At 54.0% G+C, this 57671-nt stretch carries 44 protein-coding genes (1 of these 44 running past the window's edge); 33 read left to right on the top strand and 11 right to left on the bottom strand.

The genetic code is table 11. From position 1 onward, the window contains the following. The 8 genes from yegQ to JTA15_RS10160 all read right to left on the bottom strand — a co-directional run. A protein-coding gene (gene yegQ / locus JTA15_RS10195) for a tRNA 5-hydroxyuridine modification protein YegQ (RefSeq protein ID WP_014170855.1) crosses the window boundary here: on the bottom strand, positions 1–1022 show its 5' portion. Its footprint begins 340 nt before the window's first position; 1022 of the gene's 1362 nt are visible here — the first part of the coding sequence; the start codon lies at positions 1020–1022; the stop codon falls past the left edge of the window. A gap of 154 nt (positions 1023–1176) precedes the next feature. Then, entirely contained in the window at positions 1177–1509 is a 333-nt protein-coding gene (locus JTA15_RS10190; protein WP_014170853.1) for a YegP family protein, read from the bottom strand. A gap of 135 nt (positions 1510–1644) precedes the next feature. After that, a complete protein-coding gene (gene baeR, locus JTA15_RS10185; protein ID WP_014170852.1) occupies positions 1645–2367 on the bottom strand; it encodes a two-component system response regulator BaeR in 723 nt (240 codons plus the stop codon). Then, positions 2364–3767, bottom strand: coding sequence for a two-component system sensor histidine kinase BaeS (gene baeS / locus JTA15_RS10180; protein WP_020883244.1), 1404 nt, complete (start codon positions 3765–3767; stop codon positions 2364–2366). Before baeS ends, baeR begins: the two co-directional genes overlap by 4 nt. Beyond that, positions 3764–5179 carry an MFS transporter gene (locus JTA15_RS10175; RefSeq protein ID WP_113656059.1) on the bottom strand — a complete coding sequence of 472 codons (1416 nt, stop codon included), beginning with the start codon at positions 5177–5179 and terminating at the stop codon, positions 3764–3766. Before JTA15_RS10175 ends, baeS begins: the two co-directional genes overlap by 4 nt. After that, on the bottom strand, positions 5180–8257 hold the full coding sequence (gene mdtC / locus JTA15_RS10170; RefSeq protein ID WP_126547633.1) for a multidrug efflux RND transporter permease subunit MdtC: 3078 nt from the start codon (positions 8255–8257) through the stop codon (positions 5180–5182). After that, complete coding sequence (locus JTA15_RS10165) at positions 8258–11380, bottom strand: MdtB/MuxB family multidrug efflux RND transporter permease subunit (protein WP_219373191.1); 3123 nt, start codon at positions 11378–11380, stop codon at positions 8258–8260. Then, positions 11380–12588: an MdtA/MuxA family multidrug efflux RND transporter periplasmic adaptor subunit gene (locus JTA15_RS10160; protein ID WP_020883246.1), complete on the bottom strand. Its 1209-nt coding sequence runs from the start codon at positions 12586–12588 to the stop codon at positions 11380–11382. Before JTA15_RS10160 ends, JTA15_RS10165 begins: the two co-directional genes overlap by 1 nt. Before the next feature lie 729 nt (positions 12589–13317). Here JTA15_RS10160 and JTA15_RS10155 point away from each other — a divergent pair. The 8 genes from JTA15_RS10155 (at position 13318) to JTA15_RS10120 (ending at position 22611) form a co-directional block, all read left to right on the top strand. Then, a complete protein-coding gene (locus tag JTA15_RS10155) occupies positions 13318–13902 on the top strand; it encodes a common pilus major fimbrillin subunit EcpA (RefSeq protein ID WP_020883247.1) in 585 nt (194 codons plus the stop codon). Between the two features lie 51 nt (positions 13903–13953). Further along, positions 13954–14631: a hypothetical protein gene (locus JTA15_RS10150; protein WP_032680622.1), complete on the top strand. Its 678-nt coding sequence runs from the start codon at positions 13954–13956 to the stop codon at positions 14629–14631. A gap of 55 nt (positions 14632–14686) precedes the next feature. After that, positions 14687–17179, top strand: coding sequence for a CS1-pili formation C-terminal domain-containing protein (locus tag JTA15_RS10145; protein WP_219373190.1), 2493 nt, complete (start codon positions 14687–14689; stop codon positions 17177–17179). Between the two features lie 4 nt (positions 17180–17183). Then, complete coding sequence (locus tag JTA15_RS10140; RefSeq protein ID WP_074176865.1) at positions 17184–18800, top strand: fimbrial protein; 1617 nt, start codon at positions 17184–17186, stop codon at positions 18798–18800. After that, positions 18797–19492, top strand: a complete 696-nt coding sequence (locus JTA15_RS10135) for a hypothetical protein (protein WP_014170841.1) — start codon at positions 18797–18799, stop codon at positions 19490–19492. The genes JTA15_RS10140 and JTA15_RS10135 overlap by 4 nt, the downstream gene beginning before the upstream one ends. A gap of 96 nt (positions 19493–19588) precedes the next feature. Beyond that, positions 19589–20317, top strand: a complete 729-nt coding sequence (locus tag JTA15_RS10130) for a winged helix-turn-helix domain-containing protein (RefSeq protein ID WP_014170839.1) — start codon at positions 19589–19591, stop codon at positions 20315–20317. Further along, on the top strand, positions 20292–20765 hold the full coding sequence (locus JTA15_RS10125; protein WP_032678539.1) for a hypothetical protein: 474 nt from the start codon (positions 20292–20294) through the stop codon (positions 20763–20765). Before JTA15_RS10130 ends, JTA15_RS10125 begins: the two co-directional genes overlap by 26 nt. Before the next feature lie 358 nt (positions 20766–21123). Beyond that, entirely contained in the window at positions 21124–22611 is a 1488-nt protein-coding gene (locus JTA15_RS10120; protein ID WP_223398945.1) for an EAL domain-containing protein, read from the top strand. A 41-nt stretch (positions 22612–22652) separates the two neighbouring features. Here the strand turns inward: JTA15_RS10120 and yegD are convergent, their stop codons facing one another. Next, positions 22653–24005: a molecular chaperone gene (gene yegD / locus JTA15_RS10115; RefSeq protein WP_150343225.1), complete on the bottom strand. Its 1353-nt coding sequence runs from the start codon at positions 24003–24005 to the stop codon at positions 22653–22655. Between the two features lie 130 nt (positions 24006–24135). Here yegD and alkA point away from each other — a divergent pair, with 130 nt between their 5' ends. Further along, positions 24136–25008 carry a DNA-3-methyladenine glycosylase 2 gene (gene alkA, locus JTA15_RS10110; RefSeq protein ID WP_032679714.1) on the top strand — a complete coding sequence of 291 codons (873 nt, stop codon included), beginning with the start codon at positions 24136–24138 and terminating at the stop codon, positions 25006–25008. Here alkA and JTA15_RS10105 read toward each other — a convergent pair. Next, positions 24973–28302 (bottom strand): diguanylate cyclase, encoded by a 3330-nt coding sequence (locus JTA15_RS10105; RefSeq protein WP_032679713.1) that lies wholly within the window; start codon positions 28300–28302, stop codon positions 24973–24975. The genes alkA and JTA15_RS10105 overlap by 36 nt on opposite strands. A gap of 343 nt (positions 28303–28645) precedes the next feature. Between JTA15_RS10105 and udk the strand changes: the two genes are divergently transcribed. The 3 genes from udk to asmA all read left to right on the top strand — a co-directional run bounded on the left by udk (position 28646) and on the right by asmA (position 31833). After that, positions 28646–29287: a uridine kinase gene (gene udk / locus JTA15_RS10100; RefSeq protein WP_020883256.1), complete on the top strand. Its 642-nt coding sequence runs from the start codon at positions 28646–28648 to the stop codon at positions 29285–29287. Positions 29288–29378: 91 nt separating this feature from the next. Then, the gene (gene dcd, locus JTA15_RS10095; protein ID WP_020883257.1) at positions 29379–29960 is read left to right on the top strand and encodes a dCTP deaminase; all 582 of its coding nucleotides are present in this window, start codon (positions 29379–29381) and stop codon (positions 29958–29960) included. 22 nt (positions 29961–29982) lie between these two features. Beyond that, positions 29983–31833: an outer membrane assembly protein AsmA gene (asmA, locus tag JTA15_RS10090; RefSeq protein WP_032678537.1), complete on the top strand. Its 1851-nt coding sequence runs from the start codon at positions 29983–29985 to the stop codon at positions 31831–31833. 46 nt (positions 31834–31879) lie between these two features. Here the strand turns inward: asmA and JTA15_RS10085 are convergent, their stop codons facing one another. After that, positions 31880–33463, bottom strand: coding sequence for a TerC family protein (locus tag JTA15_RS10085; RefSeq protein ID WP_219373189.1), 1584 nt, complete (start codon positions 33461–33463; stop codon positions 31880–31882). A 692-nt stretch (positions 33464–34155) separates the two neighbouring features. Between JTA15_RS10085 and JTA15_RS10080 the strand changes: the two genes are divergently transcribed. The 21 genes from JTA15_RS10080 to galF all read left to right on the top strand — a co-directional run bounded on the left by JTA15_RS10080 (position 34156) and on the right by galF (position 57668). After that, entirely contained in the window at positions 34156–35295 is a 1140-nt protein-coding gene (locus JTA15_RS10080) for a polysaccharide export protein (RefSeq protein WP_014170829.1), read from the top strand. Between the two features lie 6 nt (positions 35296–35301). Beyond that, positions 35302–35745: a low molecular weight protein-tyrosine-phosphatase Wzb gene (gene wzb, locus JTA15_RS10075; protein ID WP_032678535.1), complete on the top strand. Its 444-nt coding sequence runs from the start codon at positions 35302–35304 to the stop codon at positions 35743–35745. Positions 35746–35747: 2 nt separating this feature from the next. Then, entirely contained in the window at positions 35748–37910 is a 2163-nt protein-coding gene (gene wzc, locus JTA15_RS10070) for a tyrosine-protein kinase Wzc (RefSeq protein WP_219373188.1), read from the top strand. Between the two features lie 22 nt (positions 37911–37932). Further along, positions 37933–38775, top strand: a complete 843-nt coding sequence (gene wcaA, locus JTA15_RS10065; RefSeq protein WP_014170826.1) for a colanic acid biosynthesis glycosyltransferase WcaA — start codon at positions 37933–37935, stop codon at positions 38773–38775. Next, positions 38775–39266: a colanic acid biosynthesis acetyltransferase WcaB gene (wcaB, locus tag JTA15_RS10060; RefSeq protein ID WP_014170825.1), complete on the top strand. Its 492-nt coding sequence runs from the start codon at positions 38775–38777 to the stop codon at positions 39264–39266. The genes wcaA and wcaB overlap by 1 nt, the downstream gene beginning before the upstream one ends. After that, positions 39263–40480 carry a colanic acid biosynthesis glycosyltransferase WcaC gene (wcaC, locus tag JTA15_RS10055; RefSeq protein WP_014170823.1) on the top strand — a complete coding sequence of 406 codons (1218 nt, stop codon included), beginning with the start codon at positions 39263–39265 and terminating at the stop codon, positions 40478–40480. The genes wcaB and wcaC overlap by 4 nt, the downstream gene beginning before the upstream one ends. Beyond that, positions 40455–41675, top strand: a complete 1221-nt coding sequence (gene wcaD / locus JTA15_RS10050) for a colanic acid polymerase WcaD (RefSeq protein WP_020883262.1) — start codon at positions 40455–40457, stop codon at positions 41673–41675. The genes wcaC and wcaD overlap by 26 nt, the downstream gene beginning before the upstream one ends. 16 nt (positions 41676–41691) lie before the next feature. Continuing rightward, on the top strand, positions 41692–42438 hold the full coding sequence (gene wcaE, locus JTA15_RS10045; RefSeq protein ID WP_014170821.1) for a colanic acid biosynthesis glycosyltransferase WcaE: 747 nt from the start codon (positions 41692–41694) through the stop codon (positions 42436–42438). Between the two features lie 15 nt (positions 42439–42453). Next, entirely contained in the window at positions 42454–43002 is a 549-nt protein-coding gene (wcaF, locus tag JTA15_RS10040) for a colanic acid biosynthesis acetyltransferase WcaF (protein ID WP_047355746.1), read from the top strand. Positions 43003–43026: 24 nt separating this feature from the next. Further along, positions 43027–44148 carry a GDP-mannose 4,6-dehydratase gene (gene gmd / locus JTA15_RS10035; RefSeq protein WP_014170819.1) on the top strand — a complete coding sequence of 374 codons (1122 nt, stop codon included), beginning with the start codon at positions 43027–43029 and terminating at the stop codon, positions 44146–44148. 2 nt (positions 44149–44150) lie between these two features. Next, a complete protein-coding gene (locus tag JTA15_RS10030) occupies positions 44151–45116 on the top strand; it encodes a GDP-L-fucose synthase (protein WP_014170818.1) in 966 nt (321 codons plus the stop codon). A gap of 2 nt (positions 45117–45118) precedes the next feature. Next, positions 45119–45598: a GDP-mannose mannosyl hydrolase gene (locus JTA15_RS10025; RefSeq protein WP_072126435.1), complete on the top strand. Its 480-nt coding sequence runs from the start codon at positions 45119–45121 to the stop codon at positions 45596–45598. Next, the gene (gene wcaI, locus JTA15_RS10020) at positions 45595–46818 is read left to right on the top strand and encodes a colanic acid biosynthesis fucosyltransferase WcaI (RefSeq protein WP_014170816.1); all 1224 of its coding nucleotides are present in this window, start codon (positions 45595–45597) and stop codon (positions 46816–46818) included. The genes JTA15_RS10025 and wcaI overlap by 4 nt, the downstream gene beginning before the upstream one ends. Positions 46819–46821: 3 nt before the next feature. Then, entirely contained in the window at positions 46822–48258 is a 1437-nt protein-coding gene (gene cpsB, locus JTA15_RS10015) for a mannose-1-phosphate guanyltransferase (protein ID WP_014170815.1), read from the top strand. A 109-nt stretch (positions 48259–48367) separates the two neighbouring features. Continuing rightward, positions 48368–49738, top strand: a complete 1371-nt coding sequence (gene cpsG / locus JTA15_RS10010) for a colanic acid biosynthesis phosphomannomutase CpsG (RefSeq protein WP_032680630.1) — start codon at positions 48368–48370, stop codon at positions 49736–49738. A gap of 62 nt (positions 49739–49800) precedes the next feature. Then, positions 49801–51195: an undecaprenyl-phosphate glucose phosphotransferase gene (wcaJ, locus tag JTA15_RS10005; protein WP_219373187.1), complete on the top strand. Its 1395-nt coding sequence runs from the start codon at positions 49801–49803 to the stop codon at positions 51193–51195. A gap of 1 nt (position 51196) precedes the next feature. Next, positions 51197–52675, top strand: a complete 1479-nt coding sequence (wzxC, locus tag JTA15_RS10000; protein ID WP_219373186.1) for a colanic acid undecaprenyl disphosphate flippase WzxC — start codon at positions 51197–51199, stop codon at positions 52673–52675. A 17-nt stretch (positions 52676–52692) separates the two neighbouring features. Beyond that, entirely contained in the window at positions 52693–53973 is a 1281-nt protein-coding gene (gene wcaK, locus JTA15_RS09995; RefSeq protein WP_024908095.1) for a colanic acid biosynthesis pyruvyl transferase WcaK, read from the top strand. After that, complete coding sequence (wcaL, locus tag JTA15_RS09990) at positions 53970–55190, top strand: colanic acid biosynthesis glycosyltransferase WcaL (protein WP_219373185.1); 1221 nt, start codon at positions 53970–53972, stop codon at positions 55188–55190. The genes wcaK and wcaL overlap by 4 nt, the downstream gene beginning before the upstream one ends. A 12-nt stretch (positions 55191–55202) precedes the next feature. Then, positions 55203–56594, top strand: a complete 1392-nt coding sequence (wcaM, locus tag JTA15_RS09985) for a colanic acid biosynthesis protein WcaM (protein WP_025203690.1) — start codon at positions 55203–55205, stop codon at positions 56592–56594. A 177-nt stretch (positions 56595–56771) separates the two neighbouring features. Continuing rightward, positions 56772–57668 (top strand): GalU regulator GalF, encoded by an 897-nt coding sequence (galF, locus tag JTA15_RS09980; protein ID WP_020883269.1) that lies wholly within the window; start codon positions 56772–56774, stop codon positions 57666–57668. Positions 57669–57671 lie beyond the last annotated feature (3 nt).

The following is a 57671-nucleotide window of genomic DNA, read 5'->3' as shown; positions in this document are numbered from 1 at the left end:
CGACGCAGGAAGCCTTCGGTATAACCGCGATGCGCCAGGCCTTCCAGGGTTTCCAGCAGGCTGGTATCGAACGGTTTACCGGCGGCGGCATCGTCGATGGCTTTACGGTACACCTGAGCAGTACGCGCGCAGTAGTAGTAGGACTTGGTACGGCCTTCAATTTTCAGGGAATGCACGCCCATCTGCGTCAGACGCTCAACGTGCGCAATCGCACGCAGGTCTTTGGAGTTCATGATGTAAGTGCCATGCTCGTCTTCAAAGGCGGTCATGTACTCACCTGGACGTTTGGCTTCTTCAATCATGAACACGCTGTCAGTTGGCGCGCCGATGCCTAAGGTTGGCTCCACGTTGGTCACCGGGATCGGCTCATGTTTGTGGACGATATTGCCGATGTCGTCTTCTTTGCCTTCCTGAACGTTATATTCCCAGCGGCAGGCGTTGGTGCAGGTACCCTGGTTCGGGTCACGCTTGTTGATGTACCCCGAGAGCAGGCAGCGACCGGAGTAGGCCATGCACAGCGCGCCGTGAACGAAGATTTCGATTTCCATATCCGGCACCTGCGTGCGGATCTCTTCAATCTCTTCCAGCGAAAGTTCACGAGACAGAATGACGCGGGTCAGCCCCATCTGTTTCCAGAATTTCACCGTTGCCCAGTTAACGGCGTTGGCCTGAACGGAGAGGTGAATATCCATCTCCGGGAAGTTCTCCCGAACCAGCATGATTAAACCCGGGTCCGACATGATCAGCGCGTCCGGTCCCATATCAACCACCGGCTTCAGATCGCGGATGAACGTTTTCAGCTTGGCGTTATGCGGCGCAATGTTGACCACCACGTAGAATTTTTTGCCCAGGGCATGTGCTTCGTTAATGCCGAGCTGCAGGTTCTCGTGGTTGAATTCATTGTTACGCACGCGCAGCGAGTAGCGCGGCTGGCCAGCATAGACGGCGTCAGCGCCATAGGCGAAAGCGTAACGCATATTTTGCAGCGTTCCCGCCGGGGAAAGGAGTTCCGGTTTAAACATGTTTGTTCTCGTTCTGATGACAGGTCAGATCCGCATGCACCAGGTGCAGCGGTAAGGGGAGATCCCCCACTTTAAGGGCGGGCATTGTAGCGCTGAGGGACAGGGAGGTAAAGCGCCGGGTCGTACCATCGCTAACCCGGCCGGATGCGTGTCGTCAGGTATTGTCTTTTACCGTCTGGCTTGAACCGTTAGTTTTGACCGACGCGATGCCTTTATCTCGCGACTGTTCCGAGGCATACATCTGGCTGCTGCCAATAACCTGATGATTCCCGGCCTTCAGATTGAAGTGGAATTTACCGTTGGTGGCCACTTTCTTCTCATAACGTTCATCAGAAGGGCTATTGGTGCGAACGGAGGCGATACCGTTTTCGGCGGAATTTTTGGTGGTGTAAAGCTCACTGGTCAGGATCGTTTCTCCGTTTCCTGCTTTGAGAACAAACCTGAACTGCCCATCACTGCTTTTGTTTAACTCGAACCAACCAGACATAGGAACTCCTTGAACGAAGTGGAATTATCTGCACCAGTTATCAATAAGCGAACCGGTAATGTGAGTATGGTTGATTCTTCGTTGCTTTCCAGAAATGAAAAACCCGCCAGCAGGCGGGTTCGGTAAGCTAAATGCTCAGGCTATCCTGCAGGCATCGGCTTCCCATCGGTAGCCCACGCCATACACCGCGCGGATAAATGACTGCTCCGCGTCGAGGGCTTCCAGCTTGCGGCGCAGGTTTTTAATATGGCTGTCGATGGTACGGTCAGTCACGACGCGGTAATCATCATACAGACGGTTCAGCAGTTGCTCGCGGGAGAAGACCTTCCCCGGCTCGTGGGAGAGGGTTTTCAACAGGCGGAATTCGGCGGGGGTGAGATCCAGCAGCTTGCCGCGCCAGCTCGCCTGGAAGCGGCTTTCATCGACGATAAGTGGGCTTTCCGCATCCAGTACCTGCAGTTCACGATGCGGCTTACAGCGGCGCAGAATGGTTTTTACGCGCGCGACCACTTCACGCGGGCTGTATGGCTTGCAGATGTAATCATCCGCGCCAATTTCGAGGCCCAGCAGGCGGTCGATCTCTTCGATTTTCGCCGTCACCATTACCACCGGCACGTCCGAGAAGCGACGAATTTCCCGGCACAGGGTCAGGCCATCGGTTCCGGGGAGCATCAGATCCAGCAGGATCAGGTCAGGCGGCGTCTGGCGCACATAAGGCAGCACCTGATCGCCATGGCTGATAAGCGTGGGGGCATAGCTTGCCGCGCGTAAATAGTCGATCAGTAACTGCCCGAGCTTCGGCTCGTCTTCGACAATCAAAATGCGTGGCGTGTTTTCGTCAATCGGTAACTCGGTCATGCTTCTCTCGATAAATCCCGTTCCAGAGGTAACTCTACTGTAATGCTTACCCCGCCAAAAGGCGAATGGGCGGCGCGGATCGTGCCATTATGGGCCTCGACGATGTTTACGCAAATCGCCAGTCCCAGACCGGACCCGCCGCTGGCGCGATTGCGGGAGCCTTCGGTGCGATAAAATCGCTCAAACAGTTTTTCCAGCTGTGCATCCTGCACGCCGGGGGCGGAATCCGCAAAGGTCAGGGCAAAATGCCCGTTTTCTTGTTTGCCGGAAATATGCAGGCCACCGCCGCTGTCGGTGTAGCGCAGGCTATTTTCCAGCAGATTGTTGAACAGCTGCATCAGGCGGTCTTTGTCGCCAAACACCACGGCGCTGTCAGGCAGTGAGAGATCGATTTTCAGGTTGCGGCTGGCGAAACGTTCGCGGAAGGCACCGCTTACCACCTCCAGCACGTTTATCACATCGACGGGCGCTTTCTGGTAGGCCAGCGCGCCTTCGTCCGACATGGAGAGCTGGTGGAGGTCATCGACCAGTTTGGTCAGCGTGCCCACTTCCGCCTGCAGCGAGGCCACCGATTCGGGAGTGAACTGACGCACGCCGTCCTGAATAGCTTCCAGCTCGCCGCGCAGCACCGCCAGCGGCGTGCGGAGTTCATGGGAAATATCAGCCATAAAATCGCGTCGCATCTGCTGGTTTTTTTCCAGGGTGCTGGCGAGCTGGTTAAAGTCCTGCGCCAGCTTGCCGAGTTCGTCCTGGCTACGGGTATCGACGCGGGTGGAGAAATCCCCGGCGGCCAGCTTATGCGTCCCTTCCACCAGCCGTTTAACCGGCGCGAGCAGACCGCGGGCCAGCGGGAAGGTCGCGAGCGCGGCCAGCAGGGTGGAGAGCGCGACAATCAACCAGCTGGTGCGGCGCTGCTGGCGATCAAAGTTGATATCGGTGTTGCGCGTCAGGCGTTCAACCGGCGAGGCGATCACCCAGCCGACGGTGGCGTTATTCACTGTGATCGCCCGCTTTGTGCCATCTGGCGGAATGGGCGCGCGCGGGCCAACCAGTACGCGCATATCCTGGTCTATCACCCAGAACTGGGTGCGCCAGCCGTGCGGCGGCATCCCGGGCCCCGGGCGATCGTCACCGGTATCATGCTCAAGCGAGCGCAGGATCTGGAATACGAAGCGGTCGTTATTGCGCAGAAAACGCCAGTTACCGTGCAGGGCATACTGATCGCTCAGCGCATCGCTCAGCCCCTGTAAACGCTGTTCATTTCCATGCTTGATGTAATCAATAAAACCCCGTTCGAAACTGACCCGCACGGCCCAGTGCATGGTGACCAGCAGCACGATACAGGTGGCAAATATCGCCACAAAGAGTTTACCGGTAATGCCCGGACGCCAGAATTTCATGGTGCACTCCTTTTGCCGTGTCGGATAACGACGTTCTTACGGGTATCATCCGGCACTCTGGCGAAGATGAACGCGGGCAGGGCGATAATCACCGCCATGCTGAGATAGGTATACAAAAAGACCTGATGGGCGACCGGCGTGTCGACGCTGAGATGATGCTGTCCGTACATGCCGAGCAGTAAACCGGCAAGGGTCACCCCTACGCTCATGGAGAGCTGCATGATCATCGACAGCAGGCTGTTTCCACTGCTCGCCAGGTCATCCGGGAGTGCTTTTAACGTCAGGGTATTCATTGACGAAAAGCGCACAGAGTTAATGATGCCCTGACAGAACAGCACCAGCGGCAGCGCGTAGTACCAGCCCAGCAGCGCCACGGCCATAAACAGCAAGCTCACCAGGGCCAACCCAAGCGTCGCGGCAACCAGAACGTGGCGATAACCAAAACGGTTAACCACCTGCACCACGATACGTTTCATTCCCATGCTGCCAAGTACCATCGGGATCATCATCAACCCGGCGTGAAACGGTGAAAATCCCATTCCAATCTGCAGAAAGACCGGCGTCATAAAGGGCAACATGCCGCTGCCGACGCGCCCGGCAAAGCTCCCGAACAGGCCCAGACGATAGGTGGGGTTTTTAAACAGATCGAGCGTGAACAACGCGCTCTCGTTACCTCTGGCATGCCAGAGGTACCACAGGATAGCGGTAATGCCGAGCGCCACCAGAAGGCCAAGCGTCAGGGCGGAAATCCCGAGGCCTTTTTGGCCATCAAGCGCGAGGGTGAGCAGCGCCATCCCCGCCGCCAGCAGGATAAAACCCAGGAAATCAAAGCGCCGGGTCTGCATGGTGTAGTTAGGCATCAGCATCAGGGTGGCAATCGCGCCGATGATGCCCACCGGCAGGTTGATTAAGAAGATCCAGTGCCAGGAGGCATACTCCACCAGCACTCCGCCCAGCGCCGGGCCAAGCAGCGGGCCGACCTGGCCGGGCAGGGTGACGAAGGTCATTGCGGCCATGTACTGCTCGCGGGGCACAATCTTCATCACCGTCAGCCGCCCGACAGGCACCATCATCGCCCCGCCAATGCCCTGTAACGCGCGGGCCATCACCAGTTGATCCAGCGTATTCGCCTGGGCGCAAAACAGCGAGCCTGTGGTAAACAGCACGATGGCGGTGAAAAAGATATTCCGCACGCCCACTTTGTCCGCCAGCCAGCCGCTGGCCGGAAGCATAACGGCCACTGTTAATACATAGGAGACAATCACCATATGCATATGCAGCGGACTCTCCCCCAGGCTTTTTGCCATCGAGGGGAGGGCGGTATTGACGATGGTTGTATCCAGCGACTGCATAAAGAAGCCGAAGGCGACAATCCACAGCTGCCAGCGCACGTGACGTGGGAGGTCGGTCATTTATTCGGTTACCGTCGTTCTGTTTTTACGCGAAAAACGCACCCGCAGACGGTCAAAGAACAGATAGACCACCGGCGTGGTGTAGAGCGTCAGCAGCTGGCTCATCACCAGCCCCCCGACAATGGTGATCCCCAGCGGCTGGCGCAATTCTGAGCCGTCACCGCCGGAAATCACCAGCGGCAGCGCGCCAAACAGCGCCGCCAGCGTGGTCATCATGATCGGGCGAAAACGCAGCAGACAGGCCTGGAATATGGCCTCTTCTGGCGTCAGGTTGCCATTTCGCTGGGCGTCCAGCGCGAAGTCCACCATCATAATGGCGTTTTTCTTCACGATGCCAATTAACAGCATGATACCAATCAGCGCAATCAGGCTGAAGGGTGCGCCGAACAGCTCCAGCGCCAGCAGCGCCCCGACGCCCGCCGACGGCAGCGTGGAGAGAATGGTCAGCGGATGGACGTAGCTTTCATAAAGCACGCCCAGCACGATATAGACCGTCGCAATGGCGGCCAGAATCAAAATCACCTGCGAATTCATCGTCTCCTGGAACACCTGCGCGGTACCGGCAAAACTGCCGCGTACCGTGGACGGCACGCCAAGCTGGGTCATCGCACGGTTGATTGCATCGCTGGCCTCAGAGAGGGACGAACCGGCTGGCAGGTTAAAGGAGATGGTCGATGCCGCCGAAAGGCCCTGGTGGTTCACCGACAGCGGCGCGTTCGCCGGCTGCCAGCTGGCAAAGTAAGAGAGCGGGATCGCCTTACCGTCGTTATTAATCACAAACATGTTGTCCAGCGCGCTGATGTCCTGGGTGTAACGCGGGTCCACCTCCATCACCACCTTGTATTGGTTCATGGGCTGGTAGATGGTGGAAATCTCACGCTGGCCGAAGGCATTGTTCAGCAGGCTGTTGGCGGCATCGACGTTAATCCCCAGACGTGACATGGTTTCGCGATTGTAGGTCAGCGCCATTTCTGCGCCGTTGTCCTGCTGATCGGAGTTAACGTCCGCCAGCTGTGGTAGGGCGGCCAGCGCCTTGCGGATCTTAGGCTCCCACTCGCGCAGGGCGGCTAAATCGTCAGAGAGTAACGTGTACTGATAGCTGGCGTTAGCCTGACGCCCGCCGACGCGGATATCCTGAACGGCCATCAAAAACAGATTAGCGCCCGGCTCTTTGGCGAGCTTCACGCGCAGGCGGTCGATAACCTGCTGGGCGGTTTCATTGCGCTCGTCACGCGGCTTCAGGGTGATAAACATCATCCCGCTGTTCACCCGCGAACCGCCGGTGAAGCCGGTTACGTTATCTACCGCTTTATCTTCGCGGATGATCTTCATAAAGTCCTGCAGCTTGCCGCGCATGGCCTGAAACGAAATACTCTGGTCTGCCTGGATCCCGCCCATCAGCACCCCGGTGTCCTGCTCCGGGAAGAAGGTTTTCGGGATAGTAATGTACATCCAGACGTTGAGCACGATGGTGCCAATCAGCACCAGGCCGACAATGCGCGTATGCCTCAGCACCCACTTCAGGGACTTGCCATAGCTCTCCTGCATCGCCAGCAGGAAGCGACCAAACCCCTTACGGCGCGGCTGAGAGTGGGGCTTGCTGCGTTTTAACATCCAGCCGCACATCATCGGCGTGAGCGTGAGGGACACGATCAATGAAATACCGATGGCGACAGAAAGCGTGACGGCAAATTCCCGTAACAGCCGGCCAGGCAGGCCGCCCATCAGCAGTAACGGCAGGAACACCGCCACCAGCGACAGGCTCATCGACAGTACCGTAAAGCCCACTTCCCGCGTTCCCTGCAGCGCGGCCTGCAGCGGTTTCATCCCCGCCTCCAGATGGCGCGAGATGTTCTCCAGCACCACAATGGCGTCATCCACCACGAAGCCGGTGGCAATCGTCAGCGCCATCAGCGACAGGTTGTTAAGGCTAAATCCGCACAGGTACATCGCCGCGAAGGTCCCTATCAGCGAGACAGGCACAGCCACCGCGGGGATCAGCGTGGCCCGGCCTGAACGCAGAAACAGGAAGACCACCAGAATCACCAGCGCAACGGAGATCACAAGCGTCTGCTCCACCTCTTCAAGCGAGGCGCGAATGGTGGGGGAGCGATCCTGGGCAATCTGCAGATCGATCGCCGCCGGGATGGTCTGCTGAAGTTCCGGCAATCTCGCACGGATACCGTTCACCGTCTCAATAATGTTGGCTTCCGGCAGCTTGCGGATCATCAGCAAAATGGCCGGTTTGGCGTTGGTCATCCCGGCATTGCGCACGTCCTGCACCGAGTCGGTGACGCTCGCGACATCGCTCAGGCGCACCGCCGCACCGTTGTTGTAGTGAATGATCAACGGCTGGTATTCCGCAGCGGTTTTCAGCTCATCGTTAGTCTGGATCTGCCAGCGGTGGCTACTGTCCTCAATGGCCCCCTGCGGTTTGCGCACGTTTGCATTGCTGATGGCAGAGCGCACATCGTCCAGTGAAACACCCTGGTTAAACAGCGCCTGCGGGTTTAAGCCCACGCGCACGGCGGGCAGAGAGCTTCCGCCAACGCTGACATCACCCACGCCGTTAATCTGGGCGAGGGTCTGCGCCAGTTGGGTGGAGGCGAAATCGTACAGTTGCCCCTGCGAATAGGTGTCCGAGGTAAGCGTCAGGATCATGATAGGCGCATCGGACGGGTTCGCTTTACGGTATGTCGGACGGCCCGGCATCCCGCTCGGTAGCAGGTTCTGCGCGGCGTTGATCGCCGCCTGCACATCGCGCGCGGCGCCGTTAATATCCCGGTCGAAGCTGAATTCCAGAATGATGCGCGTGCTGCCAAGCGAGCTGCTGGAGGTCATCTCGTTGACCCCGGCAATTCGCCCGAGTGAACGTTCCAGCGGTGTGGCAACCGATGAGGCCATGGTTTCCGGTGATGCACCGGGCAGCGAGGCGCTGACCATGATCACCGGGAAATCCACCTGCGGCAGCGGGGCAACCGGCAGCAACCGGAAGCCCAGGACGCCGCACAGGGTGATGGCGAGTGAGAGTAAAATCGTCGCCACCGGGCGATAAATGAAGAGGGCGAAAAACTTCATTTACGCCTCCTCTTCACGTTTCGGGAAGCGGCTTTTCGTCCACAGCGCCAGACGGTAGAACAGCAGATAAATGACCGGCGTGGTGAACAGGGTCAGGACCTGGCTTACCAGCAGACCACCGACCATGCCAATCCCCAGAGGACGACGCAGCTCGGCACCAACACCGGTACTGAGCATCAGCGGCAGGGCACCTAGCAGGGCGGCGAGCGTGGTCATCAGGATCGGGCGAAAACGCAGCAGGCAGGCCTGGAAAATTGCCTCGCGCGGCGACATCCCCTGCTCGCGCTCGGCGGCAAGGGCAAAGTCGATCATCATGATGGCGTTTTTCTTCACGATCCCGATAAGCAGGATGATCCCAATGATGGCAATCACGTCCAGCTCGCTCCCCGCCAGCATCAATGCCAGCAGTGCCCCCACGCCCGCCGTTGGCAGGGTGGAGAGGATGGTAATAGGGTGAATAAAGCTTTCATACAGCACACCGAGCACGATATACATCGCCACCACGGCCGCGACAATCAGCCAGATGGTGTTGCCCAGCGCGGCCTGGAACGCCAGCGTGCTGCCCTGGAACTGGGTCTGAATATCGGACGGGAAGTTCAGCGTCTTCTCTGCGGCCAGAATGGACTCCACCGCTTCGCCCAGCGAATAACCGTCCGGTACGTTAAACGAGATGGTGGTGGACGGGAACTGATCCAGATGGTTAATCGACAGCGGTGTGTAGCGCTCTTCCACCGTCGCGATGGCGCTGAGGGGCACGATGCCCCCGTCTTTGCTGGTCAGGCGCACCGAATCGAGCGCGGCCAGGCCGGGCGTGTTTTCCGTGTTGTGTTCCAGCACCACGCGATACTGATTCGCCTGGGTATAGATGGTGGAGATCAGACGCTGACCGAATGCGTTATACAGCGCATTATCCACGTCGGCCATGGTGATCCCAAGCCGGCTGGCGGTATCGCGGTTGACGTTCACATACGCCGCCAGCCCTTTGTCCTGCCAGTCGCTGCTGACGTCCGAGAGCTGCGGCAGGGCGTTGAGTTTATCCACCAGTTGCGGTACCCAGGTGCTGAGCGCATCAAGGGTGGTGGCCTGCAGCGTGAACTGGTACTGGGTACGGCTCACCTGGGTATCGATGGTTAAATCCTGAATCGGCTGGAGGTACAGCTCAATACCCGGCACGCGCGCCACGGCAGTTTGCAGGCGTTCGATCACCGTTTGCACGCGGTCGTCGCGATCGTCAAGCGGTTTAAGGTTGATCTGCAGGCGGGCACTGTTCAGCGACGGGTTGGTGCCATCGACACCGACATACGAGGTCAGGCTCTCTACTGCCGGATCTTTCATGATGATCTCTGACACCTGCTGCTGACGCTGCGCCATGTTAGCGAAGGAGACCGTCTGCGGTGCCTGAAGCGTGCCCTGGATAATGCCGTTGTCCTGAATCGGAAAGAAGCCTTTCGGGATGAAAATCCACAGCATAACGCTGAGCGCCAGCGTACCAAGCGCCACGCCAAGGGTTGCCCATGGATGGTTAAGCACTTTCGCCAGCACCCGTCCGTAAGCGGCAATAATGCGTTCGAACATCCGCTCAGAGGCGCGCGAGAAGCGGTTTTGCTTGCGAAGGGAGGCATGGCTCAGCATTCGGGCGCACATCATCGGCGTGAGGGTCAGTGACACCACGGCGGAAATCAGAATGGCGACGGCCAGCGTCACGGCAAATTCGCGGAACAAACGCCCGACGATATCGCCCATAAACAGCAGTGGGATCAGTACCGCAATCAGTGAGAAGGTGAGGGAGATAATGGTAAAGCCGATCTCGCCCGCCCCTTTCAGCGCCGCGGCTAACGGTTTTTCGCCTTTTTCGATATAGCGCGAGATGTTCTCGATAACAACGATAGCGTCATCGACCACAAAGCCGGTGGCAATGGTAAGGGCCATCAGCGTCAGGTTATTTATCGAAAAATCGAGGAACACCATGACGGCAAATGTTCCCACCAGTGAGAGCGGCACGGCGACGGCAGGAATGAGGGTCGCCGGAACGTTACGCAGGAACATGTAGATGATCATCACCACCAGCGCAATCGCCAGCATCAGTTCAAACTGGGTGTCAGTCACGGACGCGCGAATATTGGTGGTCCGGTCAGACAGCACTTTCACGCTCACTGACCTGGGCAGGCTTTCAATCAGCTGCGGCAGCATAGTGCGAATGCTGTCTGCGGTTTCAATGATATTGGCACCCGGCTGGCGCTGGACGTTCATCACGATTGCCTGCTGTTTGTTGGCCCAGGCGCCGAGCCAGCTGTTTTCCGCACCTTGCTCAACGGTTGCCACATCACCCAGACGCACCGGCGCACCGTTCTGGTACGCGACGATCAACTGTCGATATTCATCCGCGGACTGCATTTGATCGTTCGCCGAAAGGGTCACGGCCCGGGTTGGGCCATCAAGCGAGCCTTTCGCCGAGTTGACGTTGGCGTTACTGATGGCGCTGCGGATGGTTTCGCTGGTGAGGCCCAGCGCGGCAATGGCCTGGGCATTGAGCTTCACGCGCACCGCCGGACGTTGACCGCCGGCAAGCGTAACCAGCCCCACGCCAGAGACCTGTGAAATTTTCTGCGCCACGCGCGTTTCGACCATGTCTTCGACCTGAGTCATCGGCATGGCGGAGGAGGTGACGGCGAGCGTCATGATCGGCGGATCCGCCGGGTTTACTTTGCTGTAGACCGGTGGGTTGGGCAGGTCGGATGGCAGGAGGTTGGTGGCTGCGTTAATCGCGGCCTGTACTTCCTGTTCGGCAACGTCGAGTGAGAGCGTAAGCTGGAACTGCAGCGTCACCACGGATGCTCCGCCGGAGCTTTGCGAGGACATTTGCTTCAGGCCAGACATCTGACCAAACTGGCGCTCCAGCGGCGCGGTGATGGCCGATGTCACCACATCCGGGCTCGCACCCGGATAAAGGGTGACCACCTGGATGGTGGGATAATCCACTTCCGGCAGCGCAGAGACGGGCAGGAAGCGATAGCCAATAATCCCGGCCAGCAGGATTGCCACCATTAACAGCGTGGTGGCAACAGGGCGCAGAATAAACAGGCGTGAAGGCCCACCTGTAGAGCTCGGGGGCATAACCTGCATCAGGAAGTCGCTCCCTGCTTAGCAGGCTGTTGCTGGCCTTCAACCACTTCGACTTTCGCCCCCTCGGTGAGACGATCAATGCCGTCGGTAACCACGCGGTCACCTGCGGAAAGGCCGGCGCTGATCACCACCGTCTGGCTGTCCTGAATGCCGGTTTTCACCAGATGCTTGCTGACGTTATTCTCACTGTTAAGCACCCAGACAAAGTTCCCTTCGTTGCCCATCTGCAGCGCCGCTGTTGGGATAACGACCGCATTTTCCTGCGTTGCAACCAGCATCCGCGCATTCACGAACTGATTCGGGAAAAGCGCATCATCCTGATTGTTAAAGCGGGCTTTTAACTTGATGGTGCCGGTGGTGGTGTCAATCTGGTTATCCAGACTGAGCAGGGTGCCTTCGCTCAATTTTTGCTTGTTGGTGCGATCCCAGGCTTCCACAACCAGCCCTTTGCCGGCTTTCTGCGCCTGAACCACGGTTGCGATGTCGCTCTCCGGCAGAGTAAAGACTAAATCGACAGGATGCGTCTGGGTGATGACCACGATACCGGTGGTATCGCCGCTGGAAATCTGGTTGCCAATATCAACCTGCTTCAGACCGACGCGGCCGTCAATCGGGGCGGTGATGCGGCTCCAGTCGAGCTGCAACTGTGCGCTGGCCACGGCGGCTTCGTCGGCTTTAAGGGTGCCCAGCGCTTCGCTGACCAGAGACTGCTGCGTATCCAGTTCCTGACGCGATACCAGGTTGGTTTTCACCAGTTGCTGATAGCGTGCCAAATCGCGTCGGGCGTTCGCGAGCGTGGCCTTGTCTTTCGCGAGCTGGCCCTGCGCCTGCGCGAGGGTGACTTTAAACTGGCTTGGGTCAATTTCCGCCAGTAAGTCCCCGGCTTTAACCTGCTGGCCTTCCTGGAAGTGAAGCGCCATCAGCTGCCCGTCCACACGGCTGCGAACCGTAACGGTGTTGGCGGCGGTAATGGTTCCCAGCCCGGAGAGATAACGGGGCACCGCTTTATTTACCGCAGTAGCCGCCTGAACGGGAGCCAGCGCACCGCCGCGCATGCCGTGACGCCCGCCACTCGCGGGACGCTGTGATGGGCTGCTGGCACCTGCGGAAGTGTCAGAAGAGTGATTGTGCCAGAACCAGGCGGCGGCAAGAGCCACCACAATGATGCCAGCGGCGATTGCCCAGCGGGATTTGTTACTGCCTTTCATCGTTATACGTTCTCATCCTGAATACTTCGGGGAATGATACTAGTTTAGTCAGGCAACACGGCAGAAAAATGGAGGAAATATGGAAGACTGTCTGGATTTGTCTGATTGGCAGGGGGAGGGGCGCGGCGTGAGACGGCCTTCAAATCGGATCAATTGCCAGTGCATAATTTACCAGGAATATTCCCTGCCACCTGAAATATTCTTATTATTTATCTGCCGGGTGAGAAACGGAGAAAGATAACAATTGGTTTTATTATTTAATTTGTCTTTAGGAAAATTTCATTATTCATCATGTAAGGATCGGAATATTCTCTGATATACCAATATTTTTCATCTTGTTATCAAATCACTAACAAACTAATGTTTTTTTGCAATGTGACGTATTTATTTGATTTGAAATATGTTTTTGTTGTTCCCTTCAATGCACCACTTTTGATTTGTATCAAAAAGCTAAAACAGTTCAAATTGCCTAAAATTGCGATAATTATAGGTTTTTATTTTAAAAATGTTATTTAAATGGTTTTTTGTTTTTATTTGATCGATCTCGTCATGAATGATTATGAGAAAAATCCTAACGAAGGAGGGTTTTTTCGTCATTCGATTGGTTGTCCTGAAACATAATTCAAATAATACTTTTTTGGCGCGGTAAATCCCGTTCGCATTTAAATGGAGCTTCCAGGTTATTTATTAAATGGCACCTGGCAGTACGTTTGTTCTCAGGAGATGAAAATGAAAAAATTATTACTGGTGGCCTCTCTGGTTTCTGTATTTGCTGCTGCAAATGCTATGGCTGATGTTACGGCATCTGCCACCGCATCATGGGATGCAACGGCAACGAAAGATACAACCAGCCTGCTGGTCGTGACCCCATTGAACTCGCTGACGTTCCAGTATGCAGAGGGCCTGAATGGGTTTAACACTCAGGATGGCGCTTTTGATGTGACGATTCAGGGACAGGAAAGTGCAACCGATTTTGAACTGACTGCTCAGGTCATCAGCAATACGCTGACCAATGCAAGCGGTGATGCATCTACCCTGAATGTGGGCGTGGCATGGAATGGTCAGGCGCTGTCTAACTCTGCCGAAACCGTTCTGGTGAATGCAGCTTCCACTTCAGGTCTGGAAAGCCTGCTGGCCGATGGAGCTTATAACGGCGCTGAGCGTGTAAGCGATCAGTCCAGCTTCAAATTCTCCATCGCTTCAGCGACTTCTGACGGTTCGACTGCTGTAACTGACTATTCTGCGCTGCCGGATGGTTACTGGACGGGTGACGTAAAAGTTCAGTTCAATGCAACCTGGACCACTCCAGCGTAATGAATATTAATTCGGGAGAGGCTCTCTCCCGAATTTCTCAGGAATGCACTGATGAAGAAATATTTGCCACTCGCAGCGCTGGCAGGGATGGCTATATCCTTTTCCAGTCTGGCGATTAATGTGGGTGATATCACGTCAATAATGACGGCCGATCAAAACGCGTTATCAAAAGAAATTATTAACACCACTGATTCCGCCCGCTATGTGAGCGTTACCGTAAAAAGGCTCTCTTCACCGCTGCCTGACGGAACAGAAATGCAATTTGAAACGTCGGGAGAATTACTTTCTACACCGGCGAGCCTTATTTTACCCGGTGAGGCGAAAGATGTTTTTCGCTTTTTCTATAAGGGCCCTGAAGATGACAAAGAACGTTATTACCGGCTGCAGTGGGTTGACGAACCCGTAAGCGAAAGCGCATCGACTAAGGCTGGCAAAGCCGCGATTGCGACGGCGTCGGCAGAAATCGGGACAATTCTGGTCGTGGCGCCACGCAAGGAACGATTTGAATACGGTCGTGACGGGGATGTCATCACCAACAAAGGCAACGTCTCGTTTCGGGTCATTGCTTACGGAGCCTGCAAAGAGGCGTCACAGGATCGGGGACGCGGGTGTCGCGAGCGTTATTACGTCATGCCAGGTACAAAAATAAGATTGCAGAAAAGCGATGTGTCAAACAGTCGCACCCGCATTGGGATTTGGCATGGCAAGCAATTTATTACAGTGAAGTAATACACGGCGTCATTTCCGGTACCAGTAATAAAAATACCGAAAAGTAAGGATGCGTATGTCTTTTAAATATCTTATAGGAGGGAGTTTATTACTCTCTTATGCGCTAACATCAGGGGTTGCGCATTCTGCACCGGTTAAGATTGGTAATTATGTTATTCCAGGGGCATTCGCGCGTTCTCTTGAACAGGGGATGACGGTCCCCGTTTATATCCGCTACCAGGAGACGGATACAAAAAGCCAACAAAAAATTGCTGATGCGGTCATCTCGCTGGTTGAGGGAAATATCGTTGTAAAATCCATTATGGTTGCCGATCTGCCCAATAACGCGGTGCTTTCAGAGAAAACGCGCGAGATGGTGGAAAAAATAGGCGATGCGAAATTTATCGACAATACCTCTCTTGCCCTTTCGCGAGACGCACGGCTGAAATTAAACGTCTCCTCTTTTCATCTGGAGATGATTGTCAGCCGGGATGCCCTGACTGAAGCGGTAGTCGCCCGCAGTTCATTGCTGGGACCGTCCAGCGTTGATCGACTGTCTACTGTGCTGAATTACAACTTTGGCACCTATTACAATGACTACCGCAATGGCAGCAGCTCTCGCAGTTATTTAACACTCGATAACACCACCTCGTTGAGAGAGCACCACCTCAATATCAATGGCTCGGTCTATGGTATTGGCGAGAGTAACCGCTCCAGCAAACTGTATCGTGCCATGTATGAGCGCGATTATGAGGGTTATCGTCTGGCGTTGGGCATGCTCGACACCTGGAACGTTCAGTCGATCGCCAGCCTCAATGCGCTGAATGGCGGCAAGATCTACGGCGTCAGCTACGGCAATAAAGGCAGTACGGTGGTTGAAAACACCTCCCTGTCCTTGATCCCAATAACCATATTTTTACCGTCTGCCGGCGAAGTGCATGTGTTTCGTGATGGGCGCTTGTTAAGCGTTCAGAACTTCAACATGGGCAGCTACGAAATTGACACCAGCCGGTTCCCTTACGGTGTGTATGACGTCACGGTGGATGTCGTGGTAAATGGCCGGACGGTGAACACCCGCGTCAGTCGGGTGAATAAAATATTTGCTCGCCAGCAGGCCGCAGGCCTGCATGAAGTCGCATGGCAAATTTTTGGCGGTTCACTTGATTACGACCGCGTGAGTTATAAACGCAATCATTACCGTGATGCCGGCAGTGAACAGACCTGGATTGCGGGTGGTGCGGCCTCGTTAACCCTGGCAATGCTCTCCGGGCTCACCCTGAAAACGACAGGTTATGGGTTTGATGACAATGCCGTCAATGAAACGGACATTACTCTTAACGTCAACGAATATGTCAGCGTCGGGACACAAACGCTGGTGGCGAACGACGGAACATGGCGCAATGTCAGCAGCGCCAGTCTTAATGCGCCAGGCGGGTTTGGATCGCTGTGGGCATCGCGGGAAGACAGCAAAATCGGTAACCGTCTGCCGGTGCAGGAGCGGGATAACTATTCGATTGGCGCAACATTGAACCTGAGCCGGTTTATTCCGCACGGTGGCACGTTAACGGTCAGCCAGACCGAAAACCGCTATTCCGGTAATACCTACCGGAACCTGGATTACAGTACCACCCTCTATACGGGACGGTACGCTACAGTGGGGTTACGGGCCGGGATACAGCGCTATTACTACAACAATACGAATGATGACGGACGTCAGGAACGCTATGTCAGCCTGGATTTATCGCTGCCGCTGGCCTCGTGGATGAGTGTCGGGGTTTCACGCGATCGCTACGGCGCAACACAGGGCAATATCAGCGCGCGTAAACAATTTGAGGATAGCGTTATTACGTCTGCAGGCATTTCCGCCTCGACTCGCCTGAGTGGAGAGCAGAACTACGACAACAATTACGCTGTAAATGGCAACCTGAGTTATGACACCCGCTATAACGGCGGTACGGTTTCGGTGACCCGTTCAGCGGACAACTCGACCAATATGAACTTCTCCTCTCAGGGTTCCGTTGCCTGGGCGGGCGGCGATTTTGGTCTGAGCAAAGAGCGACAGCGCTCGGGCATCATTGTGAAAACCGAGCTTGTGGGTGATGGAAAGCTGGCCGCAAAAATAAATAACCGAAATTATATTCTTAGCGGCAAATCGAGCTTTATTGCACTCCCGCCTTACGCGCAATACAAGCTGGAAATTATGAATGATAAAAACTCTGAAGACAGTTTTGACATTGTCTCGGGCCGTAAACAGGCGCTTAACCTTTATCCCGGTAACGTCGGCGTGGTGTCACCTGAGGTGAAAAGCATGGTGACCGTGTTTGGCCGGGTGCGATATCCCAATGGTGAACTGGCGTCAAATACCGACATTCATAACCACATCGGCAAAACGCGTACCGACGCGAAAGGTGAGTTCGCCATTGATATTGATAAGAAGTATCCCGTTATTACCCTGGTGTCCGCCAACGGTAATATCTGCGAAGCGGATTTAGATCTGGAAAAAGCCAGGGGCGCTGCGTGGGTAGGGGATGTTAAATGTGCACCGCAAACCACGATGGCGCAGAGATAATGCTATGAAAAAAAGTGCTTCCGTTTTTATTTCGCTCCTGTTTTTGGCGGGGTTGATTCCCTTCACCGCAAGGGCACTGACCGCCTCATCGTCAGGGGCGATCAACAACACGTTTTTATTTATCGAGAACGACATTGACGGTGAGTATTTCATTACGCCGTCCGCGTTAGATCCCCGTTTCAGCGGGTCAAATACCTGGGTTAAATACGGTACCTCCCAGGTCAGCCTCGGTTACCTGGGTTATGTCATTTGGACTGCGCCGGCCAATAATTATCAGGATATGTGGATTGATAATTCGCCCATTGATGCTCCTTTCACCGGAATACGCTGCTACCGAGGTTCGCAGTGTCCGACGACGGGCTACATTGCCGGACAGGGGGTGGATAACAATGGTTTTTACCACGCGCAGGTTGGATCCGTGGCGGGGGTTATTGGCGGAGCGTATGGCTTTGCTTCGCTGAGCAACTCAGCCTATGAGTATTTTCGTAATATGCCGACGGGTGGCAGCGAAACCTATGTTTTTAACCGCTGCTATACCTCGGTTAACTATGATTACGCCTCAGGACAACGCTGTAAGGATCAGACAACAGGTCGCTGGAATTACATCAATTACACGTTAAACAAGCGGGGACATCTGGCGCTGGAATCAACAAGTGCCTTTCAGGAGCTGTGGATCGCCAGTGATGGAACCCCAAGCATCACAAATGATTCCGGATCCTGTGAACTGGGTGTCGTCAGTAACGTTGATGGCGTAATTTGTAAGATGGTCAAATACAACCTTGAGCAGACGCAAAATTTGACGGCATCGTTGACGTTCAGAGCGTATATCGATTCTGCTGCACTGGGTTTTACCCCTTCCGCAACCACCGTGAAATATTCAGGAAATGGCTCGACATGGTATAACTTCAGCGCCTCGACGGCGTATTACAACGTCTTTTCGACATCTGGCCAGTATATCTATGTCTTTTTGTCGAAAACATTCCTTAAGAATCTGGTGGATGCAGGCGTCAGTATTACCAACAGCCAGCCCTTTACGTTTGCGTTTACGAATGCATTAACCCCGGAGTCAGGCTATTACCAGTTTACCCCCTCTTTGCAGCTCAATATTGTGCCGAAGGAGTATGGGATTAGCATTGTCTCATCGAATAATACGGCCTCTGCCAGTGGAAGCGGCACCATCGGAGATGACGCGCCGATTGAGATGGATTACGTCGTCACCGTATCGGGACCCCGTCAGGCTGACAGTATTACGGCCCAGGTTATCGGGGACAGCACGACAATCAACGATACCCCTTACTGCCTGTTTACGTCGGCCCAGGGGGGAATAAACGTGCCTGTCCCTGCCTATCTGCAATACAACACCGCGTCGGGAAGCCCTACTCAGGTGAGGAACAGCTGCAGTGAAAATGCCATTAGTCTGAACGATGCGTTATGGCAACAGGTGCCATGGGATGCCAACAACACGGATGATGGCAGCTTTTTCAGCACCAACTTAACGCTGCTGTTCCCGATGAATGATTCCCGCTCAGCACTGACGGTGGCTGGCGCTGACTGGGAAGGCGTGGTCAGCGCCAGTGGTGAAATCAAAGTCACCGCGAACTGGCTGGGAGTAACAAAATGATGCGCTGGCGGAAGGTCTCGGAGGGTGTGGTGGGACTCTGCATTGCGCTTTACACGCTTTCTGCCCACGCGCTGTATCTGGACTCCACGATCTATGATATCCCCGCAGAGCGGTCGTTCATTAGCAAACGTATTTACAACGACAGTCACAAACAGAATGTGTACAGCATTTCGGCGATTAAAATCGACCGTCCAGGACCGGGTGGGGAAAAGCGTCTGCCAATAGAGGACGGGGAGTTGCTGTTTACACCGCTCACGTTTTCGCTCGCCCCGGACGCCGGGGAGTATTTTAAGATCTTCTATCGCGGGCCCGAGGATGACAAAGAGCGCTACTACCGGATTCAGTTTCGCGAGATGCCGGTAACGCTGTTTGCTGAACGTCATTCAGGCAAAGCAAGTGAAGCTGTACCCGCTATTGCATTGGATACGATACTGGTGGTCAGGCCCAGAAAGCTGACGCTAGGTTATACTCTGGATGAGCAAAAAGGGGCGCTGACAAATACCGGCAATACGTTTTTCAGGATCATCGTACACAAGGGATGCCAGTCAACCGATGACGAGGCGACGATGCGCTACCTGCTGCCTGGAGAGACCTACCGAAGCAGCGCGTTAAACACTAAAAATAAAAAATTCATCGTTGCGTTGAAAAAATATATACCGATAGGGGATGGTTGTTTTAAAAATAACAGTTAAAGTTTAAAGAAACAGTTCTTATATTGCTAACTGAACTCTGGGAATATATTCTGTACTGCGTGCTGGCATTGCCGCCGATAATAAAAGAGTTCCCGGATGAAAAAGATAATCAATGATCATATTGTATACGATTCAGAGACCAGAGCGCTAAGTGTACAGGGAGAAAGAGTGGTTCTGTCCGCTGCAACGGCAAGATTACTGGAGCTCTTTATTGCGAATAACCGCAAACAATTACATCGGGATCTGATTATAGAAGAAGTGTGGGGAAGGTATGGGTTGATCCCATCAGGTCACAGTCTGAATAAAAATGTCAGTATTTTGCGCAAAACGTTAGCAGAACTGGGAATGGATAATCTGATCGCAACTATCCCCCGAGAAGGATTTGTTTTTCAGGCGCAGATCGAAAACGTAAAAGAAGATGCGTTGCCGCATAGCATCACTGCATTAACCTCCGCCACCAAACCCGGGTTAAGGCGATACGGTAAAACGATCGTTGGCGGAATGTTAGGCATCAGCCTGGTGATATCTGGCTTTGTCCTTCTGCCAAAATTATTACGAGATACCGATGGTGTCGTGCATGTACAAAAATCCGGTTCCTGTGAAATATTTACGACAGATGATAATTCAGTTGAGAAAATATCCACTTTTTTGAATTCATCCCGATGGCAGCAATTCAAATCTATCTGTAAGGGAAGAAATAAGGTCATTGTGTTTTATGATGACAATGGATTGTCTGCAGGTAATAAACTAAAGGAATCATTTTTCAGTATTTGTACGTTAGGCTCCCGGGGAGTTGCACATGCGTGCGAAAATTATGTATTTTAGTCTTGCCGTAGTGCTTGTTATCATTTTTTTGTTTTTATTTAAACGTCATGAGGTTCCGGCAGCGCTGGTATGCTCAGCGAAGAACCATCTTGTGCTCAATACGCAAAAAACAGGTATGCACATCGAAGGGGAGGTATTGCTGGTTTTCAGGATATCATCTGCTGAAGAGGGGGTATTGTCACAAGTGGGCGTGATTAATGTTAATGGGAAAAGCTACGCCATTAACCGTTCCACGATGCTTAAATTTTTAGGTAATGATAGTGACGGCTACATACGTACCCAACGGGTTTCTGTGATCAAAAATGATAATGATGATTTGCCTGATGAGATCACGGGATTAATTATGTCTAAGCAACACAACTTCTATTATAAAATAATGCATATTGCGCACAATGTGTACGGTATACGCGATTTGCGACGCACCCTGTTGGTGTGTCGGGCAGCGTAATCCTCAGAATAGGGTATCGCCTTATCCTGAAATAATAACCTATGTGTCGCATTATTTATGGCTTTTTATTCTGTTAAAATCGGGTTTATTATCACTAAAGTTTGTCTGAATGTGAATATAAGCGCATAAGTTTGTACTCATTTCGGACCTCAGAATTCGCTACCGATACAGCAAGAATATTCTTATCATTCCCCTGCGCTCAGTTTTATTATAAGGGGGATGAGCTACTACACACTATGCAACCTAAAGGCATTTTATTTGTTTTACCTTAAGTCTATGTGAATACCAGGTCAATTGTGAATACACTTTCCTGTTCGGGAAGGCTGCGTTTTACAATGAAAACGTGATGGTGATTATTATGAATAAGAAAAAGGTCTTCCTGCTCAGTTATGACATTTATCTTTTCGCCGGGCTTAGGGCTTTTTTGCCTAATCTGGTACTGGTCGACAGTCAGACATTTATATCAGAGTCAGACCTTTCTTTTCAGCAATACAACTCCTGTCTGTTAATTGTTGATAACCGGATGCCCTTTTTCCTGGTGAAGAAATGGCTACATCGTAACAGTAGCCAGTTTATCATGGTAAACAGCGTTGTTCTCAGGGTGAGCGAAAATGAGTGTATTAATCGAGGCTATGAATACAGTACCTCAATTGATGTAACACTGCATTATACGACCGTCATCGATATACTCACGCGTATACTGATGACCACCCCGCAACCGGAATCACGCGTAAAATCAGATGAGCTGGACGTTTTCGCGCTAACCGAATTTGAGGCAGACATGCTTAATGCCATGATGACGAAAGAGGGGCAGGCCGAATTCTGCCGGGCAAATTCATTGACCACAAAATCCCTGTATCGCTACCGGGATAAAATAACGCACAGGCTTGGTTTTAAAAATTTTATTGAATCTATTATTTTTCTTATCCGCAATGGTTTCCTGACTGAAAGGGATGTGGGGCAGAACAGTATGCTAATGCGCAAATCCACCGGGCGTAGTTATGATAATAATGATGCGGGGCGTCTGAGTCTGGCACTCAAAAATGATGAAATTTTACCTTATTATCAACCCGTTGTCGGTGCAGGTGGTGAACTGTGCGGTATAGAGATTTTGGCCCGCTGGCCATTAGGGCATAATTACACGATTTCGCAGCGAGAATTTATTCCGCTGGCAGAAAGTTGTGGTCTGATTAACGAACTCACCAGCTATTTAATGCATAAAGTTGCCAGTGACTTAAAGCAAAAGAGCAACGGGTTAAATACACCGCTGTTTGTGGCGTTTAATGTCAGTCCAACCACGTTAAGTAACCCGGTGTTTTATTGGGAGTGCCTCAATTTTTTAGAGCTGACAGAATCGTTACCGGTGAAGCTCATGATTGAGATCACCGAAAATCAAACGCTGGCCGTGACGCCTGCAATAAAAGAACTGATCCGTTCACTGCGTAATCGCGGGGTGATGTTTGCTCTGGATGACTTTGGTACAGGATACGCGAATTTATGCTATCTGAATGAACTCGAACTGGATGTCATAAAAATTGATAAGACCTTTATCAACGCTATCCAGGCTGATAACCAACCGCTGCCGATGCTGGAATCGATTATTAATCTGGCGATGATTCTGGGACTGCGTACCGTGGCGGAAGGGGTGGAGTACGCTTATCAGCGAGAGTGGCTTATCAGCAAACAGGTGGATTACCTGCAGGGGTATCATTTCCTGCCCCCGGTGCCGTTCGCTGATTTCCGGCGATTTGTCGAGCAAAGCCAGCCGACGACAAGAGAAGCGGCATGCAAAAAGGGCAGCGTGCTGCCAGGTAAAAAGGAAAATGTGCGTTTTAACGCGCTGTAAACGACGGAAGCCCTGCGCATTTCGAGGGCTTCCGTCGGGGCTTAACGGAACATCACCTGTGCCCAGCGGACCAGACCTGCCGTTACGGAGCCAAAGTCATCGCCACCGGCAATCGGAATACCCGGAAGCTGTTCCGCCAGCGCTTTCTTGATAAGCGGTGAACGGGCGCTACCGCCGGTCAGGTAAATCACATCCGGCTTCTCTTTGCCATTCTCCAGCGCCAGTTGCACCTGCTCGAGGATCCGCTGCAGCGGCTGGGCGAGTGCCGTTTCCAGCCCTTCCTGCGATATCGCGGTCACCAGCTCATCACTGATAAAAGGTAATGAGACAGCGTGTTCAGCACGGTCAGAGAGGGCGATTTTGCTCTCTTCAGCGGTACGCACTACGCGATAGCTGAGACGCTGACGCCACACTTTATAGAGCAGGGCGACTTTATCCGCGTCCTGCGCGTCGCGTACCAGATCGTTCAGGAAGCGCCCGTTCGCGGTGCTGTAAAAATCACTCTGCGCCGGAACGTCGTTGATGGCGATGGCGTTCCACCAGGGCAGAATTGGCAGGGCAATGCCTTTTTCGGTTTGTCCGCCCATGCCGAGCAGCGGCATCAGGCTTTTAAATGCCAGAGCAATGTCCAGGTCGTTACCGCCTACGCGGCAGCCGCTGTGGCCCAACAGGCTGGTTTCGCGGTCACGACGCTGATGCCATTGTGGCCCCATCAGCAGTAAAGAGCAGTCGGTGGTGCCCCCGCCAATATCCACAACGAGCACGCGTTGCTCTTGCGTTAATGTGGCTTCAAAATCCAGCCCTGCCGCTACCGGCTCATACTGGAAGACCACGTCACGGAAACCGGCTCGGTGTGCGGCGCGCTCGAGGATCCCCTGCGCTTGCTGGTTAGCCTCTTCACCGCCCAGACCCTGGAAGTTGATCGGGCGACCAATAACGGCCTGCGTGATGGGATCGGGTACCTGGGTCTGCGCCTGGTTACGGATGTGCAGCATCATGGCGCACACCAGGTCTTCGAACATCGCCACCTGCTGTGGTTTTAATCCGCTGGCGCCCAGAAACGACTTCGGGGATTTAACGAAGTAAACCTCTTCCGGATCGTCAATATAATGGCCCAGCGATGAGAGGCCAAACTGCACGCTGGAAGGGGTCACGTCGATATCTTCGTCGCGGTTAAAACTGACCGCCCGGCGCAGCAGCGCCTGGGTTTCCGCCGCGGTAGCGGGAACCTGATGATGACGGAACAGCCATTCACTGACCGCTTCGCGAGTGGGTGCGCAGAGCATTGATGGCAGCAGCGTGCTCTCTTTTTCCATCTTCAGGAGCTGTGGTTGCCCGTTTTGCATAATGGCAACCGAACAGTTTGCCGTACCGTAGTCAAATCCAATAAACACGATTAGTCCCCATGCCAGTGAGAAGGGGCGAGACTTTAGCGAAATGTCTGCCTGGCGACAACAGGAATATGAAAGCAAGGCGAAACAAGGCCTTTCGGTTTATGCTGAGGGGAACAAAAAAGGAGCGATGATGTATACCCTGACCTGGCAACCCCCTTACGACTGGCAATGGATGTTTGGTTTCCTTAGCGCACGTGCGGTAGCGGGCGTAGAGACCGTCACGGACCACTATTACGAGCGCAGTTTCGCCTGCGAGGGGCATCAGGGGATATTTCGCGTTACGCCGGACAGCCAAACCCCTACGCTTGCCGTGACGCTCAGCCCGGGCTTGATTCCGGTTGCGCAGACCTGCCTTGAGCGTATCGGGCGACTTTTCGATCTTGGCTGCGATCCTCAGGCGATCCGCTCGACACTGGGGGATCTGGGGGCCGCACGGCCAGGCTTACGGTTGCCGGGGGCGATGGATGCCTGGGAGCAGGGTGTGCGGGCGATACTCGGGCAACTGGTTAGCGTGGCGATGGCGGCAAAGCTGGCTTCCCGCGTTGTCGCCCTGTGCGGGGAGCCGGTTGAAGACGCCCCGGGTTATCTCTGCTTCCCGACCCCGCACGCGCTGGCCGCAGCGGACCCGCTGGCGTTGAAAGCGCTTGGAATGCCGGTAAAGCGGGCGGAGTCGATCGTTCACCTGGCTCAGTCTGTGGTGGACGGGACGTTTCCGCTTTCCCCTCCTGCGGATATTGAGGCGGGAATGAAAGCCTTACAGCAGCGGCCCGGAATAGGACGCTGGACGGCAAACTACCTGGCCCTGCGTGGCTGGCAGGCGAAGGACGTTTTTCTGCCGGATGATTATCTGATAAAGCAACGTTTTGCCGGGATGACGCCTGCGCAAATTCGGCGCTACGCCCAGCGCTGGCAGCCCTGGCGCTCGTATGCGTTGCTGCACATCTGGTATACCGACGGCTGGGCGCCATCAGTTGATGGCGAAATAGCTGGTATTAAGCAGTAGATCCAACGGCTGCGGCTCGGCGATGGTGTCGCCGTAAATAAAATCAATGCCGATGCCGGAGAGCGTGTCCATCATGATGGGCTGGTTACACGGACCAGCGATGGTTTTCATGCCCAGGCGCTGGGCGTGCCCCTGAACGATCGTCACCATCATCTCATCCATCAGGTTGCCATAAACATTCGTCACCATTTCCGTATCAAGCATCAGATAATCGGCCATATTGGCGCTGAGGTGGCTAAAGACGTTCATATCGCGTCCCACCTGGCTGAGCACGACGCGGCAGCCAGCATGGCGAAGCTTTTGCAGGCCTTGCTGCAGGTTCTTATCCGGGTTACATACCACGTCGGCAGCGATAACCAGATGCAGCAGACGGCCTGGCATGGGGCTCTTCTCCAGCAGGTCGACAAGTTCATCAACCAGCGTGACGCTTGCTAAACCTGCTTCAGACAGCGGAAGCGCGACCCCCATGCCTTTGTGGGCGACCTGTGCGGCGGAGGTGCGGAAAAACTCGTTGAAGATACGTCTGTCAAGGGCGTGCAACAGTTCAGGCTCCGCAAGTCCGGAGCGGAACGCATGCTCTTCCTGCACTTCGCCCTGGCTGGTCCACAGGCGTAATGAAATCAGCCAGAAGTTGCAGCTTTCCGGTATCCGTGGAGACGCGACGCTGCGGGCAATCATCATCAGGTGATTGTCTTTAATCATGTGCCACTGCTCATCAAGCGACATCATGCTGCGCATGCCGTGGTCCCGTTCCTGCTGGGGTTCGTAAACCGTGACGACGCCGCGTCCGCTGTTTTTCGAGGCGTAACAGGCGATATCCGCCTGTGACATGATTTCTGAAGCCTGATGGTTATTTTCATCAATCAGAGTGATACCCGCGCTGGCGCCGATCCGGTGCAGACGTCCTTCCCACATAAAGTGATAGTCATTGATGGTGTTAATCAGGCGGCCGGTAATATAACGCGCGCTTTCGATATTGCAGTCCGGGAGCAACAACCCGAATTCGTCCCCGCCGAGACGAGCCAGCACGTCGCTGGAGCGGAGCATGGTCAACATTAATGACGAAAGCTCCCGCAGCAGAGCATCACCCGCCGCATGGCCTGCGGTGTCGTTGACGGCTTTAAAACGATCGAGATCGATAAACACCAGCGCATGACGCTGGCGTGTCTCCTGTACGGTCTGTAAGAGCCGTTTGAGGTGATTTTCGAAACTGACCCGGTTTGCGAGGTGGGTGAGGGCATCGTGCGAGGCACTGTAACTGAGCTGACGTAGCATTTTGCGCGATTCCGTCACGTCCTGAATTACGATCACGGAGCCAATGTTCTGCCCGTCCAGCGTACTGAGCGGGGTGATGCTGTAATGGATATCGTAGTTGCCGCCGGTACGGCAGTTCAGCACCACGTCCTGGTCTATATCGGAACGGGACATATCGCCGCTGTGAATATTCTCCATCAGCGGTCCCTTTTCACCAAAGGTGATGTGCAACACCTTCAGGACTGGCTGCCCGATAGCCTCGGTCTGCAGCCAGCCGCTCATCTTCTCGGCAACCGGGTTCATAAAGGTGACATTCATGTCGATATCGGTACACAACACCGCTTCGCCGATGGAATCGAGGGTAATGTGCAAACGCTCTTTTTCCTGGAACAGCGCTTCGTTGAGCTGCTTCACCTCGGTCATGTCCATGTTGATGCCGAGCAGGCGTTCGACTTCACCCTGTTTGTTCAGTACCCGGTTCGCCAGAGAGCGTATATGGCGCACGCCTTCTTTAACACGAATGCGGAACTCAAGCTTAAACGGCAAACGTGAAATGAGGGAATCCCTGAGCACCTTTTCAGCGTGAGCGCGGTCTTCCGGGAGCATCGTTTCGTGCCAGAGTTGCCAGGTGGGCTTGATGTGCGGCGGGATCTCATACAGCTCAAACATCCGCTTATCCCAGCTGATAATGTCTGGCTCCAGATCCCACTCCCAGATGCCGATACCGCCCGCTTCGTTGGCGAGGGTGATGCGCTCCATCAGGCGTTTATTGACCCACTCGGTCTGCTTCAGGTCGTTAATATCTTCAATCTGGGCGATAAAATAGAGCGGTGAACCGTCGGTGTGGCGCACCACGGAGACGGCAAGCAGGGCCCAGACCACTTCACCATTGCGGGTGTAGTAACGCTTCTCAAGGGTGTAGGTGTTGATGTCGCCGTTGACCAGCTGCTCCAGCTGTTCGAGATCGGTATTCAAATCTTCCGGCCAGGTTAACTGTTGGAAGGTGAGGGCCTGAAGCTCCGTCTGGCTGTATCCCAGGAAGTTACACAGGGCTTTATTGGCCTGAAGCCACTGCCCCTCAATGCTGACCAGCGCCATGCCGATGGCGGAATACTCCATTGCGTTACGAAAACGCGCTTCACTTTCGGTGATATGTTTGCGTTCGGCGCGAAAGGCATACATCACCATGGTCATAATATTGGCCGGCAACAGCATCATCAAAAAGGGCAGCCAGGGCGCGTTTAGCGTCACCAGCAGGTTTTGCGGCGTCATGGATGCAGGGTTACGCGTCATGATCAGCGAGACCACCATCACGGTGACCAGAAACACCAGAAACGCCTCCATTCGTGGCAGGCGCACGGCGCTCCACATAAGCAGAACGATAACGCAGGTGAAGGGCCACGGCAGCCAGGTAATCGCCATCCAACTGAGAGCAAGCGTCACGGCCATGGTGGCGAGCGTTTCCAGCAGCAATTTTGGGTTGCGGTGACGCAGCAGATAATGAGGTTTAAACAGTAACCCTAACGGCACCAGCGCCAGCGCGCCAATGGCTTCTGATAACACCCAGACGAGGAAATTACGCAGCGGCTCCGGACCCGGCACCAGAAGATACACCAGCACCCCGCCAACCAGCGGTGGCACCAGCGCACTGCCGATGGACAGACGGATCCAGTCATTCAGATTCTGCAGGGGGTTATACCACGGGAGCAGTTTACGCAGTAACACCGCGCCAATCACGGCTTCAACCACGTTGATAACGGTATAGGTCGGGTTGATCGACGACCAGGAGAAAAGCATCCACGCGGCCAGGATATTGCCAAACGAGCAGGCCAGAGCGATACCCGGCCACATCTTTCCTGCATGACGGTAAAAGGCCACCATCATGATGGCGGTAGGGAACCAGAGCGGGGCGAGCAGGGTGCCGAAGCGGGTCAGCTCCAGCGAAAATAAGGTAAAGATAAAGGTGACCAGGCCCAGACAGACAAGTCGCAATAAAGGATGTGGGGTGGTAACCAAAACCCGCTGGTATTGTTTATTCATTACCGCTTTATCCAGAGACGCCATGCCGTCAGGAGAGAAGTCCGGACGAGTGAATTTGATAATTTGGTTTATGCTAGTACAAACAATTTACAATTCATATGGCGACTGCTCATAATTTGACATCATAGACTTATTAAATAGTTACTCGGTAAAAAATCCCCGGCAAACGCTGAAAAAACGTGCGTTTAAATTTCACAAAGGGATCATTTCGTCGCTTTTCACCCTGTCTCGCAGAACCTGCGCTTTCGACTGGTATCATGCCCGCGAAATCCCTATAATTGCCGCGTTTGACGCTCCGGCGTCGTCCTTCCTTAACATCCAGGTTAATCAGGTCGCTAAATTTATGACTGATAAGTCTCATCAGTGCGTCATTATAGGCATCGCCGGCGCATCGGCTTCAGGTAAAAGTCTTATTGCCAGTACGCTTTACCGCGAACTGCGTGAACAAGTTGGTGATGAGCATATCGGCGTCATTCCCGAAGACAGCTATTACAAAGATCAATCCCATCTGTCGATGGAAGAACGCGTAAAAACTAACTATGACCATCCTAATGCGATGGATCACAGCTTACTGTTCCAGCATTTAGAAGCACTTAAAAGCGGCCAGGCAATTGAACTTCCCGTCTATAGTTATGTAGAACATACCCGTACGCAGGAAACGATCCGTATCGAACCGAAGAAGGTCATTATCCTTGAAGGTATTTTGCTTCTGACCGACTCCCGTCTGCGTGAATCAATGAACTTCTCGATTTTCGTCGATACGCCGCTGGATATCTGCCTGATGCGCCGCATTAAGCGTGACGTGAATGAGCGTGGACGTTCGATGGACTCCGTGATGGCGCAATACCAGAAAACTGTCCGCCCGATGTTCCTGCAATTCATTGAACCATCCAAGCAATACGCCGATATCATCGTGCCTCGCGGCGGTAAAAACCGCATAGCCATTGATATCTTAAAAGCGAAAATCAGCCAGTTTTTTGAATAAGCCGCGCGAATTGTGTACCGTTCAGGGATAACCTGGTTTTGCCCTGAGTCTTTATGGCTTCAGGGTACGATGCATGAAAGGAGAAAGTGCGATGCGTCTTTGTGATCGCGATATTGAAGCCTGGCTGGATGAAGGCCGTCTGTCTATTACACCACGTCCACCCGTGGAGCGTATCAATGGTGTGACTGTTGATGTGCGCCTGGGAAATAAATTCCGCACCTTTAGCGGCCATACCGCACCGTTCATCGACCTTAGCGGGCCGAAGGATGAAGTCAGCGCCGCGCTTGATCGCGTGATGAGTGATGAAATCGTTATTGACGAGGGCGAAGCCTTTTATCTGCATCCGGGTGAACTGGCGCTGGCGGTGACCTATGAATCCGTGACGCTGCCTGCGGACCTGGTCGGCTGGCTTGATGGCCGTTCTTCTCTGGCGCGACTGGGGTTGATGGTTCACGTGACCGCGCACCGTATCGATCCAGGCTGGTCGGGCCGTATCGTGCTCGAGTTCTTCAATGCCGGTAAACTGCCTCTGGCACTGCGTCCGGGGATGATGATCGGTGCGCTGAGCTTTGAACCGCTAACCGGTCCGGCAGATCGTCCTTATAACCGCCGTCAGGACGCTAAATATCGCGACCAGCAGGGTGCGGTCGCGAGCCGTATTGATAAAGACTGATCGTTAGTCCACTGAGGATGCTATGAGAAGAGTTCTGACAACGCTGATGATTTTGCTGGTGGTTCTGGTTGCTGGCCTTTCGGCGTTAGTCCTGCTTGTTAACCCTAATGATTTCCGTGCTTACATGGTGCGGCAGGTCGAAGCGCGTAGTGGTTATCAACTGAAGCTTGATGGGCCGCTGCGCTGGCACGTCTGGCCGCAACTCAGCATTCTCTCAGGCCGCATGTCGTTAACCGCGCCGGGTGCCTCCCAGCCGCTGGTCTCTGCCGATAACATGCGTCTTGATGTGGCGTTGATCCCGCTCTTTTCACACCAGTTGCAGGTCGACCAGGTGATGCTGAAAGGGGCGGTGATTCAGCTGACGCCGCAAACTGAAGCCGTGCGTGACTCGGATGCACCGGTCGCCCCGCGGGAAAATACGCTGCCCGACGAGCCGACGGATACGGGCTGGTCATTTGATATAGCCAAACTGAAAGTCGCCGACAGCGTGCTGGTTTTCCAGCATGAGTCCGACGAGCAGGTAACCGTCCGTAACATCAACCTGAAGATGGAGCAGGACGACCATCATGTTGCCTCGCTGGAGTTTAGCGGAAGGCTGAACCGCGATCAGCGCGATCTGAATCTGTCGCTGAACGCCAACGTGAATGCCTCAGATTACCCCCATCAGCTCACGGCGGATATTCAGCAACTGAACTGGCAACTGACGGGAGCCGATCTTCCTGCCCAGGGGATCACCGGTCAGGGAACGCTGCAGGCCGTGTGGCGCGAAGAGCAAAAACAGCTTGAGCTGGATAACCTCAATCTGCAGGCGAACGACAGCAGTCTGACAGGGCAGGCGAGCGTCACGCTTGAGGAGAAGCCGAAGTGGGTAATGAATCTGCAGTTTGACAAGCTCAATCTGGAGAACTTACTTCCGCCTCAGCCAGCAGGTGCAACCGACGGTAACGCTGCTCAGAATGGGCAAAGCCAGCCGTCCAAGCCGCGTCCGGTCATCTCCTCGAGTCTTGATCAGCCAGACTATAACGGTCTTCGTGGATTCACGGCCGATATCTTACTGAAAGCTAACAGCCTGCGCTGGCGCGGTATCGATTTTACCGACGTGAGCAGCCAGATGTTTAACCATAACGGTTTGCTGGTGATCTCCGAACTGAGCGGCAAAATGGGTGCCGGACATCTTTCTCTGCCGGGCACGCTGGACGTGCGTAAAGAGACGGCCAGCGCCGAATTCCAGCCGCGTCTCGACAACGTTGAGATTGGTACCATCCTTAAAGCCTTTAATTACCCGATCTCCTTAACGGGCCAATTGACGCTGGCGGGTGACTTCTCGGGGACGAAGATTGATGCTGAGGCTTTCCGCCGCGAATGGCAGGGGCAGGCTCATCTTGACCTGAAAGATTCCCGTATGGAAGGGCTTAACTTCCAGCAGCTGGTGCAGCAGGCGGTGGAGCGCAGCAGTGATGTTAAAGCCCAGGAAAACTACGACAGCGCAACGCGCCTCGACAGCTTTACCACTGACCTGACGCTGGACAACGGGCAGCTCACTCTCGACGGAATGCAGGGGACCTCTTCACTCCTGTCGTTAACCGGTGAAGGTAAGCTGGATCTGGTGAAAGAGACGGCGGATACCCGATTTAACGTGCGGGTACTTTCCGGCTGGCAGGGTGAAAGTAAACTGATCGACTTCCTTAAAGAGACGCCGGTTCCGCTCACTGTTTATGGCAAATGGCAGGCGCTGAATTACAGCCTTCAGGTGGATCAGATCCTGCGCAAACATCTGCAGGACGAAGCGAAACGTCGTCTGAACGACTGGGCGGATCGGAATAAAGATTCACAGTCAGGGAAGGATGTGAAAAAGCTGTTAGATAAGCTTTGATGCCCGAGCGCCCGGTAGCGCACATGCTACCGGGCAAAACAACTCACTAAACCTCATAGTCCAGTTCTTCTTCATCCCGCAGTGGAATGAGCTGTACCTTCTGTACACGGTGGCTCTCAACCTGCAACGTTTTAAGCAGATAGTCGCCCACCTGAACCTCTTCTCCCTGTTGCGGGATACGCTGCAAATATTCCATCAGCAGACCGGCAATAGTGTGATACTCGCGTTTTTCATCCAGCGGTAGCGGCACATATTGCACCAGGTCTTCCAGCGGCATATGGCCGTTCGCCGTCCACGACCCGTCGGCATTTTTCTGGATGTCGTGGCGCGCATCAATCTCATCCACCTCGTTGGGCAAATTACCGGCGATGGTTTCCATGACGTCGCTGAGCGTGACAAGTCCTTCAACGGAACCGAATTCATCCACCACAAAGGCAAAGTGAGTACGCGCGTTACGGAACTGCTCAAGAGCAGAAAGCAGCTGCAGTCCCTCAGGGAAGACCAGCGGCTGGCGTACCAGGGCGCGCAGATTGAGTGCTTCAGCGTGCAGCTGCTGTTGCAGCAGGTCGATGACGTGCACCACGCCCAGCAACTCCTCTTCCTCTTCGCCGCCGGTGACAACCACGCGGGTGTGCTGGTTTTTATCCAGCAGGGCGCGAATGTGCTCCTCCGGTGCCGTCAGGTCGATATGCTCAATGTCATGCCGTGATGTCATGATGCTGCTGACCGTCCGCTGATTCAGATTGAGCACCCGCTCAATCATCAGTCGCTCCTGCGGATTAAAGATCAGCCCGTCACTGTGATCGGCAAGCATCGCGGCGGATTCCGCATCCAGTTCTGCATCCTCTTTTTTCCCGCTCAGCAGGCGCATGACCGTGTCGGCCGTGCGTTGACGTAACGTCTGATTTGCTGAGAGGAAGCGGCGACGGTTGAATATCGCCAGCTGGTTCAGCGCTTCAATCATTACTGAGAAACCAATGGCGGCATACAGATAGCCTTTCGGAATGTGGAATCCAAACCCGTCTGCCACCAGGCTAAAGCCAATCATCAGCAGGAAACTCAGGCAGAGAATAACAATGGTCGGGTGGCTGTTAACGAACCGGGTCAGGGCTTTACTTGCCATCACCATCAGCGTGATGGCAATGATCACTGCGGCCATCATCACGGCCAGGTGGTCAACCATCCCGACGGCGGTGATCACCGAGTCCAGTGAGAAGACGGCGTCCAGCACCACGATTTGCGCCACCACAGGCCAGAATTTTGCCCCGCGTCGCTGGGTCGGGTTTTCACTGTCTTTGCCTTCGAGCCGCTCATTAAGTTCAACTGTCGCTTTAAACAGCAGGAACAAGCCACCGAAGAGCATGATCAGGTCACGGGCGCTGAAGCTCAGGCCGTGAACGGAGAACAGAGGCTGTGTCAGCGTGACCAGCCAGGAGATAGAGGCCAGCAGCAGCAACCGCATCACCATCGCCAAAAGCAGGCCCGTTACGCGAGCGCGGTCACGCTGAGAAGGGGGCAGTTTTTCGGCGAGGATGGCGATAAAGACCAGATTATCAATACCGAGCACCAATTCGATGACGACCAGCGTCACCAGTCCGGCCCAGATTGATGGATCGGCAATCCATTCCATAGTAATAGCAATACCTTCTGTTATATGACGAATGTCACACTTCGATCATGGATAAAGCGGCGGGAAATTGCAATGCCGGGCTGAGATTTCTCTTAATAAGGCCGAACAAAAAGAGAGCAATACGCTGGCGCTGTAAATAAGGTAATTACGTATATTTTATTACGCACAGTACATTTTAGGATATATCGCAATTAATGGTTTTTATTGTTGCTTTGTCAATATAAAGAAAATCCTAAAAGGTCAAAACTTTGCTCTTAATATTAATCTTAAAAACAGTTATTAGGACAGTTGTCTCCTTGCCTGCTATTAGGTTAGCTGCAACAATTCCTCCAGCATCAAATGTTAAATCTCCTTGTTGCTATTATTGTTTCGGTCTTCAGGAATGGTTATTGATTATCCGTCGGGCGTTTTTGCGGCTGATATATTTCCAGAAGACCTTGTTCAAGAGGGTGTCTATCCATAACACATTGTTTAGTCAGTGGATTGGTAACTGAAAGCCAAGGGCGGTAGCGTGCCTGAAAGCGTGTGAATCAGCCTCGATTATTCTGTCAATAGCCAATGGATGAATAAGCTTTTTTTAGGACTGATGCCAGTTATATTTCTATTTGATTAACTGCATGCTGAAACCCAATACGACCCGGCTTATTTTAAATTGCACAGGATAATTACTCTGCCAAAGTGATAAATAATCAATGATGAAATCCAAAATGAAATTGATGCCATTATTGGTGTCTGTGACCTTGATGAGTGGTTGTACGGTCTTTCCCGGCAGCAATATGTCAACAATGGGTAAGGATGTGATCAAGCAGCAGGATGCCGATTTTGATCTCGACAAAATGGTGAATGTTTATCCACTCACGCCACGTCTGGTCGAACAATTACGTCCACGTCCGAATGTTGCTCAGCCGAATATGTCTCTGGATCAGGAGATTGCCTCCTACCAGTACCGCGTGGGGCCGGGTGATGTCATCAACGTCACCGTCTGGGACCACCCTGAACTGACCACACCAGCGGGCCAGTACCGTAGCTCAAGCGACACCGGTAACTGGGTACAGTCAGACGGCACCATGTTCTATCCCTATATTGGCAAGGTACACGTTGCCGGGAAAACGCTCGCCGAAATCCGCAGTGATATTACCGGCCGCTTAGCGCAGTACATCGCCGATCCGCAGGTGGACGTTAATATCGCCGCATTCCGCTCGCAAAAAGCCTATATCTCCGGACAGGTGAATAAATCCGGTCAACAGGCCATCACCAACGTACCGCTGACCGTTCTGGATGCCATTAACGCCGCTGGTGGTTTAACCGACGGTGCCGACTGGCGCAACGTGGTTCTGACGCACAACGGCAAAGAGCAGCGCATTTCGCTGCAGGCGCTGATGCAAAACGGTGACCTGACTCAGAACCGTCTGCTCTATCCGGGCGACATTCTCTACGTACCGCGCAATGACGATCTGAAAGTGTTCGTGATGGGCGAAGTTAAGAAACAGAGCACCCTCAAAATGGACTTCAGCGGCATGACCCTGACCGAAGCGCTGGGTAATGCAGAGGGTATTGATCTGACCACCTCCAACGCCACCGGTATCTTCGTGATCCGTCCGCTGAAAGGTGAGGGCAGTGCGAAAGGCAAGATTGCCAACATCTACCAGCTGGATATGTCCGATGCGACGTCTCTGGTGATGGCAACGGAGTTCCGTCTCCAGCCATACGATGTGGTGTATGTCACCACCGCACCGGTTGCCCGCTGGAACCGTCTGATCAACCAGTTGCTGCCAACCATCAGTGGCGTTCGCTACATGACGGATACGGCGCGCGACATTCATACCTGGTAATCCGCGATGTTTAACAAAATTCTGGTGGTATGCGTGGGGAACATTTGCCGTTCCCCCACGGCTGAACGGCTGCTGAAACTCTACCAGCCCGAACTGACCGTTGAATCCGCAGGGCTGGGTGCGCTGGTCGGTAAAGGTGCCGATGAGCGCGCAACGAGCGTGGCCCGCGATCATAACCTTTCTCTCGACGGGCACATCGCCCGTCAGGTCACCGGCCGTATGTGCCGGGAGTATGACCTGATCCTGACGATGGAAAAACGCCATATCCATGCGCTGTGTGATATCGCACCGGAGATGCGCGGCAAGGTGATGCTGTTTGGTCACTGGGACAATGAACGCGAAATCCCCGATCCATATCGCAAAAGCCATGAGGCCTTCGAGGCGGTATACACCTTACTTGACCAGTCTGCCCGTCAGTGGGCGCAGGCACTGAAAGTTCAGCAGGGATAACAATGACAGAAAAAACAAAACCTTCTGCCGCCCCGACTTCGGGCAGTGATGAAATCGATATTGGTCGCCTGGTCGGCACCGTCGTAGAGGCAAAGTGGTGGGTGCTTGGGATCACCGCCGTGTTTGCCGCGGCGGCCGTCGTCTATACGCTGTTTGCGACGCCCATCTACAGTGCCGATGCGCTGGTGCAGATTGAGCAGAATACCGGTAACTCGCTGGTGCAGGACATTGGCTCCGCACTGGCGAACAAACCGCCGGCCTCCGATGCGGAAATTCAGCTGATCCAGTCGCGCCTGGTTCTGGGTAAAACCGTTCACGACCTCGGCCTTGATATCTCCGTCACCAAAAATACCTTCCCGATCTTTGGTGCCGGCTGGGACCGTCTGATGGGACGCAGCAACGACACGGTCAAAGTGACTGACTTTGTGCTGCCAAAAGGAAGCGCGGATCAGACCTTTACCCTGACGGTGTTAGGCCCGAAACAGTACCAGTTGACCAGCGATGCGGGCTTTAGCGCGCGCGGTGAAGTGGGGCAGATGCTGACGAAAGAGGGTGTCAGCATGATGGTCAGCGCGATCCACGCCCAGGAGGGCGGTGAATTTACCGTGACCAAATTCTCCACGCTGGGAATGATTAACAATCTGCAGAACAACCTGACCGTCACCGAAAACGGCAAGGACACCGGTGTCCTGAGCATGACCTTTACCGGTGAAGATAAGGATCAGATCCGCGACATCCTCAACAGCATCACCCGTAACTATCTTGAGCAGAACGTTGAGCGTAAATCGGCTGAAGCAGCGAAAAGCCTGGCATTCCTCGCCAAACAGCTTCCGGAAGTCCGCGCCCGTCTGGATGATGCCGAGAACAAGCTGAACGCCTATCGTCAGGATAAAGACTCTGTCGACCTGCCGCTGGAAGCGAAATCCGTTCTCGACTCGATGGTTAACATTGATGCGCAGCTTAACGAGCTGACCTTCAAAGAAGCGGAGATTTCCAAGCTTTATACCAAGCGTCACCCGGCCTACCGTACGCTGCTTGAGAAACGCCGCACGCTGGAAGAAGAGAAGGCGAAACTCAACGACCGCGTCACTGCGATGCCTAAAACGCAGCAGGAAATCGTACGTCTGACCCGCGATGTGGAATCCGGACAGCAGGTGTACATGCAGCTGCTGAATAAACAGCAGGAGCTGAAAATCACCGAAGCCAGTACCGTTGGTGATGTGCGCATCGTTGACCCGGCCATCACCCAGCCTGGGGTGTTGAAGCCGAAGAAAGCCCTCATCATTCTCGGCAGCATTATTCTGGGTCTTATCCTCTCCATCGTTGGCGTGCTGCTTCGCTCGCTGTTCAACCGTGGAATCGAAAGCCCGCAGGCACTGGAAGAGAGCGGTATCAACGTCTACGCCAGCATCCCGCTGTCGGAGTGGCAAAAATCGCGTGACAGCGTCAAAACCACCAAAGGCGTTAAGCGTTACAAACAAAGTCAGCTGCTGGCAGTGGGTAACCCAACCGATCTGGCCATCGAAGCGATTCGTAGTCTGCGTACCAGTCTGCACTTCGCCATGATGCAGGCCAAAAACAATGTTCTGATGCTGACCGGTGTCAGCCCGTCAATTGGTAAGACCTTTGTCTGTGCCAACCTGGCGGCGGTGGTGAGCCAGATCAATAAACGGGTACTGCTGATCGACTGTGATATGCGTAAGGGCTATACCCACGAACTGCTGGGTACCAATAACGTCAACGGGCTGTCGGAAATCCTGCTGGGCAAAGGTGAGATTAGCCAGAGTGCAAAACCGACGACGGTGCCGAAGTTTGACCTTATTCCGCGTGGTCAGGTGCCGCCAAATCCATCAGAGCTGCTGATGAGTGAACGTTTTAGCGAGCTGGTGGAGTGGGCGAGCAAAAACTATGACCTGGTGTTGATTGATACCCCACCAATTCTGGCGGTGACCGATGCCGCCATTGTGGGCCGCCATGCCGGCACCACGCTGATGGTGGCGCGTTACGCGGTGAACACGCTGAAGGAAGTGGAAACCAGCCTGAGCCGCTTCGAGCAAAACGGAATTGAAGTGAAAGGGGTGATCCTGAACTCCATCTTCCGTCGTGCGACCGGTTACCAGGATTACGGTTACTACGAGTACGAATACAAGTCTGACAGTCACTAATCGTTAGCTTTCGGGGAAGACCATGACTACACAACGCCCTTTAGTTTCTATTTATATGCCGACATGGAATCGTCAGCAGCTGGCGATCCGCGCAATAAAATCTGTGCTGCGACAGGATTACGATAACTGGGAACTGATCATCGTTGATGACTGTTCTTCCTCGTACGAACAGCTGCAAAAGTTTGTGACTGACCTTAACGACCCGCGCGTGGTTTACACGCACAACGAGATTAACTCCGGTGCGTGCGCGGTGCGTAACCAGGCGATTATGCAGGCTAAAGGCCAGTATCTGACCGGCATCGACGACGATGACGAATGGACGCCGAACCGTCTGTCGATCTTCCTGTCGCACAAAGCACAGCTGGTGACGCATGCGTTTTTGTATGCCAACGACTATGTCTGTCAGGGTGAAGTTTACTCGCAGCCTGCCAGCCTGCCGTTGTACCCGAAATCGCCTTACTCACGCCGCCTGTTCTATAAACGCAACATCATCGGTAATCAGGTCTTTACCTGGGCGTGGCGCTTTAAGGAGTGCCTGTTCGATACCGAGCTGAAGGCTGCGCAGGATTACGACATCTTCCTGCGCATGGTGATGGAGTATGGCGAGCCGTGGAAGGTGGAAGAGGCGACGCAGATCCTGCATATCAATCACGGGGAGATGCAAATCACCTCGTCGCCGAAGAAATTCTCTGGTTACTTCCACTTTTACCGCAAGCACAAGGACAAGTTCGACCGTGCCAGCCGGAAGTATCAGCTGTTTACCCTCTATCAGATCCGCAATAAGCGCATGAACTGGCGCACGCTGCTCACGTTGTTGTCCGTGCGTAACGGCAAGCGTCTGGCTGATGGACTTCGGGGGAAATAATGTTTCTGGAAGATTGCCGCGCTAACAGCTGGAGCCTGCGCCCGTGCTGCATGGTTCTGGCGTACCGCATCGCGCATTTTTGCTCGGTGTGGCGCAAGAAAAATGTTTTAAACAATCTCTGGGCGGCACCGGTGCTGGTGCTGTACCGCATCATTACTGAATGTTTTTTTGGTTATGAAATTCAGGCCGCTGCCACCATTGGTCGCCGTTTTACCATTCATCACGGTTATGCCGTGGTGATCAACAAATTCGTTGTAGCCGGTGATGATTTCACTATTCGCCACGCCGTCACCATCGGTAACCGTGGGCCCGACAGCCTGGCCTGCCCGGTGATTGGCAATAACGTCGAGCTGGGCGCGAACGTGGTCATCATTGGCGACATCACGATTGGTAACAACGTCACGATAGGCGCAGGCAGCGTGGTGCTGGACAGTATTCCGGATAACGCGCTGGTGGTGGGTGAGAAAGCCCGCGTGAAGGTGATCAAATGAACATTCTGCAATTTAACGTCCGTCTCGCAGAGGGCGGGGCGGCCGGTGTGGCGCTGGATCTTCACCAGCGCGCGCTGCAAAAAGGACTTCAGTCTCGTTTTATTTACGGTTATGGCAAAGGCGGTAAGAAAAGCGTCAGTCACGATAACTACCCGCAGGTGCATAAGCACACGCCGCGCCTGACTTCCGTGGCCAACATTGCCTTGTTCCGCCTGTTTAACCGCGATCTGTTTGGCAATCTTAATACCCTTTATCGCACCGTGACGCGCTCCCAGGGGCCGGTTGTGCTGCATTTCCACGTACTTCACAGCTACTGGCTGAATCTGGAAGAGGTGGTGGCGTTTTGCCAGAAGGTGCAGGCCCACAAACCGGATACCCGCTTCGTCTGGACGCTGCACGATCACTGGAGCGTGACCGGTCGCTGCGCCTTTACCGACGGGTGTGAAGGCTGGAAAAGCAACTGCCAGAAGTGCCCGACGCTGAGCAACTACCCGCCGGTGAAAGTGGATCGTGCCCATCAGCTGGTGGCCGGAAAGCGCCAGCTGTTTCGCGACATGCTCTCGCTCGGCTGTACGTTTATCTCCCCAAGCCAGCACGTGGCCGATGCCTTTAACAGTCTGTATGGGGCAGGGCGCTGTCAGATCATCAATAACGGTATCGACGTGGCGACGGAAGCGATTCTGGCCGAACTTACCCCGGTTGCAGAAACCCCGGGTAAACCAAAAATCGCTATCGTTGCGCATGACCTGCGTTACGACGGCAAAACCAATCAGCAGCTGGTGCGCGACATGATGGCGCTGGGTGACAAGATTGAACTGCACACCTTCGGCAAGTTCTCGCCGTTCGAAGGGGCTAACGTGGTGAATCACGGGTTTGAAACAGACAAGCGCAAACTGATGAGCGCCCTCAATGGGATGGATGCGCTGGTATTCAGTTCGCGCGTGGATAACTACCCGCTGATCCTGTGCGAAGCGCTCTCCATCGGTGTGCCGGTGATTGCCACCCACAGCGATGCGGCACGTGAAGTGCTGGAAAAATCGGGCGGGACCACGTTTGCGGAGCATGAGGTGCTGCCTCTGGTGCAACTGCCGAAGGCGCAGATCGCGCAGGCCGTTTTTGGTACCGACCTGGAATCGTTCCGCAACCGCAGCCGCAAGGCCTACAGTGGACAACAGATGCTGGAGGAATATGTCTCGTTCTATCAGAGTCTGTAGTTATCTGCTGCTGCCGCTGATTTACCTGCTGGTCAACGTCAAAATTGCCCAGCTTGGCGAAAGCTTCCCGATAACCATAGTGACCTTCTTGCCCGTTCTGCTTCTGCTGTATGTCGACAAAATCAACCTCAAGAAGCTGATGATGGCCTTAGGGCTGGGCGTGGGTCTGACGCTATTTAACTACATCTTTGGTCAGTCTCTGGATGCCAGTAAATACGTCACCTCCACCATGCTGTTTGTTTATATCGTCATTATTATTGGCATGGTCTGGAGTATTCGTTTCAAGGTTATTTCGCCACACAATTATCGGAAAATCCTTAGGTTCTTTTATATTGCCGTTGCGTTAATTGTTATGCTTGCTGCACTGGAAATGGCGCAAATTATTTTGACCGGTGGCAGTAGCCTGATGGAGATAATTTCGAAATATCTCATTTACAGTAACAGCTATGTATTGAACTTCATCAAGTTTGGCGGAAAGCGTACGACAGCCCTCTATTTTGAACCGGCGTTTTTTGCTCTGGCACTAATCTCAATTTGGCTCAGCATCAAACAGTTTGGTATCAAAACCCCTAAGACCGATGCTATGATTCTTGCAGGAATTGTTCTGTCAGGATCGTTCTCAGGGGTAATGACATTTATCCTGTTTTACCTGCTGGAGTGGGCGTTCCAGTACCTGAACAAAGATGCGATTAAGAAAAAACTGCCGCTGGCGATTATCTCTCTGACAGTATTTATGGTTGGCGTGATATTTGCCTTCCCATACATCTCAGAACGCCTGGGAGATTTGGGAACCGAAGGCTCGTCATCCTATTATCGTATCATTGGTCCACTGGTGATGGTGGGTTATTCCTTAACCCATATCGATGGTGTAGTAAGATTCGGCTCACTTTACGAATATGTTGCATCATTCGGAATCTTTAACGGTGCGGATGTCGGTAAAACCATAGACAATGGCCTGTATCTGTTAATTATCTATTTTTCGTGGTTCGCCGTACTGTTGACACTGTGGTATCTGTTTAAAGTTTTCAAAATGATGATTAACGCGTTTGGTGATAACCAGAACTTTCGCGTGCAGCTTTATCTGTTTACACCGGTGTCGTTGTTTTTTACCGGGTCAATATTTAGCCCGGAATATGCTTTCTTGATTGTCTGTCCGTTTATTCTGCGCAAAGCGCTTAATATTACGAACGTATGACGAAATGAGGTGATTTATGTTTCTTAGCGTCATTACTGTCGCTTTTCGTAATTACGAAGGGGTGGTAAAAACCTGGCGCTCGCTGCGCAACCTGGCGCGCGATCCAAGCCTCACCTTTGAGTGGATTGTGGTCGATGGCGGCTCGAACGATGGTACGGCGGAGTTTCTGGAAAAACTCAACGGTGAGTTCAACTTACGTTTCATCAGCGAGAAAGATAAAGGCATCTACGATGCGATGAATAAAGGCATCGACATGGCGCAAGGCCGTTATGCCATCTTCCTGAATTCCGGTGACGTATTCCATGAGGATGTGGCGTTATTTGCCCGTCAGCTGGCGCGCCAGAAAGAGGATGCGATGTACATTGGCGACGCGCTGCTCGATTTTGGCGATGGCCATAAAGTTTGCCGCAGTGCGAAACCCGGCTGGTATATCTACCACAGTTTGCCTGCCAGCCATCAGGCCATTTTCTTCCCGGTAAAAGGTCTGAAAAAACAGCCTTACGATCTGCAGTATAAAGTTTCTTCAGATTATGCGCTGACTGCCAGCCTGTATAAATCAGGTTACCCGTTCCGTCGAATTAAAGGGCTGGTATCTGAATTTTCAATGGGCGGCGTGTCAACGTCTAATAATCTGGAACTGTGCCAGGATGCCAGAAATGTGCAGCGTAAAATATTAGGCGTGCCGGGGTTCTGGGCGGAATTATCTTATTTATTACGTCTGCGTACCACGGGTAAAACGAAAACCTTATATAACAAAGCCTGAATATAAGGAAACGTAATGCAGGATCTTAATGGTTTCTCCGTGCCGAAAGGCTTTCGGGGCGGGAGCGGTATTAAAGTGCAGTTGTGGTGGGCCGTACAGTCCACCTTATTTGCCTGGTCACCGCAAATACTGTACCGCTGGCGAGCTTTTTTATTGCGACTGTTTGGCGCAAAAATCGGAAAAAACGTAGTCATTCGCCCGTCGGTAAAAATTACCTACCCGTGGAAATTAACGCTTGGGGATTATGCGTGGGTAGGGGATGACGCGGTGTTATATACCCTTGGCGATATTACGATTGGTGCAAATTCGGTGGTTTCACAGAAGTGTTATTTGTGCACCGGCAGTCACGATTTTATGAGTCAGCATTTTGATATTACCGCCACTCCGATTGTGATTGGCGAAAAATGCTGGCTGGCGACAGATGTTTTTGTTGCACCTGGTGTTTCTGTTGGCGATGGCACGGTAGTCGGTGCCCGCAGCAGCGTTTTTAAATCGCTACCGGCAAATAAAATTTGCCGTGGCAACCCCGCAGTGGTGATACGCGAACGCGTTGAAACTGATTAAATTCATAAGTAGAGGAATATAAACATGTCTAAAGTCGCTCTCATCACCGGCGTTACCGGACAGGATGGTTCTTACCTGGCAGAACTGCTGCTGGAAAAAGGTTATGAAGTACACGGTATTAAGCGTCGTGCTTCTTCATTCAACACCGAACGTGTGGATCACATTTATCAGGATCCTCATGCGGCGAACCCGAAATTCCATCTGCACTACGGCGACCTGACCGATACTTCCAACCTGACCCGTATTCTGCAGGAAGTGCAGCCGGATGAAGTGTACAACCTGGGCGCGATGAGCCACGTTGCGGTCTCCTTCGAATCTCCGGAATACACCGCTGACGTTGACGCAATGGGTACGCTGCGTCTGCTGGAAGCGATTCGCTTCCTCGGCCTTGAGAAGAAAACCCGTTTCTACCAGGCATCCACCTCTGAGCTGTACGGTCTGGTGCAGGAAATTCCTCAGAAAGAGACTACCCCGTTCTATCCACGTTCTCCGTACGCCGTGGCGAAATTGTACGCGTACTGGATCACCGTGAACTACCGTGAATCCTACGGCATGTATGCCTGTAACGGCATTCTGTTCAACCACGAATCCCCACGTCGTGGTGAAACTTTCGTTACCCGTAAAATCACCCGCGCTATCGCTAACATCGCACAGGGTCTGGAATCTTGCCTGCACCTCGGCAACATGGATTCCCTGCGTGACTGGGGCCATGCCAAAGACTACGTAAAAATGCAGTGGATGATGCTGCAGCAGGAAAAACCAGAAGACTTCGTCATCGCAACCGGCGTGCAGTACTCCGTACGTCAGTTTGTTGAGATGGCTGCCGCTCAGCTGGGTATCAAACTGCGCTTCGAAGGTACCGGCGTGGAAGAGAAAGGCATCGTGGTTTCCGTAACCGGCCATGACGCACCGGGCGTGAAACCGGGCGACGTGATTGTACAGGTTGACCCACGTTACTTCCGTCCTGCTGAAGTGGAAACCCTGCTGGGCGACCCAACCAAAGCACACGAAACACTGGGCTGGAAACCAGAAACGACTCTGCAGGAGATGGTTTCCGAGATGGTTGCCAAAGATCTTGAAGCAGCGAAAAAACACTCCCTGCTCAAGTCTCATGGCTACGAGGTTGCCATCGCGCTGGAGTCCTGAGAATGACAAAACAACGTATTTTTGTCGCGGGTCATCGCGGAATGGTGGGTTCCGCGATTGTTCGCCAGCTTGAACAGCGCGGTGATGTCGATGTGATTGTCCGTACCCGTGACGAGTTGAACCTGCTCGACAGCAAAGCGGTACAGGACTTCTTCGCCAGTGAACGTATTGACCAGGTGTATCTGGCGGCGGCGAAAGTGGGCGGCATTGTTGCCAACAACACGTATCCGGCGGATTTCATCTACGAGAACATGATGATTGAGAGCAACATCATTCACGCAGCGCATCTGCACAACGTGAATAAGCTGTTGTTCCTCGGCTCATCCTGTATCTACCCGAAAATGGCGAAGCAGCCGATCGCTGAGAGCGAACTGCTGCAGGGCACGCTGGAAGCAACCAACGAGCCGTATGCGATTGCCAAGATTGCCGGGATCAAGCTGTGCGAATCCTACAACCGTCAGTATAACCGCGACTATCGTTCGGTGATGCCGACCAACCTGTACGGACCGCATGACAACTTCCACCCGAGCAATTCGCACGTGATCCCGGCGCTGCTGCGTCGTTTCCACGAGGCAACGGCCGAAAATGCACCGGATGTGGTGGTGTGGGGCAGCGGTACGCCAATGCGTGAATTCCTGCATGTGGATGACATGGCGGCTGCCAGCATCCACGTAATGGAGCTGGATCGTGAGGTGTGGCAGGAAAACACCGAACCGATGCTGTCGCACATTAACGTCGGTACTGGCGTGGATTGCACCATTCGTGAGCTGGCGCAAACCATCGCGCAGGTGGTGGGTTACAAAGGCCGCGTGGTCTTTGACGCCACCAAACCGGACGGCACGCCGCGCAAACTGCTGGACGTGACCCGTCTGCATCAGCTGGGCTGGTATCACGAGGTATCTCTGGAGCAGGGGCTGGCAAGCACCTACCAGTGGTTCCTTGAAAACCAGCACCGCTTCCGGGGGTAATGATGTTTTTAAGTCAGGAAGATTTTGCCACGGTAGTGCGTTCCACTCCGCTCATCTCAATTGATTTGGTGGTGGAGAACGAACGCGGCGAGTTCTTGCTGGGAAAACGAACCAACCGTCCTGCACAGGGCTTTTGGTTCGTGCCCGGCGGGCGCGTGCAGAAGGATGAGACGCTGGAAAATGCTTTTGAGCGTCTCACTCTGGCGGAACTGGGCCTGCAACTGCCGATGGCGGCAGGCCAGTTTTACGGGGTCTGGCAGCACTTCTATGACGATAACTTTTCGGGCACCGGTTTCACCACGCACTATGTGGTGCTCGGTTTTCGCCTGAAGGTGAGTGAGGCAGACCTGCGTCTGCCTGATTCTCAGCATGACGACTACCGCTGGCAGACGCCAGAGGCGTTGCTGGCCAGTGACAATGTGCATGACAACAGTCGTGCCTATTTCCTGGCCGATCGTCAGTCCGGAGTGCCGGGCTTATGAAAATTCTGGTGTACGGAATCAACTATTCGCCGGAGTTAACCGGAATCGGTAAATACACCGGCGAAATGGTCGAGTGGATGGCGAGCCAGGGACATGACGTGCGGGTCATTACCGCGCCGCCATACTACCCGGAATGGAAAGTAGGTGAGCGCTATTCAGGCTGGCGCTACCGTCGCGAAGAGGGTGCCGCGACCGTCTGGCGTTGCCCGCTGTACGTGCCGAAACAGCCCTCAACGCTGAAGCGGTTACTTCATCTGGGCAGCTTTGCCCTGAGCAGTTTCTTCCCGCTGATGGCGCAACGTCGCTGGAAGCCGGATCGCATTATCGGTGTGGTGCCAACGCTGTTCTGCACCCCAGGTATGCGCCTGCTGGGCAAACTCTCCGGCGCGCGCACGCTGCTTCACATTCAGGATTATGAAGTGGACGCCATGCTCGGCCTGGGAATGGCCGGCAAAGGTAAGAGCGGGAAGGTGGCGAAACTCGCCAGCGCCTTCGAGCGCAGCGGCCTGCATAACGTGGATTATGTCTCGACCATCTCGCGCTCAATGATGAACAAAGCGCAGGAGAAGGGCGTACCGGCGGAAAAAGTGATCTTTTTCCCCAACTGGTCTGAAGTGGCGCGTTTTCGCGACGTGACAGACAGTGACGCTCAGGCGCTACGCGCTCAGCTCGGTTTGCCTGACGACCAAAAAATTATTCTTTACTCAGGCAACATCGGCGAGAAGCAGGGGCTTGAGAGCGTCATCGATGCCGCACAGCAACTGAGCCATCAACCCTGGATGTTTGTCATCGTCGGGCAGGGCGGCGGAAAAGCGCGACTTGAAAAAATGGCCAACGAACGCGGCCTGACGAACGTGAAATTTTTCCCGCTTCAGTCTTACGAGGCACTGCCTGCGTTGCTGAAGATGGGCGACTGCCATCTGGTGGTACAAAAGCGCGGCGCGGCAGACGCGGTGCTGCCGTCCAAGCTGACCAACATTCTGGCAGTGGGCGGTAACGCGGTGATCACGGCGGAAGCCGAAACAGAATTAGGCCAGCTGTGCGACAGCTATCCGGGGATCGCCGTTTGCGTGGAACCGGAATCGGTCCCGGCGCTGGTCACTGGCATTGAACGGGCACTTGCCATGCCAAAAACGAACACGGTGGCACGTGAATATGCCGAACGCACGCTCGAGAAAGAGAACGTGCTGAGCCAATTTATTGCAGATATACGGGGATAAATCATGAGTCAAACCACTTTGTATCCGGTTGTGATGGCAGGTGGCTCTGGTAGCCGGTTGTGGCCGCTGTCCCGCGTGCTCTATCCAAAACAGTTCCTCTGCCTGAAAGGGGAGCTCACCATGCTGCAGACGACGGTTAACCGCCTGCAGGGTGTGGAGTGTGAAAGCCCGGTGGTGATTTGTAACGAACAACACCGCTTTATTGTCGCCGAGCAGCTGCGCCAGCTGAACAAACTCACAGAAAATATCATTCTGGAGCCTGCCGGACGTAACACAGCCCCCGCGATTGCGCTGGCTGCGCTGGCGGCCAAACGCAGCAGCCCGGATTGCGATCCGCTGATGCTTGTTCTGGCGGCAGACCATGTTATTCAACAGGAAGAGTCGTTCCGCGAGGCGGTACGCGCGGCTATTCCTTACGCCGAAAACGGCAAACTGGTGACTTTCGGCATCGTGCCGGACCTTCCGGAAACCGGCTACGGGTATATTCGTCGTGGCAATGTGACCCCGGGCGAAGGCGACAGCGTAGCGTTTGACGTGGCGCAGTTTGTCGAAAAACCGAATCTGGAAACCGCGCAGGCTTATGTGGCCAGCGGTGAATATTACTGGAACAGTGGGATGTTCCTGTTCCGCGCTGGCCGCTACCTGGAAGAGCTGCGCAAATATCGCCCGGATATTCTGGACGCCTGCGAGAAAGCGATGGCGGTAGTGGATCCGGATCTCGATTTTATCCGTGTTGACGAAGCGTCTTTCCTCGCCTGCCCGGAAGAGTCAATTGACTATGCGGTAATGGAACGCACGGCCGATGCCGTTGTGGTACCGATGGATGCGGGCTGGAGCGATGTTGGCTCCTGGTCCTCCCTGTGGGAGATCAGCGCCCATACCCCGGAGGGTAACGTCCACCACGGTGATGTTATCAGCCACAAAACGGAAAACAGCTATGTCTACGCCGAGTCCGGTCTGGTGACCACAGTTGGCGTGAAGGATCTGGTGGTCGTACAGACGAAAGACGCCGTGCTGATTGCTGACCGTAATGCCGTGCAGGACGTTAAAAAAGTGGTGGAGAAGATCAAGGCCGATGGTCGCCATGAACACCATATCCACCGCGAAGTGTATCGTCCGTGGGGCAAATATGACTCCATCGATGCCGGTGAACGTTACCAGGTGAAACGCATCACCGTGAAACCGGGTGAGGGGCTGTCGGTACAGATGCACCACCACCGTGCCGAGCACTGGGTCGTGGTGGCGGGTACCGCCAAAGTCACGATTGATGGCGAAGTGAAACTGCTGGGCGAAAACGAGTCAATCTATATTCCGCTGGGAGCCACGCACTGTCTGGAAAACCCGGGGAAAATTCCTCTCGACTTAATTGAAGTGCGCTCCGGTTCGTACCTGGAAGAAGACGATATTGTCCGTTTCCAGGACCGTTACGGGCGGGTATAGCGCCGTCTCTAAAGCCGGATAGCGTTTCGCGCATCCGGCCTGCGAATGAATAAAAACAAATTTGCCTGTTAATCGGGCGGGCCAACTGTTGCCTGAAAAAGGGGTCATCATGGAAAAATTAACCTGTTTTAAAGCCTACGATATTCGCGGCAAGCTGGGCGAAGAGCTGAATGAAGACATTGCGTGGCGCATTGGCCGCGCATACGGCGAATATCTTAAGCCACAAACGATTGTCCTGGGCGGCGATGTGCGCCTGACCAGTGAGTCCCTGAAGCTGGCGCTGGCAAAAGGGCTGCAGGATGCGGGCGTGGACGTGCTGGATATCGGCTTGTCCGGTACCGAAGAGATTTACTTTGCCACCTTCCACCTCGGCGTGGACGGCGGTATCGAAGTGACGGCCAGCCATAACCCGATGGACTACAACGGTATGAAGCTGGTGCGCAAGGGCGCGCGTCCTATCAGCGGCGATACCGGTCTGCGTGACGTGCAGCGTCTCGCCGAAGCTAACGATTTCCCGCCGGTGAATGAAGCAAAACGCGGCAGCTATAAGCAGATCGACCTGCGTAAAGCGTACATCGACCACCTGCTGGGCTACATCAACGTTGCAAACCTGAAACCGCTGAAGCTGGTGATCAACTCCGGTAACGGCGCGGCCGGCCCGGTGGTGGATGCGCTCGAAGCCCGCTTTAAGGCCCTGAACGTGCCGGTAACCTTCGTTAAGGTCCATAACACCCCGGACGGCAACTTCCCGAACGGTATCCCGAACCCGCTGCTGCCGGAGTGCCGCGACGACACCCGTAACGCGGTCATCGAACACGGTGCCGATATGGGTATCGCCTTTGACGGCGATTTCGACCGCTGTTTCCTGTTCGACGAAAAAGGCCAGTTCATCGAAGGCTACTACATTGTCGGCCTGCTGGCGGAAGCGTTCCTCGAGAAGAACCCGGGCGCGAAGATCATTCACGATCCGCGTCTGTCCTGGAACACCGTGGATGTGGTGAACGCCGCGGGCGGCCAGCCGGTGATGTCCAAAACCGGTCATGCCTTCATTAAAGAGCGTATGCGCGAAGAAGACGCCATTTATGGCGGCGAGATGAGCGCCCACCACTATTTCCGTGATTTTGCCTACTGCGACAGCGGGATGATCCCGTGGCTGCTGGTGACCGAGCTGCTGTGTCTGAAAGGGCAGACCCTTGGCGAGCTGGTACGCGACCGCATGGCGGCCTTCCCGGCAAGTGGCGAAATCAACAGCAAACTGGCGCAGCCGGCCGAGGCCATTGCCCGCGTGGAGCAGCATTTTGCCCTCCATGCGCTGGAAATTGACCGTACCGACGGCATCAGCATGGCGTTCCCGCAGTGGCGTTTTAACCTGCGCTCTTCAAATACCGAGCCGGTGGTGCGCCTGAACGTGGAATCCCGCGCGGATACCGCGCTGATGGAAGCGCGAACGAAGGACATTCTGGCGCTGTTGAATCAGTAAATAGCTTTCCCCCTCATCCTGATGTGGGGTGAGGGGGCAGGTGTTGAACTAAAGGAACAACGATGACGAATCTAAAAAAACGCGAACGAGCGAGAACGAATGCATCGTTAATCTCCATGGTGCAGCGTTTTTCTGATATCACCATCATGGTCGGCGGATTATGGGTGGTGAGTTGGGTAAGCGGGCAATCCTTCTTCTACATGCATCTGCTCATGGCGCTGATTGCGCTGGTTGTGTTCCAGATGATCGGGGGGATGACCGACTTCTACCGTTCGTGGCGTGGTGTGAAAATGACCACCGAACTGATGCTGTTGCTGCAGAACTGGACATTAAGCCTGATCTTCAGCGCAGGGCTGGTGGCATTCAGCCATGATTTTGATAATCGCCTGGTGACATATCTGTGCTGGTATCTGATTACCAGCGTCGGCATGGTGGTATGCCGCACCCTGATCCGTTTTGGCGCCGGCTGGCTGCGTAACCGCGGTTATAACCGTCGCTTTGTCGCCGTGGCGGGGGATTTGCCGGTAGGGAAGGTGCTTCTCGATAGCTTCCGCAAAGAACCATGGTTAGGTTTTGAAGTGGTCGGGATTTATCACGACGCGAAGCCTGGCGGCGTGCCTTCAGACTGGGCCGGTAATTACGAACAGCTTATTGAGGACTCGAAAGCCGGCAAAATTCATAACGTCTACATCGCGATGCAGATGAAAGATGAATCCCGCATTAAGAAACTGATGCGTGAACTGGCCGATACCACCTGTTCGGTGATCCTGATCCCGGACGTCTTTACCTTTAACATCCTCCACTCCCGTATTGAAGAAGTGAACGGCGTGCCGGTCGTGCCGCTGTATGACACCCCGCTGTCGGGTATCAATCGCGTGCTCAAGCGCCTGGAAGATATCGTGCTCTCTTCACTGATCTTACTGCTGATCTCCCCGGTGCTGTGCTGCATTGCTCTGGCGGTGAAGCTGAGCTCCCCGGGCCCGGTTATCTTCCGTCAGACCCGCTACGGCATGGACGGTAAGCCTATCATGGTGTGGAAATTCCGCTCAATGAAGGTGATGGAGAACGACAAGGTCGTGACCCAGGCGACGCAGAACGATCCTCGTGTTACGCGGGTGGGGAACTTCCTGCGCCGTACCTCGCTGGATGAGCTGCCGCAGTTTATCAACGTCTTTACCGGTGGCATGTCGATTGTCGGCCCCCGTCCCCATGCCGTGGCTCACAACGAACAGTACCGCTCGCTGATTGAAGGCTACATGTTGCGCCATAAAGTGAAGCCAGGCATTACCGGCTGGGCGCAGATCAACGGCTGGCGCGGCGAGACCGACACGCTGGAAAAAATGGAAAAACGCATCGAATTCGACCTGGAGTACATCCGTGAATGGAGCCTCTGGTTCGATATCAAGATCGTCTTTCTGACCATCTTCAAAGGTTTCGTGAACAAAGCGGCGTACTAAGATGAGCTTACGTGAAAAAACCATCAGCGGCGCCAAATGGTCAGCGATGGCGACCATTGTCATCATTGGCCTCGGCCTGGTGCAGATGACGGTGCTGGCGCGCATTATCGATAACCACCAGTTCGGTCTGCTGACCGTCTCGCTGGTGATTATCGCGCTGGCCGATACGCTGTCTGACTTCGGCATTGCTAACTCGATTATCCAGCGCAAAGAGATCAGCTATCTGGAACTGACCACGCTCTACTGGCTGAACGTTGGGTTGGGGGTGTTCGTTTTCGTGCTGGTGTTCCTTTTGAGCGATACCATCGCCAGCGTGCTGCACAACCCCGATCTGGCACCGCTGATGCGTACGCTCTCGTTTGCTTTTGTGGTGATCCCGCACGGGCAACAGTTCCGCGCGCTGATGCAGAAAGAGCTGGAATTCAACAAAATTGGGATGATCGAGACCAGCGCCGTTCTCGCAGGGTTTACCTTTACCGTGGTCAGCGCCCATTTCTGGCCGCTGGCCATGACCGCTATCCTCGGGTATCTGGTTAACTCTGCCGTGCGTACGCTGCTGTTCGGCTACTTTGGCCGCAAGATTTACCGTCCTGGGCTGCATTTCTCTCTCGCTTCGGTGTCATCCAACCTGCGTTTTGGCGCGTGGCTCACCGCCGACAGCATCATCAACTATGTCAACACCAACCTCTCCACGCTGGTGCTGGCACGCATCCTCGGGGCGAGCGTCGCGGGGGGGTACAACCTGGCGTACAACGTCGCGGTAGTACCACCAATGAAGCTCAACCCGATTATCACCCGCGTACTGTTCCCGGCGTTCGCCAAAATTCAGGACGACACCGAGAAGCTGCGCGTCAATTTTTACAAGCTGCTCTCTGTGGTGGGCATTATCAATTTCCCGGTTTTGCTGGGGCTGATGGTGGTCTCGAGCAACTTCGTGCCGCTGGTGTTTGGCGAGAAGTGGAACAGCATTATCCCGATCCTGCAGCTGCTGTGCGTGGTGGGGCTGCTGCGATCCGTTGGAAACCCGATTGGCTCACTGCTAATGGCTAAAGCGCGGGTTGATATCAGCTTCAAATTCAACGTGTTTAAAACGTTCTTGTTTATTCCGGCGATTATCGTCGGTGGACATATGGCCGGCGCCATTGGGGTCACGCTTGGTTTTCTGCTGGTGCAGATCATCAACACCGTTCTGAGCTACTTCGTGATGATCAAGCCGGTGCTGGGCTCCAGCTACCGGCAGTACATTCTGAGCCTGTGGCTGCCGTTTTATCTGTCACTGCCTACCCTTGTGGTGAGCTATGGCCTGGGCATCGTGCTCACTGGCCATCTGCCGCTCGCGGCCATGCTGGCAATACAGGTCGCAGCAGGTGCACTGGCGTTTGGCGTGATGATTGTGCTGTCACGTAATGCGCTGGTGGTGGAGATGAAGCGCCAGTTTTGCCGTAACGAAAAAATGAAAACGCTGCTTCGCGCAGGCTAGTTATTTAAGAGGCCATTATGAAATTACTTATTCTTGGCAACCATACCTGCGGCAACCGTGGCGACAGCGCCATTCTGCGCGGTTTATTGGATGCGATTAACACCCTTAAGCCTGAGACTGAAGTGGACGTGATGAGCCGTTATCCGGTCAGCTCTTCCTGGTTATTGAACCGCCCGGTAATGGGCGACCCGCTCTACAGCCAGATGAAGCAGCACAACAACGCTGCCGGCGTAATGGGACGCGTGAAGAAAGTTCTGCGCCGTCGCTATCAGCACCAGGTGTTGCTGTCCCGTGTAACTGATACCGGCAAGCTGCGTAACATCGCCATTGCTCAGGGCTTCACGGATTTCGTTCGACTGCTGTCGGGCTACGACGCCATTATTCAGGTCGGCGGATCGTTCTTCGTCGATCTTTACGGTGTGCCGCAGTTTGAGCACGCACTCTGCACATTCATGGCGAAAAAACCGCTGTTTATGATTGGTCACAGCGTCGGGCCGTTCCAGGATCCGCAGTTTAACCAGCTGGCAAACTATGTCTTCGGCCACTGCGATGCCCTGATCCTGCGTGAGTCGGTAAGCCTCGATATGATGAAACGCAGCGAGATTGACACTTCGAAAGTGGAACACGGGGTGGACACCGCCTGGCTGGTGGATCATCAGGACGACAGTTTCCAGGCGAGCTACGCAGTGCAGCACTGGCTGGACGTGGCGGCGAAACAGAAAACGGTCGCCATCACCCTGCGCGAACTTGCACCGTTTGATAAACGTTTAGGCACCACCCAGGCGGCGTATGAGAAAGCGTTTGCTGACGTGGTGAACCGTGTGCTGGACAGCGGATACCAGGTGCTGGCGCTTTCAACCTGTACCGGCATCGACAGCTACAACAAAGATGACCGCATGGTGGCGCTGAACCTGCGCAACCTGGTAAACGATCCGTCCCGTTATCACGTGGTGATGGACGAACTGAACGACCTCGAGATGGGCAAATTGCTCTCAGCCTGTGACCTCACCGTGGGCACGCGTCTGCACTCGGCGATCATTTCGATGAACTTTGGCACGCCGGCCATTGCGATTAACTACGAGCACAAGTCAGCCGGCATTATGCAGCAGCTTGGCATGCCTGAAATGGCCGTTGATATTCGTCATCTGCTGGATGGTTCGCTTGGCGCGATGGTGGGCGATACCCTGGGGCAATTGCCTGCCATCAATGAACGCCTGGCCGTCGCGGTGAAAGCCGAGCGCGAGAAGGGAATTGGGATGGTGAAATCGGTGCTCGACCGCGTCCGGGAGGGGAAATGAAGGTTGGTTTCTTCTTACTGAAATTTCCGCTGTCGTCTGAAACCTTTGTGCTGAACCAAATCACCGCGTTTATCGATATGGGATACGACGTGGAGATCATCGCCCTGCAAAAGGGCGATACACAAAATACCCATGCGGCGTATACGCAGTATGGACTGGAGGCGAAAACCCGCTGGCTGCAGGACGAGCCCTCTGGAAGAGTAAATAAGCTGCGCCACCGGGCCAGCCAGACCTTACGCGGGATCCATCGTGCGTCGACCTGGCGCGCGCTGAATGTTTCCCGCTATGGCGCGGAATCTCGCAACCTGATCCTGTCCGCCATTTGTGGTCAAACGGTGCAGCCGTACCGCGCCGATGTGTTTATTGCTCACTTTGGCCCGGCGGGCGTGACCGCCGCCAAACTGCGTGAGCTGGGGGTGATTGACGGTAAGATTGCGACCATCTTCCACGGTATCGACATCTCCAGCCGCGAAGTATTGAACCACTACACGCCGGAGTATCAGCAGCTTTTCCGCCGTGGCGACATGATGCTGCCCATCAGCGACCTGTGGGCCGGGCGTCTGAAAAACATGGGCTGTCCGCAGGAAAAAATCACCGTTTCGCGTATGGGCGTGGATTTAGAGCGCTTTACCCGCCGCCCGGTCAAGGTACCGGGAAAACCGCTGCAGATTATCTCTGTGGCGCGTCTGACGGAGAAAAAAGGTCTGCACGTGGCCATCGAAGCCTGCCGCCAGCTGCGAGCGCGCGGCGTGGATTTCCGCTATCGCATTCTCGGTATTGGCCCGTGGGAGCGTCGTCTTCGCACGCTTATCGAACAGTATCAGCTGGAAGATTACGTGGAGATGCCAGGTTTTAAGCCAAGCCACGAGGTGAAGGTCATGCTGGATGAGGCGGATGTATTCCTGCTGCCTTCCGTGACCGGCGCCGATGGCGATATGGAAGGGATCCCGGTTGCGTTAATGGAGGCGATGGCCGTCGGTATTCCGGTGGTGTCGACCCTGCACAGCGGGATCCCGGAGTTAATCAAGTCTGATTACTCCGGCTGGCTGGTACCGGAGAATAATGCGATGGCCCTTGCGGATCGTTTAGCCGAATTTAGCGGCATCGACCAACAGGCGCTGGAGCCCGTTATCCACAACGCCCGACAAAAAGTTGAAGCAGATTTTAACCAGCAGGTGATTAATCGCCAGTTAGCGAGCCTGCTGCAAACGTTGTAACGCCGAGGTTGTATGCTGAAAAAGATTACCCGACGCACCTTTGTCTCTTCTTTATCCGTCCTGGCGGCTACGCCGCTGCTGTCGTCCCGCATTGCGCGGGCGGCAACCGGAAAGACGGTCTCTGTTAACCAGTACAACAACAACGACTGGATCGCCGCCTTTAAGCAGGCATTTAACGAAGGCGACACCGTTGTTGTCCCTGCCGGGCTCACCTGTAAAAACATCAATACGGGCATTTTCATTCCTGACGGTAAAACGCTGTTGATCCGCGGTGCGTTAACGGGAAATGGTCGCGGGCGCTTTGTGCTGCAGGAAGGCAGTAAAGTGATTGGTGAAGGTGACGGCCGCACGGAGAACATTACGCTGGACATTCGCGGTTCAGACTGTGTGATCAAAGGGCTGGCAATGAGCGGCTTTGGACCGGTGACGCAGATCTACATTGGCGGCAAAAAGCCGCGCGTCATGCGCAACCTGCTGATTGATAACATCAGCGTAAGCCAGGCGAACTACGCCATCCTGCGCCAGGGATTCCATAATCAGATAGATGGCGCGCGCATCACCAACAGTAAATTCAGCCATTTGCAGGGCGACGCGATTGAGTGGAACGTCGCCATTAATGACCGTAACATCCTGATCTCCGATCATGTGATTGACAACATTAACTGTACGAACGGCAAGATCAACTGGGGCATCGGCATTGGTCTCGCCGGCAGCACCTACGACAACGATTATCCGGAAAAGCAAACCGTGAAGAACTTCGTGGTGGCAAATATCACCGGCAGCAACTGTCGTCAGTTAGTCCACGTCGAAAACGGTAAGCACTTTATTATTCGCAATATTAAGGCCAAGAATATCACTCCTGACTTCAGCAAGAAGGCGGGAATAGACAACGCCACGGTAGCCATTTATGGCTGTGATAATTTCATTATCGATAATGTCGATATGGTCAATAGTGCCGGCATGCTGATCGGCTACGGTGTAATAAAGGGCGACTATCTCTCGATACCTCAGAACTTTAAGCTGAACGACATTCGCCTGGATAATCGCCAGCTTGCGTACAAACTGCGCGGAATACAAATTTCCTCCGGCAACGCCACCTCCTTTGTGGCCATCACCAACGTTGAGATGCAGCGGGCTACGCTTGAGTTGCACAACAAACCGCAGCACCTCTTCTTGCGTAATATCAACGTGATGCAGGAAGCTGCCGTCGGCCCGGCGCTGAAGATGAATTTCGACCTGCGTAAGGATGTCCGAGGCAAGTTTATGGCTAAAGATGAGACCTTACTGTCGCTGGCGAACATCAAGGCTGTGAATGAGAAAGGGCAGAGCTCCGTGGATATTGACCGCGTGGACCAGCAGGTGGTGAATACGGAGCGGCTGAATTTTGCGCTCCCGCACAGATAATCGACAATTGTCTTTTTTTGCGACTATTCCTGGCACAGAAACGCGATCTATTCAGATTACAACTACTGTTTTTTGTGATGTGGTCCCCTAACATCATATAAGAATCACGGCAAATCATGCTGGCGAAAACAGGTTAAAGAGCTATAATTCGTCAACCATTTTAAGGTGGAAGAAATAATGATTAATTTGAAAGCAGTCATTCCGGTAGCAGGCTTGGGCATGCATATGTTGCCAGCCACAAAAGCCATTCCTAAAGAGATGCTGCCGATTGTCGACAAACCGATGATTCAATACATTGTCGATGAAATTGTTGCTGCAGGGATCAAAGAAATCGTCCTGGTTACGCACTCCTCCAAGAATGCGGTAGAAAACCACTTCGACACCTCTTACGAACTCGAAGCGTTGCTTGAGCAGCGCGTAAAACGCCAGCTGCTGGCTGAAGTGCAGTCTATCTGTCCTCCTGGCGTAACCATCATGAACGTGCGTCAGGCGCAGCCGCTGGGTCTGGGCCACTCCATTCTTTGCGCACGCCCGGTCGTGGGTGACAACCCGTTCATCGTTGTACTGCCGGATATCATTATCGACAGCGCATCTGCCGATCCGCTGCGTTACAACCTTGCGGCAATGGTGGCGCGCTTCAACGAAACGGGCCGTAGCCAGGTACTTGCTAAGCGCATGAAAGGCGATCTCTCCGAGTACTCTGTTATCCAGACTAAAGAAGCGCTGGAAACGGAAGGGCAGGTGAGCCGTATCGTTGAGTTTATCGAGAAACCGGATCAGCCGCAGACGCTGGATTCTGACCTGATGGCCGTTGGCCGTTATGTTCTCAACGCGGATATCTGGGCCGAGCTGGAAAAAACCGAGCCGGGTGCCTGGGACCGCATCCAGTTGACCGATGCGATTGCTGAACTGGCTAAGAAGCAGTCTGTTGATGCGATGCTGATGACCGGTGACAGCTACGACTGCGGTAAGAAACTGGGCTATATGCAGGCATTTGTGAAGTATGGCCTGCGTAACCTGAAGGAAGGTCAGAAGTTCAGAAGCCGGATTGAGAAGTTGCTGGCTAACGACTGATTC

It is taken from the genome of Enterobacter sp. BIDMC 29, from assembly GCF_019378755.1.
Classification (GTDB): Bacteria; Pseudomonadota; Gammaproteobacteria; order Enterobacterales; family Enterobacteriaceae; genus Enterobacter; species Enterobacter ludwigii.
The sequence above is the reverse complement of the archived record's forward strand: the minus strand, read 5'-3'. Positions and strand labels throughout refer to the sequence as shown.

Coding starts and splice junctions, on each gene's coding strand:
- JTA15_RS10120 (WP_223398945.1), top strand. CDS start 21,124: ATGAATAAGAAAAAGGTCTTCCTGCTCAGTTATGACATTTATCTTTTC.
- wcaI (WP_014170816.1), top strand. CDS start 45,595: ATGAAAATTCTGGTGTACGGAATCAACTATTCGCCGGAGTTAACCGGA.
- wzc (WP_219373188.1), top strand. CDS start 35,748: ATGACAGAAAAAACAAAACCTTCTGCCGCCCCGACTTCGGGCAGTGAT.
- JTA15_RS10105 (WP_032679713.1), bottom strand. CDS start 28,302: ATGAATAAACAATACCAGCGGGTTTTGGTTACCACCCCACATCCTTTA.
- wzxC (WP_219373186.1), top strand. CDS start 51,197: ATGAGCTTACGTGAAAAAACCATCAGCGGCGCCAAATGGTCAGCGATG.
- mdtC (WP_126547633.1), bottom strand. CDS start 8,257: ATGAAGTTTTTCGCCCTCTTCATTTATCGCCCGGTGGCGACGATTTTA.
- wcaE (WP_014170821.1), top strand. CDS start 41,692: ATGTTTCTTAGCGTCATTACTGTCGCTTTTCGTAATTACGAAGGGGTG.
- galF (WP_020883269.1), top strand. CDS start 56,772: ATGATTAATTTGAAAGCAGTCATTCCGGTAGCAGGCTTGGGCATGCAT.
- gmd (WP_014170819.1), top strand. CDS start 43,027: ATGTCTAAAGTCGCTCTCATCACCGGCGTTACCGGACAGGATGGTTCT.
- wcaF (WP_047355746.1), top strand. CDS start 42,454: ATGCAGGATCTTAATGGTTTCTCCGTGCCGAAAGGCTTTCGGGGCGGG.
- JTA15_RS10125 (WP_032678539.1), top strand. CDS start 20,292: ATGCGTGCGAAAATTATGTATTTTAGTCTTGCCGTAGTGCTTGTTATC.
- JTA15_RS10145 (WP_219373190.1), top strand. CDS start 14,687: ATGTCTTTTAAATATCTTATAGGAGGGAGTTTATTACTCTCTTATGCG.
- JTA15_RS10150 (WP_032680622.1), top strand. CDS start 13,954: ATGAAGAAATATTTGCCACTCGCAGCGCTGGCAGGGATGGCTATATCC.
- JTA15_RS10130 (WP_014170839.1), top strand. CDS start 19,589: ATGAAAAAGATAATCAATGATCATATTGTATACGATTCAGAGACCAGA.
- JTA15_RS10155 (WP_020883247.1), top strand. CDS start 13,318: ATGAAAAAATTATTACTGGTGGCCTCTCTGGTTTCTGTATTTGCTGCT.
- wcaB (WP_014170825.1), top strand. CDS start 38,775: ATGTTTCTGGAAGATTGCCGCGCTAACAGCTGGAGCCTGCGCCCGTGC.
- JTA15_RS10085 (WP_219373189.1), bottom strand. CDS start 33,463: ATGGAATGGATTGCCGATCCATCAATCTGGGCCGGACTGGTGACGCTG.
- JTA15_RS10175 (WP_113656059.1), bottom strand. CDS start 5,179: ATGACCGACCTCCCACGTCACGTGCGCTGGCAGCTGTGGATTGTCGCC.
- JTA15_RS10135 (WP_014170841.1), top strand. CDS start 18,797: ATGATGCGCTGGCGGAAGGTCTCGGAGGGTGTGGTGGGACTCTGCATT.
- dcd (WP_020883257.1), top strand. CDS start 29,379: ATGCGTCTTTGTGATCGCGATATTGAAGCCTGGCTGGATGAAGGCCGT.
- JTA15_RS10025 (WP_072126435.1), top strand. CDS start 45,119: ATGTTTTTAAGTCAGGAAGATTTTGCCACGGTAGTGCGTTCCACTCCG.
- JTA15_RS10140 (WP_074176865.1), top strand. CDS start 17,184: ATGAAAAAAAGTGCTTCCGTTTTTATTTCGCTCCTGTTTTTGGCGGGG.
- udk (WP_020883256.1), top strand. CDS start 28,646: ATGACTGATAAGTCTCATCAGTGCGTCATTATAGGCATCGCCGGCGCA.
- asmA (WP_032678537.1), top strand. CDS start 29,983: ATGAGAAGAGTTCTGACAACGCTGATGATTTTGCTGGTGGTTCTGGTT.
- wzb (WP_032678535.1), top strand. CDS start 35,302: ATGTTTAACAAAATTCTGGTGGTATGCGTGGGGAACATTTGCCGTTCC.
- wcaC (WP_014170823.1), top strand. CDS start 39,263: ATGAACATTCTGCAATTTAACGTCCGTCTCGCAGAGGGCGGGGCGGCC.
- JTA15_RS10165 (WP_219373191.1), bottom strand. CDS start 11,380: ATGCAGGTTATGCCCCCGAGCTCTACAGGTGGGCCTTCACGCCTGTTT.
- baeR (WP_014170852.1), bottom strand. CDS start 2,367: ATGACCGAGTTACCGATTGACGAAAACACGCCACGCATTTTGATTGTC.
- JTA15_RS10160 (WP_020883246.1), bottom strand. CDS start 12,588: ATGAAAGGCAGTAACAAATCCCGCTGGGCAATCGCCGCTGGCATCATT.
- wcaD (WP_020883262.1), top strand. CDS start 40,455: ATGTCTCGTTCTATCAGAGTCTGTAGTTATCTGCTGCTGCCGCTGATT.
- cpsG (WP_032680630.1), top strand. CDS start 48,368: ATGGAAAAATTAACCTGTTTTAAAGCCTACGATATTCGCGGCAAGCTG.
- wcaM (WP_025203690.1), top strand. CDS start 55,203: ATGCTGAAAAAGATTACCCGACGCACCTTTGTCTCTTCTTTATCCGTC.
- wcaK (WP_024908095.1), top strand. CDS start 52,693: ATGAAATTACTTATTCTTGGCAACCATACCTGCGGCAACCGTGGCGAC.
- alkA (WP_032679714.1), top strand. CDS start 24,136: ATGTATACCCTGACCTGGCAACCCCCTTACGACTGGCAATGGATGTTT.
- baeS (WP_020883244.1), bottom strand. CDS start 3,767: ATGAAATTCTGGCGTCCGGGCATTACCGGTAAACTCTTTGTGGCGATA.
- JTA15_RS10030 (WP_014170818.1), top strand. CDS start 44,151: ATGACAAAACAACGTATTTTTGTCGCGGGTCATCGCGGAATGGTGGGT.
- cpsB (WP_014170815.1), top strand. CDS start 46,822: ATGAGTCAAACCACTTTGTATCCGGTTGTGATGGCAGGTGGCTCTGGT.
- wcaL (WP_219373185.1), top strand. CDS start 53,970: ATGAAGGTTGGTTTCTTCTTACTGAAATTTCCGCTGTCGTCTGAAACC.
- wcaA (WP_014170826.1), top strand. CDS start 37,933: ATGACTACACAACGCCCTTTAGTTTCTATTTATATGCCGACATGGAAT.
- JTA15_RS10080 (WP_014170829.1), top strand. CDS start 34,156: ATGATGAAATCCAAAATGAAATTGATGCCATTATTGGTGTCTGTGACC.
- JTA15_RS10190 (WP_014170853.1), bottom strand. CDS start 1,509: ATGTCTGGTTGGTTCGAGTTAAACAAAAGCAGTGATGGGCAGTTCAGG.
- wcaJ (WP_219373187.1), top strand. CDS start 49,801: ATGACGAATCTAAAAAAACGCGAACGAGCGAGAACGAATGCATCGTTA.